At 66.0% G+C, this 53790-nt stretch carries 57 protein-coding genes and 1 other RNA gene (1 of these 58 cut by a window edge); 23 read left to right on the top strand and 35 right to left on the bottom strand.

What is annotated here, in order from left to right; all coding sequences use genetic code 11:
* Positions 1–308 precede the first annotated feature (308 nt).
* Both BBA01S_RS12055 and waaA read left to right on the top strand, forming a co-directional pair.
* Positions 309–1193 carry a Kdo hydroxylase family protein gene (locus tag BBA01S_RS12055; RefSeq protein WP_027816672.1) on the top strand — a complete coding sequence of 295 codons (885 nt, stop codon included), beginning with the start codon at positions 309–311 and terminating at the stop codon, positions 1191–1193.
* A 58-nt stretch (positions 1194–1251) separates the two neighbouring features.
* Entirely contained in the window at positions 1252–2592 is a 1341-nt protein-coding gene (waaA, locus tag BBA01S_RS12050; protein ID WP_027816671.1) for a lipid IV(A) 3-deoxy-D-manno-octulosonic acid transferase, read from the top strand.
* Positions 2593–2626: 34 nt separating this feature from the next.
* On the opposite strand, the gene ureG is transcribed toward waaA, so the two are convergent.
* From ureG to urtA, 12 genes are all read right to left on the bottom strand, one after another.
* Entirely contained in the window at positions 2627–3256 is a 630-nt protein-coding gene (gene ureG / locus BBA01S_RS12045) for an urease accessory protein UreG (RefSeq protein ID WP_156965922.1), read from the bottom strand.
* 32 nt (positions 3257–3288) lie between these two features.
* Complete coding sequence (locus BBA01S_RS12040; protein ID WP_027816669.1) at positions 3289–3969, bottom strand: urease accessory protein UreF; 681 nt, start codon at positions 3967–3969, stop codon at positions 3289–3291.
* Positions 3956–4597, bottom strand: a complete 642-nt coding sequence (gene ureE, locus BBA01S_RS12035) for an urease accessory protein UreE (protein ID WP_027816668.1) — start codon at positions 4595–4597, stop codon at positions 3956–3958. The genes BBA01S_RS12040 and ureE overlap by 14 nt, the downstream gene beginning before the upstream one ends.
* A gap of 28 nt (positions 4598–4625) precedes the next feature.
* Positions 4626–6332, bottom strand: a complete 1707-nt coding sequence (gene ureC / locus BBA01S_RS12030; RefSeq protein WP_027816667.1) for an urease subunit alpha — start codon at positions 6330–6332, stop codon at positions 4626–4628.
* Between the two features lie 43 nt (positions 6333–6375).
* Positions 6376–6681, bottom strand: a complete 306-nt coding sequence (locus tag BBA01S_RS12025; protein ID WP_027816666.1) for an urease subunit beta — start codon at positions 6679–6681, stop codon at positions 6376–6378.
* Positions 6682–6691: 10 nt separating this feature from the next.
* Positions 6692–6994: an urease subunit gamma gene (ureA, locus tag BBA01S_RS12020; protein ID WP_017773123.1), complete on the bottom strand. Its 303-nt coding sequence runs from the start codon at positions 6992–6994 to the stop codon at positions 6692–6694.
* Positions 6995–7294: 300 nt separating this feature from the next.
* Entirely contained in the window at positions 7295–8209 is a 915-nt protein-coding gene (locus BBA01S_RS12015; RefSeq protein WP_027816665.1) for an urease accessory protein UreD, read from the bottom strand.
* A 91-nt stretch (positions 8210–8300) separates the two neighbouring features.
* Positions 8301–8996: an urea ABC transporter ATP-binding subunit UrtE gene (urtE, locus tag BBA01S_RS12010; protein WP_027816664.1), complete on the bottom strand. Its 696-nt coding sequence runs from the start codon at positions 8994–8996 to the stop codon at positions 8301–8303.
* Positions 8997–9034: 38 nt separating this feature from the next.
* Entirely contained in the window at positions 9035–9820 is a 786-nt protein-coding gene (urtD, locus tag BBA01S_RS12005) for an urea ABC transporter ATP-binding protein UrtD (RefSeq protein ID WP_245641489.1), read from the bottom strand.
* Between the two features lie 83 nt (positions 9821–9903).
* A complete protein-coding gene (urtC, locus tag BBA01S_RS12000; RefSeq protein WP_027816662.1) occupies positions 9904–11082 on the bottom strand; it encodes an urea ABC transporter permease subunit UrtC in 1179 nt (392 codons plus the stop codon).
* Between the two features lie 2 nt (positions 11083–11084).
* Positions 11085–12725, bottom strand: coding sequence for an urea ABC transporter permease subunit UrtB (urtB, locus tag BBA01S_RS11995; RefSeq protein ID WP_084162120.1), 1641 nt, complete (start codon positions 12723–12725; stop codon positions 11085–11087).
* Positions 12726–12857: 132 nt separating this feature from the next.
* Positions 12858–14162 (bottom strand): urea ABC transporter substrate-binding protein, encoded by a 1305-nt coding sequence (gene urtA, locus BBA01S_RS11990; RefSeq protein ID WP_027816660.1) that lies wholly within the window; start codon positions 14160–14162, stop codon positions 12858–12860.
* A gap of 440 nt (positions 14163–14602) precedes the next feature.
* Here urtA and BBA01S_RS11985 point away from each other — a divergent pair, with 440 nt between their 5' ends.
* Entirely contained in the window at positions 14603–15922 is a 1320-nt protein-coding gene (locus BBA01S_RS11985) for an aspartate aminotransferase family protein (protein WP_245641482.1), read from the top strand.
* A gap of 79 nt (positions 15923–16001) precedes the next feature.
* Here the strand turns inward: BBA01S_RS11985 and BBA01S_RS11980 are convergent, their stop codons facing one another.
* Together BBA01S_RS11980 and BBA01S_RS11975 are read right to left on the bottom strand one after the other, a co-directional pair.
* Positions 16002–16325, bottom strand: a complete 324-nt coding sequence (locus tag BBA01S_RS11980) for a rhodanese-like domain-containing protein (protein WP_027816658.1) — start codon at positions 16323–16325, stop codon at positions 16002–16004.
* A 79-nt stretch (positions 16326–16404) separates the two neighbouring features.
* Positions 16405–17058: a protein-L-isoaspartate O-methyltransferase family protein gene (locus BBA01S_RS11975; RefSeq protein ID WP_027816657.1), complete on the bottom strand. Its 654-nt coding sequence runs from the start codon at positions 17056–17058 to the stop codon at positions 16405–16407.
* Positions 17059–17235: 177 nt separating this feature from the next.
* Here BBA01S_RS11975 and BBA01S_RS48630 point away from each other — a divergent pair, with 177 nt between their 5' ends.
* Complete coding sequence (locus BBA01S_RS48630) at positions 17236–17472, top strand: antitoxin PaaA2 family protein (protein WP_407668308.1); 237 nt, start codon at positions 17236–17238, stop codon at positions 17470–17472.
* A gap of 103 nt (positions 17473–17575) precedes the next feature.
* Here the strand turns inward: BBA01S_RS48630 and BBA01S_RS11965 are convergent, their stop codons facing one another.
* On the bottom strand, positions 17576–18709 hold the full coding sequence (locus BBA01S_RS11965; RefSeq protein ID WP_042296962.1) for an ABC transporter substrate-binding protein: 1134 nt from the start codon (positions 18707–18709) through the stop codon (positions 17576–17578).
* Positions 18710–18841: 132 nt separating this feature from the next.
* Entirely contained in the window at positions 18842–19783 is a 942-nt protein-coding gene (locus BBA01S_RS11960) for a CysB family HTH-type transcriptional regulator (RefSeq protein ID WP_027816654.1), read from the bottom strand.
* A 234-nt stretch (positions 19784–20017) separates the two neighbouring features.
* On the opposite strand from BBA01S_RS11960, the gene BBA01S_RS11955 reads away from it, so the two are divergent.
* From BBA01S_RS11955 to cobA, 6 genes are all read left to right on the top strand, one after another.
* A complete protein-coding gene (locus BBA01S_RS11955; RefSeq protein WP_027816653.1) occupies positions 20018–21697 on the top strand; it encodes a nitrite/sulfite reductase in 1680 nt (559 codons plus the stop codon).
* Positions 21698–21728: 31 nt separating this feature from the next.
* The gene (locus BBA01S_RS11950) at positions 21729–22265 is read left to right on the top strand and encodes a DUF934 domain-containing protein (RefSeq protein WP_027816652.1); all 537 of its coding nucleotides are present in this window, start codon (positions 21729–21731) and stop codon (positions 22263–22265) included.
* Positions 22262–23053: a phosphoadenylyl-sulfate reductase gene (locus BBA01S_RS11945; RefSeq protein WP_042296865.1), complete on the top strand. Its 792-nt coding sequence runs from the start codon at positions 22262–22264 to the stop codon at positions 23051–23053. The genes BBA01S_RS11950 and BBA01S_RS11945 overlap by 4 nt, the downstream gene beginning before the upstream one ends.
* Positions 23054–23177: 124 nt before the next feature.
* Complete coding sequence (gene cysD / locus BBA01S_RS11940; RefSeq protein WP_027816650.1) at positions 23178–24140, top strand: sulfate adenylyltransferase subunit CysD; 963 nt, start codon at positions 23178–23180, stop codon at positions 24138–24140.
* Between the two features lie 25 nt (positions 24141–24165).
* Positions 24166–25482, top strand: coding sequence for a sulfate adenylyltransferase subunit 1 (locus BBA01S_RS11935; protein ID WP_027816649.1), 1317 nt, complete (start codon positions 24166–24168; stop codon positions 25480–25482).
* Positions 25483–25550: 68 nt separating this feature from the next.
* Positions 25551–26306 (top strand): uroporphyrinogen-III C-methyltransferase, encoded by a 756-nt coding sequence (gene cobA / locus BBA01S_RS11930; RefSeq protein WP_027816648.1) that lies wholly within the window; start codon positions 25551–25553, stop codon positions 26304–26306.
* 78 nt (positions 26307–26384) lie between these two features.
* Here cobA and BBA01S_RS11925 read toward each other — a convergent pair whose 3' ends face one another.
* The 3 genes from BBA01S_RS11925 to lptF are packed head-to-tail and all read right to left on the bottom strand — an operon-like array spanning position 26385 to position 29066.
* Positions 26385–26768: a sirohydrochlorin chelatase gene (locus BBA01S_RS11925; protein WP_027816647.1), complete on the bottom strand. Its 384-nt coding sequence runs from the start codon at positions 26766–26768 to the stop codon at positions 26385–26387.
* Positions 26769–26813: 45 nt separating this feature from the next.
* Entirely contained in the window at positions 26814–27962 is a 1149-nt protein-coding gene (lptG, locus tag BBA01S_RS11920; RefSeq protein WP_027816646.1) for an LPS export ABC transporter permease LptG, read from the bottom strand.
* A 3-nt stretch (positions 27963–27965) separates the two neighbouring features.
* Complete coding sequence (gene lptF, locus BBA01S_RS11915) at positions 27966–29066, bottom strand: LPS export ABC transporter permease LptF (RefSeq protein WP_027816645.1); 1101 nt, start codon at positions 29064–29066, stop codon at positions 27966–27968.
* A 134-nt stretch (positions 29067–29200) separates the two neighbouring features.
* Here lptF and BBA01S_RS11910 point away from each other — a divergent pair, with 134 nt between their 5' ends.
* The 3 genes from BBA01S_RS11910 to BBA01S_RS11900 all read left to right on the top strand — a co-directional run bounded on the left by BBA01S_RS11910 (position 29201) and on the right by BBA01S_RS11900 (position 31775).
* Positions 29201–30712, top strand: a complete 1512-nt coding sequence (locus BBA01S_RS11910; RefSeq protein WP_027816644.1) for a leucyl aminopeptidase — start codon at positions 29201–29203, stop codon at positions 30710–30712.
* A 40-nt stretch (positions 30713–30752) separates the two neighbouring features.
* A complete protein-coding gene (locus BBA01S_RS11905; RefSeq protein ID WP_027816643.1) occupies positions 30753–31169 on the top strand; it encodes a DNA polymerase III subunit chi in 417 nt (138 codons plus the stop codon).
* Positions 31170–31241: 72 nt separating this feature from the next.
* The gene (locus BBA01S_RS11900; protein WP_245641481.1) at positions 31242–31775 is read left to right on the top strand and encodes a DUF2486 family protein; all 534 of its coding nucleotides are present in this window, start codon (positions 31242–31244) and stop codon (positions 31773–31775) included.
* A gap of 48 nt (positions 31776–31823) precedes the next feature.
* Here the strand turns inward: BBA01S_RS11900 and BBA01S_RS11895 are convergent, their stop codons facing one another.
* A complete protein-coding gene (locus BBA01S_RS11895) occupies positions 31824–32147 on the bottom strand; it encodes a c-type cytochrome (protein ID WP_084162116.1) in 324 nt (107 codons plus the stop codon).
* A gap of 182 nt (positions 32148–32329) precedes the next feature.
* On the bottom strand, positions 32330–34003 hold the full coding sequence (gene ilvD, locus BBA01S_RS11890; RefSeq protein WP_027816640.1) for a dihydroxy-acid dehydratase: 1674 nt from the start codon (positions 34001–34003) through the stop codon (positions 32330–32332).
* A gap of 172 nt (positions 34004–34175) precedes the next feature.
* Between ilvD and BBA01S_RS11885 the strand changes: the two genes are divergently transcribed.
* Both BBA01S_RS11885 and lgt read left to right on the top strand, forming a co-directional pair.
* Positions 34176–35123, top strand: coding sequence for a LysR family transcriptional regulator (locus BBA01S_RS11885; RefSeq protein ID WP_027816639.1), 948 nt, complete (start codon positions 34176–34178; stop codon positions 35121–35123).
* A 151-nt stretch (positions 35124–35274) separates the two neighbouring features.
* On the top strand, positions 35275–36186 hold the full coding sequence (gene lgt / locus BBA01S_RS11880) for a prolipoprotein diacylglyceryl transferase (protein ID WP_027816638.1): 912 nt from the start codon (positions 35275–35277) through the stop codon (positions 36184–36186).
* Between the two features lie 128 nt (positions 36187–36314).
* Here the strand turns inward: lgt and BBA01S_RS11875 are convergent, their stop codons facing one another.
* From BBA01S_RS11875 to BBA01S_RS11860, 5 genes are all read right to left on the bottom strand, one after another.
* Entirely contained in the window at positions 36315–37043 is a 729-nt protein-coding gene (locus BBA01S_RS11875; RefSeq protein ID WP_027816637.1) for an SIMPL domain-containing protein, read from the bottom strand.
* A 335-nt stretch (positions 37044–37378) separates the two neighbouring features.
* A complete protein-coding gene (locus BBA01S_RS11870; RefSeq protein WP_027816636.1) occupies positions 37379–37837 on the bottom strand; it encodes an EVE domain-containing protein in 459 nt (152 codons plus the stop codon).
* 89 nt (positions 37838–37926) lie between these two features.
* Positions 37927–38107: non-coding RNA, 6S RNA (gene ssrS / locus BBA01S_RS45480), on the bottom strand.
* A 125-nt stretch (positions 38108–38232) separates the two neighbouring features.
* Complete coding sequence (locus BBA01S_RS11865) at positions 38233–38547, bottom strand: cell division protein ZapA (protein ID WP_027816635.1); 315 nt, start codon at positions 38545–38547, stop codon at positions 38233–38235.
* On the bottom strand, positions 38544–38894 hold the full coding sequence (locus tag BBA01S_RS11860; protein ID WP_027816634.1) for a hypothetical protein: 351 nt from the start codon (positions 38892–38894) through the stop codon (positions 38544–38546). The genes BBA01S_RS11865 and BBA01S_RS11860 overlap by 4 nt, the downstream gene beginning before the upstream one ends.
* A 543-nt stretch (positions 38895–39437) precedes the next feature.
* Here BBA01S_RS11860 and BBA01S_RS11855 point away from each other — a divergent pair.
* From BBA01S_RS11855 to cobC, 5 genes are read left to right on the top strand one after another with little or no spacing between them, the layout of a single operon-like run.
* Positions 39438–40439: a FecCD family ABC transporter permease gene (locus BBA01S_RS11855; protein WP_084162114.1), complete on the top strand. Its 1002-nt coding sequence runs from the start codon at positions 39438–39440 to the stop codon at positions 40437–40439.
* Positions 40436–41263, top strand: coding sequence for an ABC transporter ATP-binding protein (locus BBA01S_RS11850; RefSeq protein WP_042296858.1), 828 nt, complete (start codon positions 40436–40438; stop codon positions 41261–41263). Before BBA01S_RS11855 ends, BBA01S_RS11850 begins: the two co-directional genes overlap by 4 nt.
* Positions 41264–41309: 46 nt before the next feature.
* On the top strand, positions 41310–42380 hold the full coding sequence (gene cobT / locus BBA01S_RS11845; RefSeq protein WP_027816631.1) for a nicotinate-nucleotide--dimethylbenzimidazole phosphoribosyltransferase: 1071 nt from the start codon (positions 41310–41312) through the stop codon (positions 42378–42380).
* Between the two features lie 47 nt (positions 42381–42427).
* Complete coding sequence (locus tag BBA01S_RS11840; RefSeq protein WP_027816630.1) at positions 42428–43195, top strand: adenosylcobinamide-GDP ribazoletransferase; 768 nt, start codon at positions 42428–42430, stop codon at positions 43193–43195.
* Positions 43180–43788 carry an alpha-ribazole phosphatase gene (gene cobC / locus BBA01S_RS11835; RefSeq protein WP_027816629.1) on the top strand — a complete coding sequence of 203 codons (609 nt, stop codon included), beginning with the start codon at positions 43180–43182 and terminating at the stop codon, positions 43786–43788. Before BBA01S_RS11840 ends, cobC begins: the two co-directional genes overlap by 16 nt.
* Positions 43789–43829: 41 nt before the next feature.
* Here cobC and BBA01S_RS11830 read toward each other — a convergent pair whose 3' ends face one another.
* From BBA01S_RS11830 to cobU, 4 genes are read right to left on the bottom strand one after another with little or no spacing between them, the layout of a single operon-like run.
* Entirely contained in the window at positions 43830–44726 is an 897-nt protein-coding gene (locus BBA01S_RS11830) for a cobalamin-binding protein (protein WP_042296856.1), read from the bottom strand.
* Entirely contained in the window at positions 44726–45748 is a 1023-nt protein-coding gene (cobD, locus tag BBA01S_RS11825; RefSeq protein WP_027816627.1) for a threonine-phosphate decarboxylase CobD, read from the bottom strand. The genes BBA01S_RS11830 and cobD overlap by 1 nt, the downstream gene beginning before the upstream one ends.
* Complete coding sequence (locus BBA01S_RS11820; RefSeq protein WP_027816626.1) at positions 45741–46676, bottom strand: CobD/CbiB family cobalamin biosynthesis protein; 936 nt, start codon at positions 46674–46676, stop codon at positions 45741–45743. The genes cobD and BBA01S_RS11820 overlap by 8 nt, the downstream gene beginning before the upstream one ends.
* On the bottom strand, positions 46670–47233 hold the full coding sequence (gene cobU, locus BBA01S_RS11815; RefSeq protein ID WP_027816625.1) for a bifunctional adenosylcobinamide kinase/adenosylcobinamide-phosphate guanylyltransferase: 564 nt from the start codon (positions 47231–47233) through the stop codon (positions 46670–46672). Before cobU ends, BBA01S_RS11820 begins: the two co-directional genes overlap by 7 nt.
* 111 nt (positions 47234–47344) lie before the next feature.
* Here cobU and BBA01S_RS11810 point away from each other — a divergent pair, with 111 nt between their 5' ends.
* The gene (locus BBA01S_RS11810; RefSeq protein WP_174479167.1) at positions 47345–48904 is read left to right on the top strand and encodes a cobyric acid synthase; all 1560 of its coding nucleotides are present in this window, start codon (positions 47345–47347) and stop codon (positions 48902–48904) included.
* 4 nt (positions 48905–48908) lie between these two features.
* Here the strand turns inward: BBA01S_RS11810 and BBA01S_RS11805 are convergent, their stop codons facing one another.
* Complete coding sequence (locus tag BBA01S_RS11805) at positions 48909–49328, bottom strand: PaaI family thioesterase (RefSeq protein ID WP_027816623.1); 420 nt, start codon at positions 49326–49328, stop codon at positions 48909–48911.
* Between the two features lie 228 nt (positions 49329–49556).
* Between BBA01S_RS11805 and BBA01S_RS11800 the strand changes: the two genes are divergently transcribed.
* Positions 49557–50183 (top strand): ParA family protein, encoded by a 627-nt coding sequence (locus BBA01S_RS11800; RefSeq protein ID WP_027816622.1) that lies wholly within the window; start codon positions 49557–49559, stop codon positions 50181–50183.
* Positions 50184–50268: 85 nt separating this feature from the next.
* Here the strand turns inward: BBA01S_RS11800 and panD are convergent, their stop codons facing one another.
* The 4 genes from panD to BBA01S_RS11780 all read right to left on the bottom strand — a co-directional run bounded on the left by panD (position 50269) and on the right by BBA01S_RS11780 (position 53020).
* Positions 50269–50655, bottom strand: a complete 387-nt coding sequence (gene panD, locus BBA01S_RS11795) for an aspartate 1-decarboxylase (protein WP_027816621.1) — start codon at positions 50653–50655, stop codon at positions 50269–50271.
* 86 nt (positions 50656–50741) lie between these two features.
* The gene (gene panC / locus BBA01S_RS11790) at positions 50742–51584 is read right to left on the bottom strand and encodes a pantoate--beta-alanine ligase (protein ID WP_027816620.1); all 843 of its coding nucleotides are present in this window, start codon (positions 51582–51584) and stop codon (positions 50742–50744) included.
* A 312-nt stretch (positions 51585–51896) separates the two neighbouring features.
* A complete protein-coding gene (locus tag BBA01S_RS11785) occupies positions 51897–52802 on the bottom strand; it encodes a segregation and condensation protein A (protein WP_027816619.1) in 906 nt (301 codons plus the stop codon).
* Between the two features lie 32 nt (positions 52803–52834).
* A complete protein-coding gene (locus tag BBA01S_RS11780; RefSeq protein ID WP_027816618.1) occupies positions 52835–53020 on the bottom strand; it encodes a DUF3460 family protein in 186 nt (61 codons plus the stop codon).
* Positions 53021–53584: 564 nt separating this feature from the next.
* Between BBA01S_RS11780 and BBA01S_RS11775 the strand changes: the two genes are divergently transcribed.
* Positions 53585–53790 carry the start of an autotransporter assembly complex protein TamA gene (locus BBA01S_RS11775; protein ID WP_245641488.1) on the top strand. It continues 1495 nt past the right edge of the window, so the window shows 206 of its 1701 coding nt (coding positions 1–206); the start codon lies at positions 53585–53587; its stop codon lies beyond the right edge, outside the window.

Raw genomic sequence — 53790 nt, 5'->3', positions numbered from 1 at the left:
ATGTGCGCCAGCAGGCGCGCGGCGGCGCGGGGTGCGGCAACGCGCTCCAGCTGCTTTGTCGGAAAAGCCTGACGGGCTGCGGCGCATCAAGGCGCGCCGGTCGGCCCGCGGGGTATAAGGATCGGCGCGCGCGCCGCCCAGCTTGTTCGACCTGCCGGGGCTGAGTAGATGAAGCCGCTACGAAGCCGCTGCGACGCGCACTTCGCGCCTCGGGCGCTACGAGCATAGCGAGCATTGCGAGCATCAAGCGCGCTGCCGCGCCGAATCCGCCCGCCAGGCATCCAGATCCATCGCTTCCAGGGGCGACCATGAACGAATCCCAGATCATCGAAATCACTTCCGCCGACTGGCAAGGGCAATCGCTGCCCATGCCGCGCGAGCAACTGCTCGACGCCGTCGAGCAGGGCAAGGTGCTGTACTTCCCCAAGCTGGAATTCGCGATCGAGGGCGGCGAGCGCGCGCTGCTCGATCCGGCCATCGCCGATCCCAAGCGCAAGAACATCAGCCTCGACCCGAACGGCGGCGCGCTGCATGGCGTGCTCGGCGACACGGTGCAGCAGTCGGCCGTGCGCGCACTGATCGCGCGTTACCAGTCGTGCGCGCGTTCGCTCGTCGACGGGCTCTTTCCGGAGTACATCGGCAAGCTGCGCGTGGCGCCCACCAGCCTGCGCCTGCACAAGGTCGAAACGCGCGAGACCTCGTGGCGCAAGGACGATTCGCGCCTGCATGTCGATGCGTTCCCGTCGCGCCCGAACTACGGCGAGCGCATCCTGCGCGTGTTCACCAACGTGAACCCCAACGGCGCGCCGCGCGTATGGCGCGTCGGCGAGCCGTTCGAAGACATGGCGAAGCGCTTCCTGCCCAACATCAAGCCGCAGATGCCAGGCTCGGCGTGGCTGCAGAACCTGCTGCACATCACCAAGTCGCCGCGCAGCGAGTACGACCACCTGATGCTCAACCTGCACGACGGCATGAAGGCCGACCTCGACTATCAGAAGATCTGCCCGCAGGAAACCATCAACTTCCCGCCGGGTTCGGTCTGGGTGTGTTTCTCGGATCACACCTCGCATGCGGTCATGTCCGGTCAGTTCATGATGGAACAGACCTTCTTCCTGCCCGCGAAAGACATGGTGCATCCGGAATGGGCGCCGCTGGGCATCCTGCAACGCCTCAAGGGCAAGGAACTGGTTTGATGCCGAGTTTGATGCCGATGATGAGCGAACGCACGCAAGCAGTAGCCGCGGAGGCCCGATGCTAAGGGCCATTTATCGTGCGCTCTGGTGGCTGATCGCGCCGCTCGCGGTGCTGCGTCTGATGATCCGGTCGCGGCGCGAGCGCGGATATCGCGAGCACGTCTGCGAGCGCTTCGGCCGCAGCGCCGGACGCCTGCCCGAGGACGACACACCGCTGATCTGGGTGCACGCGGTTTCCGTGGGCGAGACGCGCGCGGCGCAGCCGCTCGTCGATGCGTTGCTGGCGGCGCGCCCCGATGCGCGCATCCTGCTCACGCACATGACGCCGGGCGGGCGCGCGACCGGCGAGCAGCTGTTCGGCGACCGCGTGCTGCGCTGTTATCTGCCGTACGACATGCCGCATGCCGTGCGCCGTTTCCTGCGTGCGTGGCGTCCCTCGCTCGGCCTCGTGATGGAGACCGAGGTGTGGCCCACGCTCATCGACGAATGCAAGCGCGCCGACGTGCCGCTCGTGCTGACCAATGCGCGCATGTCGGCGCGTTCGTTCAAGCGCGCGGCGAAGTTCGGCGCAGCGGCGCGCGAGGTGTTCGGCGGTTTTACGCGCGTGCTGGCGCAAAGTCCGGCTGACGCGGAACGCCTGAGCACGCTGGGCGCGCGCAATGTCGCGGTGCTCGGCAACCTCAAGTTCGATATGGCGAGTCCGCCCGCGCTCGTCGCGCGTGGACGCGACTGGCACCGCGCGATTGGCACGCGGCCTGTGTGGGTCGCGGCGAGCACGCGCGAAGGCGAGGAAGAACTCGTGCTGGAAGCGTTTGCCGCGCTGAAGGTGCCTGACGCGCTGCTGATTCTCGTGCCGCGCCATCCGCAGCGTTTCGACGAAGTTGCGGCGCTGGTCGCGCGCAAGAACTTCAAGCTCGAACGGCGCTCGCAGTGGGCACCTACGGCACCTACGGCACCGGCTGCATCGCTGGAAGGGCACGCGAGCGTGGACGCGTTGCCGCAGGACGTGAACGTGCTGCTCGGCGATTCGATGGGCGAGATGGGGGCGTACTACGCGGCCGCCGATCTGGCCTTTATCGGCGGAAGCCTGTTGCCGCTGGGCGGCCAGAACCTGATCGAAGCGTGCGCCGTGGGCACGCCGGTACTGATCGGCCCGCACGTGTTCAACTTCACGCAGGCGACCGCCGATGCGGTGGCGGCGGGCGCGGCGCTGCAGGTGCAGGATCCCGCCGATCTCGCGCGCGCCTTGCGCGAACTGTTCGAGGACAAGTCGCGCCGCGTCACGATGGGCGCGGCGGCATCGGCTTTCGCGGCGCGTCACCGTGGCGCGACCGAGCGCACCGTGGACGTGCTCACCACGCTGCTGCCCGAGCGCGCTTCGGCGTCGCTCGATCTTTGAGCGGCGCGTTCACACGCCGCTTCAGCAGACCACTTCAGCCGACCAGCAGTCCCTTCTTTTCGATGAACGCAATCACCTGATCGAGGCCGTCGAGCGCCTTGAGATTGCACATCACGAAGGGACGCTCGCCGCGCATCTTCTTCGCATCCGATGCCATCACGTCCAGGTTCGCGCCCACCAGCGGCGCGAGATCGGTCTTGTTGATGACGAGCAGGTCGGACTTCGTGATGCCGGGGCCGCCCTTGCGCGGAATCTTCTCGCCGCCCGCCACGTCGATCACGTAGATCGTCAGGTCGGACAGCTCGGGGCTGAAGGTGGCCGCGAGATTGTCGCCGCCCGATTCGATGAAGACGATGTCCGCGTCGGGAAAGCGCGTGAGCATCTGGTCGACGGCTTCGAGGTTGATTGACGCGTCTTCGCGGATCGCGGTGTGCGGGCAGCCGCCCGTTTCCACGCCCATGATGCGCTCGGCGGGCAGGGCGCCCGCGACGGTCAGCAGGCGCTGGTCTTCCTTCGTGTAGATGTCGTTGGTGATGGCGACGAGGTCGTAGCGCTCGCGCATGGCCTTGCAGAGCATTTCGAGCAGCGTGGTCTTGCCGGAGCCGACCGGGCCGCCGACGCCGACGCGCAGCGGCGGCAATTTCTTCGTGCGTTTGTTGTTCATGAGTCGTGCGATGCAGGAGCGTGCGGATGAGTTCAGGAGCGGAATAAGCGCGAATACTGCGATTCGTGCCGCGCGGACAGAATGCCGAGTTGCGGCGCAAAGGTGTTGAGCGCGTCGGGCGGCGTAGCGAGCGCGCGCGCCACGGCGTCTTCGATTCTGGGCCGCAGCGCCACCACGATGCGCTGGCCCGCAAGCTGGCCGAGCGGCACGGCCTTGAGCGCCGCCGCCGTCTGGTTCTCGACCCAGCTAAAAGCGTAAGCGGCGAGCGTTGCTTCGGTCGAAGCATCGTGCGCCCACGCGGCGAAAGCGAAGGCGCTCGGCTGCGCAACCGGCGTCATGCGTTCGAGCGTGGCGCGCCGTTCGGCGTCGCCCCATTCAAGTTGCGCACACAACTGACGCAGCGACCAGCCCATCTGCGCAGTCTCGCGGCGCAGTTCCGCCGATTCGCGGCTCGCGATGAATTCCGCGTTCGCGTCGATCAGCGCCTGCGTATCGTGTGCGCGCCAGCGCTCCAGCTGATGCGCGATGAACGGCAATTCACCGGGCGCGAGCACGTTGGCCAGGCCGTTGGCAATCCAGTGTGCGGCGTCGTCGGCGCCGGTAATCATGCCGACGTCGATTGCGGCCTCCAGCCCCTGCGAATAGCTGAACGCACCGATCGGCAACGCGGGCGAGGCGAGATGCAGCAGCGCCGTGAGTTCAGCGATGTTCATGGCTGTGATCGTGAGCGTGGCCGTCGCAATGCGCGTGATCGTGGCCGCAGTCGTGATCGTGGTCATGCGAGTGGCCGTGACCGTGCGAATGTGGGTGCGAGTGCGAATCCGCGTGGCCGTGATGCTCGTCGAACACGCGCTGCGCGAGCGCATAGTCTTCGGCGAAAGTCTCGTCGTGGCCATGCCGGTGGCCGCCGCCGTACGCGCCCGATTCGGGCTCGAACGGCAGCTCGACACGCTCGACCTGCGCGCCCAGGCGCTTGAGCATGTCTTCGAGCACGGGATCGGCTTCAAGCTTCAGTTCGTCGACGCCCACTTCCACGGGCGTATGGCGATTGCCGAGGTGGTACGCGGCGCGCGTGAGCGTGAGGCGGTCGTGCGCGCGTACGCGCAGCACGCTTTGCGCCGCCGCGATCACGCGCACGAGGCCGCCGTCGTCGGCGACGAGCATGTCGCCTTCGCGCAGGATCGTGCCGCGCGGCAGCACCACGCCCACTTCCTCGCCGCTGTCGAGCGTGGCCGCGAAGCGGCTCTTGCAGCGCATGTCGTAGGGCAGCGTGAGCGTGGGCGCACGCTTGACCAGCACGCTGGCGAGCTTCGCGGTGAGTCGTTTGTCGATCGTACGCATATCAGTACTTCAATACTTGAAACAGAACTTAGAACAGGAAATAGCGCTGCGCCATCGGCAGAACCGTGGCGGGTTCGCAGGTGAGCAATTGTCCATCGGCGACGACCTGATAGGTCTCCGGATCGACGCTGATCGACGGCTGCCACGCGTTGTGGATCATGTCCGCTTTCGTGACGTTGCGGCAGTTACGTACGGCTACGATACGCTTTTGCAGGCCGTAGCGCTCGGGCATGCCCAGGTCGAGCGCAAGCTGCGAGACGAAGGTGAGCGACGTCTGCGTGAGCGCGCGGCCGCGCGTGCCGAACATCTCGCGATAGTGCACGGGCTGCGGCGTGGGAATCGAGGCGTTCGGGTCGCCCATCTGCGCAAGCGCGATCATGCCGCCCTTGAGGATCAGCGACGGCTTGATGCCGAAGAACGCCGGATCCCAGAACACCAGATCGGCCCATTTGCCCGGTTCGATCGAACCCACTTCATGCGAAATGCCATGCGTGAGCGCCGGATTGATCGTGTACTTGGCGACGTAGCGCTTGACGCGAAAGTTGTCGTTGCGCGACGAGTCTTGCGGCAGCGCGCCGCGTTGCACCTTCATCTTGTGCGCGGTCTGCCAGGTACGGATGATGACTTCGCCCACGCGACCCATTGCCTGGGAATCCGAAGAAAGCATCGACAGTGCGCCAAGGTCGTGGAGGATGTCTTCGGCGGCGATGGTTTCGCGGCGGATGCGCGACTCGGCGAAGGCGATATCTTCGGCAATCGACGGGTCGAGGTGATGGCAGACCATCAGCATGTCGAGGTGTTCGTCGAGCGTGTTGACGGTGTAGGGGCGCGTCGGATTGGTCGAGGAGGGCAGCACGTTGGCTTCGCCGCAGACCGCGATGATGTCGGGTGCGTGGCCGCCGCCCGCGCCTTCGGTGTGGTACGTGTGGATCGTGCGGCCCTTGAACGCGCCCACGGTCGCTTCCAGGAAGCCCGATTCGTTGAGCGTGTCGGTGTGGATCGCGACCTGCGTATCGGTTGCGTCCGCAACGGTGAGGCAGTTGTCGATGGCGGCGGGCGTCGAGCCCCAGTCCTCGTGCAGCTTCAGGCCGATCGCGCCGGCGGCGATCTGTTCCTCGGCGGGCTTGGGCAGGCTCACATTGCCCTTGCCGAGAAAGCCCAGGTTGATCGGCCAGCCGTCGGCGGCCTGCAACATGCGCTCCATGTGCCACGGCCCCGGCGTGCAGGTGGTCGCGTTGGTGCCCGTTGCCGGGCCCGTGCCGCCGCCCAGCATCGTCGTCACGCCGCTGGCGAGCGCTTCGTCGATCTGCTGCGGGCTGATGAAGTGGATGTGCGTGTCGATGCCGCCCGCCGTGACGATCTGGCCTTCGCCCGCGATCACTTCCGTCGACGCGCCAATCGGAATCGTCACGCCCGGTTGCACGTCCGGATTGCCGGCCTTGCCGATCTTCCAGATGCGCCCGTCCTTGATGCCGATGTCGGCCTTCACGATGCCCCAGTGGTCGAGGATCACGGCGTTGGTCACGACCGTGTCGGCGACTTCGGCATGCAGGCGCTGCGACTGGCCCATGCCGTCGCGAATCACCTTGCCGCCGCCGAACTTCACCTCGTCGCCATAGACGGTGTAGTCGCGCTCGATCTCGATGAGCAGGTCGGTGTCGGCGAGACGCACGCGGTCGCCGGTCGTGGGGCCGAACATCTCCGCATAGGCGCGGCGGCCGATCTTCAAGGTCATATCGGAATCCTGATGAATTCGAAAGGTGGCGCGGGCGTGCCGCTCAGAGCGGGCCCATCACCTTGCCGCTGAAGCCGTAGACGGCGCGGTCGCCCGCGAGCGCGACCAGCTCGACGGTGCGTTCCTGGCCGGGCTCGAAGCGCACGGCGGTGCCCGCCGCGATGTTCAGGCGGAAGCCGCGCGCGGTTTCGCGATCGAACGCCAGCGCGTCGTTGACTTCGTAGAAGTGAAAGTGCGAGCCGATCTGCACGGGGCGGTCGCCCGTGTTCGCGACCGTCACGGTCACGGTTTCGCGGCCCACGTTGAGTTCGATTTCGCCGTCATCGATGAGCATTTCGCCGGGGATCATGCGCGCAGCCTCAGGGAATCGGATGGTGGACGGTGACGAGCTTGGTGCCGTCGGGGAAGGTGGCTTCGACCTGGATGTCGGGGATCATCTCGGGCACGCCTTCCATCACGTCGTCGCGCGTGAGCAGCGTGGTGCCGTAGTGCATGACCTCGGCGACGGTCTTGCCGTCGCGGGCCGCTTCCATCAGCGCCGCGCTGATGAAGGCGACGGCCTCCGGGTAATTGAGCTTGAGGCCGCGGGCGCGGCGCCTTTCGGCGAGCAGCGCGGCGGTGAAGATCAGGAGCTTGTCTTTCTCGCGTGGCGTGAGCTTCATCGTTCTGGGTCTTGGGCGGAGTGCTGGGTGCGGGTGCGTGCGCGAGCCTGCAAGGCGATGCGAAGCGGATAAACGCGCACTCTTTGATTGCGCCAGATCAGCTTACGGTAGCGAGGTTACGCCCAGCTTGCAGCTTCGCACGCAACGCGCGCGTATCGGTGCAAGCTGACAGCAAGGGTTGTGCCAGTGAAGGGGACAGCGTGAATGCACCAGATGCGGTGCCGATATGCACCGCATTGGCGATTGGGTGAGGTGATGTTGTGCATCGGCGCGGGAAATGCGCCGTAGTGGTGCGCTGGCTTACGTCGTCCAGAGGCGCAGCGGCGCGGCAGGCACGCCGTGCACGAACGGCCGCAGCTGCGACCAGCATTGCGCCAGCGTGTTTTGCAGCGGCTCCATCGAGCGCGCCACCACGCGCACGAGCAGCACGCCCGGCGCGACGCAGCTTGCGCCCGAGCGCAGCGCATCGTCGAAGGGCAGCGTCGCGGCCATGTCCTGCGCGAGCGCGTCGTTGCACGCAGGCCCGATCGCCCACAGCACGCCGAACGCGGGATAGCCCGCGAGCCCTTGCGGCGCATCGCGCAGCGGATCGGTGGCGTCGATGAGCGCGCGCTCGAACCAGAGCAGTTGCTCTTCGGCGGGCTCGGCCGCGTCGGGCGTCGCCGCGCGGATCACGCGCGTGAGCGAGCGCACCATGCCGGTCGACCAGCGCTCGCCGGCTGCCTGGCGGCCCAGTTGCATGGCGTCCCAGCCGATGGCGGTAGCGCCTTCGGCGAGCGTGAGTGCAAAGTCCAGCTCGGCATGGGCGTGATCGAAGACCAGATTGTTCTGCGGCAGCCAGTCGAATTTCGCGCCCGCGCCCACGCGCACGTGGATGCGCTGGCGCGCGACGCGGCCGTTGGACTTGTACCACTTGGTCGCGCCCGGTGTCGTGATGACCGCGTGCGCGCCGTCGCCCACGTTCACGTCGATGTCGAGCCGGTCGCCGCCCGCGATGCCCGCTGGCGGGTGCACGATCACGGCGTGGCAGATCGCATCGCCTTCGGGGTAGAGCGGTCGTTGCACGCGCAACGGCCCGGAATGCAGGCGATGCGTAAGCGCCGTGCGCGCCTTCTGCAGCTCGAAGCCGAGTTCGAGCTTCGCGGCCCATTCGGGCGGTGCCGGGTTGCGAAGCGTGGTGTTGGCGAGCGCGGCGTGATCTTCGTGGAGCGACATGCGGTTTTCGAGCGGGCAGGGGCGGAACGTGGCGTGCAGGATAGCATGCGCCGATTATTGAGCCGCCGGCGCACCGTCCACGTAAGCCCCCTCAAACCGCAATCAGCTCCCTCACCCCGTCCGCATCCATCTGCGCGCCCGCGCCGCCTGCGACGATCTCGCCGCGGCTCATCACCCAGTAGCGATCCGCGATGGCTTTCGCGAAGTCGTAATACTGCTCGACCAGCAGCACCGTGAGGTTCATCTCCTCGACGAGCCTGCGCAGCGTGCGGCCGATATCCTGAATGATCGACGGCTGGATCCCTTCGGTGGGCTCATCGAGAATCAGCAGTTGCGGATCGCTCATCAGCGCGCGGCCAATCGCAAGCTGCTGTTGCTGGCCGCCCGAAAGATCGCCGCCGCGCCGCGCCTTCATGTCCTTGAGCACGGGGAAGAGCGCGTAGATATGTTCCGGCACGCCCTTGGGCATGCGCTTCTTGCTCGCCGCGCCCACCAGCAGGTTCTCTTCGACCGTGAGGCGCGGAAAGATATCGCGGCCTTGCGGCACATACGCGAGCCCCTGCGCCACGCGCGCATGCGTGGGCAGTTTCGTGAGCGCGTGCTCGCCCCAGGCGATCGTGCCGCTTTTGGTCGGCACCACGCCCATCAGGCAGCGCAGCAGCGTGGTCTTGCCCACGCCGTTGCGCCCGAGCAGCACGGTCAGCTCGCCTTGCGGCACCGTCATCGAGACATTGCGCAGGATGTGGCTGCCGCCGTAGTACTGGTTCAGCGATTCGATGTTCAGCATGGCTAAGGATGTCGATGGTCAGGCGATGAGGAACGGGATCAACGTCCCAGGTACGATTCGATCACGGTCTCGTCGCGCTTCACTTCGTCGAGCGTGCCGTGCGCGAGCACCCGGCCCTCGGCCATCACGGTGACGCGGCCGGTCTCGCCCGCGAGCGCGGCGACGAACTCCATGTCGTGCTCGACCACCATCATCGAGCAGCTGCCGCGCAGGCGGTTGAGCAGGGCGGCCAGCTCCATCGTCTCGTCGTCGGTCATGCCGGCGGCGGGTTCGTCGAGCAGCAGCAGTTGCGGCTTCTGCATCAGCAGCATGCCGATTTCGAGCCGCTGTTTCTGGCCGTGCGAAAGCTCGCCCGCCAGGCGCCGTGCATCGCTCTCAAGGCGAATGATTTCCAGCGTCTGCTCGATCTTCGCCTGCGCGTTGCGATCCAGGCGCGCGCGCAGCGTCGCGAACCAGCCCTTGTCGGCCTTCATCGCGAGTTCGAGGTTTTCCCACACGGGATGCTGCTCGAACACCGTGGGCTTCTGGAACTTGCGGCCGATGCCCGCGCGCGCGATCGACGGTTCGTTCATGCGCGTGAGGTCGAGCGTCTGGCCGAGAAACACCTTGCCCGAATCGGGCGCGGTCTTGCCGGTGATGACGTCCATCATCGTGGTCTTGCCCGCGCCGTTCGGGCCGATGATGCAGCGCAGCTCGCCGGCGTCGATGGCGAGCGACAGCTTGTTGAGCGCGCGAAAGCCGTCGAAGCTCACGGTCACGTCTTCCAGATAAAGGATCGTGCCGTGCGAGATGTCGATGGCGCCGGGCTCGACCACGTGACCCATGCTGGCGACGCCGGAGACCGTGAGCGTCTCGTCGTCGTCGAACGGGTTGTGATTGAGCGGATCGTTGAGGAGGATGTGTCCGTTCATGCGCGCTTGCCTCCAAGGCGTTTTACCGCGGCCTCGATCAGGCCCATGATGCCGTTAGGCAGCAACAGCGGCACGAGCACGAAGATGAGGCCGAGGAAGAACAGCCAGTATTCGGCGAAATAAGCCGTGAAAAAGCTCTTCGCGCCGTTGACGGCAAAGGCGCCGATGATCGGGCCGATCAGCGTGCCGCGTCCGCCCACGGCGACCCAGATCGCCATTTCGATCGAGTTGCCGGGCGACATCTCGCTCGGGTTGATGATGCCGACCTGCGGCACGTACAGCGCGCCCGCGATGCCGCACAGCACGGCCGACAGCGTCCAGATGAAGAGCTTGTAGCCAAGCGGGCTGTAGCCGAGGAACATGAGCCGCGTTTCGCCGTCGCGCACGGCCGTGACGACGCGCCCGAGCTTGGACGTGACGATGGCGCGCGCCGCCAGGAACGCCAGCACGAGCGTGGCGAACGTCATCAGGAACAGCACCGTGCGCGTGCCCGGATGCGTGATCGGCATGCCGGCGATGCGCTTGAAATCGGTGAAGCCGTTGTTGCCGCCGAAGCCCGTTTCGTTGCGATAGAACAGCAGCATCGCGGCGAAGGTCATGGCCTGCGTGATGATCGACAGGTACACGCCCTTCACGCGCGAGCGGAACGTGAAGAAGCCGAATACCCACGCGACCACGGCGGGCACCAGCACGACCAGCAGCAGCGCCACGCCCAGATGCTGCGTGCCCTGCCAGTACCATGGCAGCGAATGCCAGTCGAGGAACACCATGAAGTCGGGCAGGTCGCTGCCGTATTTGCCGTCGTGGCCGATCTCGCGCATCAGGTACATGCCGATGGCGTAGCCGCCCAGCGCGAAAAAGAGCCCGTGGCCGAGGCTCAGGATGCCGCAATAGCCCCATACGAGATCGAGCGCGAGCGCGGCGATCGCGTAGCACATCAGCTTGCCTGCGAGCGTCATCGTGTAGGCGGACAGATGCAGTGCGCTCGATTGCGGCAGCACCAGCGCGCACAGCGGCACGCCCACGCCCATCGCGATGATGAGCGCGATCAGCGCAATCCACGCGCGACGCGACAGCAGGGCGGGGCGCGCGGGCAGACCGAGTGCGAAGGTCTCGGCAGCGCTGTCGTGCGCACCGAGCGCATGACGCGGCGAAGTAGAAGAGGCGACGGTCATGTTCAAGCCTCCGCGCTACGGCCCTTGAGGGCGAACAGCCCCTGCGGACGCTTCTGGATGAAGAGGACGATCAGCACGAGCACGGCGATCTTTGCGAGCACGGCGCCCCAGAACGGCTCGATGGCCTTCGACACCAGCCCGAGACCGAAGCCGCCGATCACCGTGCCCGCGATCTGGCCCACGCCGCCCAGCACGACGGCCATGAACGAGTCGATGATGTAGCTCTGGCCGAGATCCGGCCCGACGTTGCCGATCTGCGAGAGTGCACAGCCGCCCAGACCCGCGATGCCCGCGCCGAACGCGAAGGCCCACGCATCGACGCGCGCGGTGCGCACGCCCACGCACGCGGCCATGCGGCGGTTCTGCGTCACGGCGCGCACGAACAGACCCAGGCGCGTTTTCGTCAGCACCGTCCACGCGATGCCCACGACGATCAGCGAGAACGCCAGGATCGCAAGGCGGTTGTACGGCAGGATCAGGTTCTGCATCACGGTCACGCCGCCGCTCATCCACGCGGGGTTTTCGACCTGTACGTTCTGTGCGCCGAACAGCATGCGCGTCGCCTGGATCAGGATCAGGCTGATGCCGAACGTAGTCAGCAGCGTCTCCAGCGGGCGGCCATAGAGATGGCGGATCACCAGGCGCTCGATCACCGCGCCGATCAGCGCAGCGGTGACGAACGAAGCCGGAATCGCCAGCAGCGGATACCAGTCGAATGCGCCGGGCGCATAGCGCTGGAACAGCGTCTGCACCACATACGTTGCGTACGCACCGATCATCAGGAATTCGCCGTGCGCCATGTTGATGACGCCGATCAGGCCATAGGTGATCGCCAGCCCGAGCGCGGCGAGCAGCAGCACGCTGCCCAGCGACAGCCCCGCGAACAGCGTGCCGAAGATCTGGCTGCGGCGCTGGATCGAATCGAGTGCGTCGATGCCTTGCTGCGCGGCGGCGCGCACGTCGGCGTCGGGTTCGTTGAAGGCGCCGCTCGCGTTCTTCGCGACGAGCGGGCGCAGCAGTTCGTACATGTCGAGGTCGTGACGCGCGGCGACGAGTTTCGTCGCTTCCAGGCGCGTCGCCGCGTTGGGATCGCGCAGCGCGCTCATGGCCCAGAGCGTGTCGAGACGGCGCTTGAGTGTGGGATCGGTTTCCTTCGCGCGGGCCGCGTCGATCATCGGCTTCATCGACGGATCGGGGTTCTTGAGCAACTCGGCGATGGCCGCGCCGCGCGCCTGCACATCGGGCGACGCGAGTTGCAGGCCCGACAGCGCGCCCGCGACTTTGGAGCGCAACTGGTTGTTCAGCGTGATTGGCTGGGCGCTGGATGCCACATTCGCAGCCACAGCTTTGCCGGTGGCGGCGTCGCGTGCATTGTCGCCGTCCTGGATCAGCACTTCGCCGGAATCGGTGGCCGTGACGTTGTCTTCGGACAAAGCTTTTAGGAGTGCGAGCGAAGCGGCGTCGTGCGTGGCAATGAGCTTGTCGATGGCGGCGGACTTCGCATCGAAGTCATCGGCGCCGAGCGGCGCGACATCGGCGGTGTCGAGCGCATATGCACTCGTGCCGAGCATCGCAAAGAGCGCAGCGGCGGCGAGCGCATGGCGCAGCCCCGTGCGGGCGAACCTCGAGAATGAGAGAGCCATGATGTCTTCTTCTTGATGCGGGGCGCGGCGCAAGGACGATGCGGTGCGCCCCGTTCGGGCAGATCGTGCGCGCGATGCGAACGCTGTCGCGTCGCGCGCCGGGTACTTCAGACGCGGCTCAACGACACCGCATCAAGCCGTGCGCGAGCGGCGCAGGAATTCGGGCAGCACGTCCTGCGTGACGACATCGGGCTTGCCTTCGTTGCCGGCGATGAACGGGCTCCACGGTTGCGCGCGGATCGCCGTCTTGGTCTTCCACACCACGTTGAACTGACCGTCGCCGCGAATTTCGCCGATCATGACGGGCTTGTGCAGATGGTGGTTGCCGTCCATCGTCAGCGTGAAGCCCGAGGGCGCGGGCACGCTCTGGCCGATCATCGCCACGCGAACCTTGTCGACGTCGGTGCTCTTTGCTTTTTCGACGGCCTGCTTCCACATGTGGATGCCCACGTAGGTCGCTTCCATCGGGTCATTGGTGACGCGCTTGCTGCCGCCCGGCAGGTTGTTGGTCGCGACCCATTGCTCGAACTGTTCCTTGAACTTCGTGTTGTTCGGGCCTTTCACCGACATGAAGTAGTTCCACGCCGCGAGGTGGCCGACGAGCGGCTTCGTGTCGATGCCGCGCAGTTCCTCTTCGCCCACCGAGAACGCGACGACGGGCACGTCCGTCGCCTTGATGCCCTGGTTGCCGAGCTCCTTGTAGAAGGGCACGTTCGAATCGCCGTTGATGGTCGAGACCACCGTGGTCTTGCCGCCCTGCGAGAAGGTCTTGATGTTCGCGACGATGGTCTGATAGTCGCTGTGGCCGAACGGCGTGTAGACCTCCTGAATATCGCTGTCCTTCACGCCCTTGGAGTGCAGGAAGGCGCGCAGGATCTTGTTGGTCGTACGCGGATACACATAGTCGGTGCCGAGCAGGAAGAAGCGCTTGGCGCCGCCGCCTTCGCTGCTCATCAGGTACTCCACCGCGGGAATTGCCTGCTGATTGGGCGCGGCACCCGTGTAGAACACGTTGCGCGACATCTCTTCGCCTTCGTACTGCACCGGGTAATAGAGCAGGCCGTTGAGTTCCTCGAACACCGGCAGCACCGACTTGCGCGACACCGACGTCCAGCAGCCGAACACGCACGCGACCTTGTCCTGGGTGAGCAGCTGGCGCGCCTTTTCGGCGAACAGCGGCCAGTTCGACGCCGGGTCGACCACCACCGGCTGGATCTGCCGGCCCATCACGCCACCGTTCTTGTTGATGTCGGCAATCGTCATCAACGCCGTGTCCTTGAGCGAGGTCTCCGAAATCGCCATCGTGCCCGAGAGCGAATGCAGGATGCCGACCTTGATGGGGCCGCTGCCCGTGTCGGCGTGCGCGAACTGCACGCGTCCTGCAAGTGCGAGTGCGCCCGACATCGTCCCGAATTTCAACAGACTGCGACGTTTCATTGCATTGCCCCTTTGGGTGAAGTCATGGTCGTGGCGCATGGGTCGTTGGGTGATGCGCCGGCTGTTCGTATCAGTCTTGCCGAACCATTACTGCAAGGGCTATGCCAGTGCACGCTTAAGTACGGAGATATGCGCGACGCGTGCAGCAGCAAGCTCCTGACGGTGTGCATGGCGCGTCGCGCGGCGCAACGCGCACACGAATGTGGTGCAATGCGACGCATGTTCGGGCGCGCTGCATCGTTGCAGTGCGAAAACGCTCGGGATCGCCGGACGATGCGGTGCATGACGCTGATCGCGGCCGCTATACAAGCGTGCGCAAGTGCAGGCGCGCTACTTCGTTGTGCATGCCATGCGCATGTGTCGGCCACTGCCTACACTGAATTTCCAGAGGCCTCTTTGCTTGTTGTTGTTCTTCGCTCAACCTTGAAAAGGAGATGCAGATGAATGCCAGCCTGCCCGATCTGTCCGCGTTCTGGATGCCCTTCACCGCAAACCGGCAGTTCAAGCGCGCGCCGCGTCTGCTTGTCGGCGCGAAGGGGATGCACTACACCTCGCACGACGGGCGGCAGATTCTCGACGGCACCGCGGGGCTGTGGTGCGTGAACGCCGGGCATTGCCGCGACGAGATCGTCGCCGCGGTGCAGGCGCAGGCAGCGGAAATGGACTTTGCGCCGACCTTCCAGATGGGCCACCCGGTCGCCTTCGAAGCTGCCGCGAAAATCGCAAAGCACACGCCCGGCGATCTCAAGCACATCTTCTTCACGAACTCGGGCTCGGAGGCCGTCGATACGGCGCTCAAGATCGCGCTGGCCTTTCATCGCGCGCACGGCGAAGGGCAGCGCACGCGTTTCATCGGGCGTGAACGCGGGTATCACGGCGTGGGTTTCGGCGGCATTTCGGTGGGCGGCATCGGGCCCAATCGCAAGGCCTATTCGGGGCAACTGCTGCCGTCGGTCGATCACCTGCCGCACACGCTCAATATCCACGAGGCCGGCTTTTCGAAGGGGCAGCCCACGTGGGGCGCGCATCTCGCCGACGATCTGGAGCGGCTGTGCACGCTGCACGATCCGTCGACGATCGCTGCCGTGATCGTCGAGCCGGTGGCGGGTTCGGCCGGCGTGCTAGTGCCGCCGCAAGGCTACCTGCAGCGCCTGCGCGAGATCTGCGACAAGCACGACATCCTGCTGATCTTCGACGAAGTCATCACGGGCTGGGGGCGGCTGGGCGCGCCGTTCGCGGCCAACTATTTCGGCGTCACGCCCGACCTGCTGACGATGGCCAAGGGCACCAACAATGCGGCCGCGCCGATGGGCGCCGTGGCCGCGAGCGCCCGCATTCACGACCAGATCGTGGGTGCTGCGCCCGGCGGGATCGAGCTGTTCCACGGCTATACGTATTCGGGCCATCCGATCGCGGCGGCGGCAGCCTGCGCGGCAATCGATCTGTACGAGAGTGAAGGCCTGTTCGGGCACGCGGCGCAGATGGCGCCGGTCTTCGAGCGCGAGATCCACAAGCTGCGCGGCGAGCCGCACGTGATCGACGTGCGCAATCTGGGCCTGGTGGGCGGGGTGGAGCTGGAGCCGCGCGAAGGCGCGCCTGGCGCGCGGGCGTATGAGACGTTCGTGCGCTGCTACCAGAAGGGCGTGCTGATCCGCTTTACGGGCGACATTCTGGCGTTCTCGCCGCCGTTGATTGCCGACGAAAAGCAGATCGAGGAGATTTTCTCGACCGTGGCGCTGGTGCTGCGCGAAATCGACTGACGTGAGCGATGCAACGAAAAAGGGCGCGGCCTTGTGAGGCTGCGCCCTTTTTTATCGGTGCGATCCGTGGATCGCGCGATCAGTACGTCGGCACCTTGGGGTCGACCTGACGCGACCAGGCGTCGATGCCGCCTTGCAGGTTGAAGACCTTCGTGAAGCCGCGCGACTGCAGGAACATCGCCACCTGGGCGCTGCGTGCGCCGTGATGGCAGATGCAGACGATTTCCGCTTCGTCGTCCAGTTCTTCGCTGCGGGCGGGGATCTGCGCCATCGGAATCGAGACGATGCCGTCGATCTTTGCCGTTTCGATTTCCCACGGTTCGCGCACGTCGAGCAGCACGGGAGCGGGGCGCGAGGAATCGGCGAGCCATTCGGCGAGGGCGGGAGCGGTCAGGATCTGCATGAAAGACTCAATCTGGAGAGTGAACCGGCCGGGCATGCTGCCCGGCTGCGGTGTTGAAGCTCAATGCTAAAGCTGGATTTTAGAACTTGAAGCGCGGCGGCTGCACGGCGTTTTCGAGCGCTTCGACCCAGGTTTCGAAGACGCTGGCGACGCGGTACTGCTTTTCGTCCATGCGCGTGATGATCTGGGCTTCCATGACCGGCGCGCTGCCGACAAACGCGGCCAGACGTCCGCCCACCTTCAGTTGTTCGAGCAGTTCCTGCGGCACGACGGGCAGGCCGCCCGAGACGCAGATGACGTCGTAGGGCGCATTTGCGGCCCAGCCACGCGACGCGTCGCCCTGCACGACTTCGGCGTTCAGCACGCCGTTCTTGACGAAGTTCGCGCGCGCGAATTCGGCGAGTTCCGTGTCGATTTCGACCGTCACGACCTTTTGCGCGCGGTGTGCGAGCAACGCCGCCATGTAACCCGAACCCGCGCCAATCTCCAGCACGCTTTCGTGCTTCTTCACCGCGAGCTCCTGGAGCACGCGCGCTTCGACGCGCGGATGCAGCATGTGCTGGCCATTGGGCAGCGGCAACTGGAGGTCGGCGAACGCGAGATCCGCGTAGGCGGCGGGGACGAAGTGCTCACGCTTGACGATCGAGAGCAGATTCAGCACGTCCTGGTCGAGCACCTCCCAGGGGCGGATTTGCTGTTCGATCATGTTGAAACGCGCTTGTTCGATGTTCATGGTGACTCGGCGTTGGGGTTCTTTCGGATTTTCTGGGCGGGCGGCCGTTTGCTGACGAGCTGTCAAAAACGGTGCCATGCAACCGCGAGATTGTACCAAAGGGCTTTCGCGCCGCGCCTTGCCGCCGACAGGGGGAAAACGCGCAGGTGCCGCGCGCAGGATTAGCCATTCGGATGAATTCCGCGGATCGCGAACGAAGGCGCGCTGCCGTTCGATTTCGCGGTCGATCCGGCCACGCACGACGCATGGTTTCGCGCGAAGGTGCGCGAGGCGCTGGAAGATCCGCGCCCCGCGATTGCCGATGAGGACGTGGAGGCACATTTTGCGAAGCGGCGAGCCGCCGTGACGAGCGAGGCGCCCGAGCCGCAAGCCGTCGGGTCGCAGCCTTCCGGTTCACGCAAGCGTAGAAGTTGAGGGTCGAATGGTCGCCGCTCGCGCTGGCCGACCGCGAGGCGATATTCGACTTCTCCCAGACCCGCAATCACCGTTCGCGCTGCTACCCGCGCCTGGCGCTGTGTTATTGCCCCAGATACACGAATTTCCCGCCGCGTATCGTGCCCATCACGCTCGCGCGCTGATCCAGGCCCACGTGGTCTTTTTCGCTCGTGTTGACCATGCCGTTGGGCACGACCACTTCGTGCGCGTGTTCAAGCTCACTGCGCAGCGCGACGCGAAACGCCTCGGTGCCCGGCTGCGCGGCCTTGAGCGCGCGCGACACGGCGTCCTGCAAACGCGGATACACGCCTGCCGCGTCGCCCGCGAACTGCGTGACCGTGCCGGGGCCGTACTTGGCCTCATACGCATCCACGAAGGCTAGAGCGGCTTTTTGCGCCGGTTGATCGGCGGGCAAGGTGCGCGCGACCACGACTGGCTGGGTCGGGAACAGGGTGCCTTCGACGTCCTTGCCGCCGAGTTTGATGAACTCAGGCGTGGCGATACCGTGAGTCTGGTAGATCGCGCCCTTATAACCGCGCTCGACGAGCGTGCGCTGCGGCAGAACCGTCGGCGTGCCAGCGCCCGCGATCAGCACGGCGTCGGGCTTCGCGGCGATCAGCTTGAGGATCTGGCCCGTGACGCTGGCGTCGGTGCGGTTGAAGCGCTCGGTCGCCACGACCTGGATGTTGCGTTCCTTCGCGAACTTCGTGAACTCGTTGAGCCAGCTGTCGCCGTAGCTGTCCGCGAAGCCGATGAAGCCCACCGTCTTCACGCCGTGCGCGGCCATGTAGCGCGTCATGACGTCGGCCATCGCCGCGTCGGTCTGCGCCATCTTGAACGCCCAGACGCGCGTGCCCTGCTGCGGCTCGACCACGGACGCCGAGCCCACCAGCGTGATCATCGGCGTCTTGCTTTCGGCGACGGGGTCGAGTGCGGCGAGGGCGGCGGGCGTGATGTTCGGCCCGACGATCACGTCGACGTGATCTTCGTTGATGAGCTTGCGGATATTGCGCACGGCCGCGCCCGGGTCTGAGCCGTCGTCGAGCACGATGTACTCGGCCTTTTGTCCCGCAATCGTCGGGGGCCACATCAGCATCGCGTTCTTGCTCGTGATGCCGATGGCGGCGGCCGGGCCGGTGCTCGACAGGTCGATGCCGACTTTCAGGTCGGCGTGCGCGGCGGGGGCGACCGCGCCCAGCGCGAAGGCGGCAGCCATGGCGAACGGACGCAGGGACGAACTCAGACGCAGATACGACTTCATGCAGCGGTCTCCAGGAAGGAAAAAAGCGAGAAGCGTTCTAGTTAGTGGTCGTGCTGGCGGCGCAGTCGTTGGCCCGGCGCCGCGCTTTTACAACTCGTAGGTCTCGTGTTCGCCCTTGAGTGCCTGTTCGATCAGCTTGCGGTTCAGGGTCGGCGAGAGCAGCTCGACCAGCGTGTAGACGTAGCTGCGCAGATACGCGCCCTGCTTGAGCGCCACCCGCGTCACGTTGCTGCCGAACAGATGACCCACCGGCACGGCGCGCAGATGGCGGTCGCGCTCGGCATTGAAGGCGATGTCGGCCATGATCCCCACGCCCAGACCCAGTTCCACGTAGGTCTTGATGACGTCGGCGTCGATCGCTTCGAGCACGATGTCCGGCGACAGGCCGCGCAGGCGGAACGCCTCGTTGATCTTGGTGCGGCCCGCGAACGCGTTGTCGTAGGTGATCAGCGGAAACTGGGCCAGATCGTCGAGCGACAGCGGCTTGCGCTCCAGCAACGGGTGATCGGGCAGCATCACGGCGACGTGGTGCCAGGTGAAGCAGGGCAGCGAGACCAGTTCCTTATAGTTGGAGATGGCTTCGGTCGCGATCGCCAGGTCGGCCTGGTCGTGCAGTACCATCTCGGCGACCTGGGTCGGGCTGCCTTGCAGGATCGACAGATGCACCTTCGGAAAGCGCCGCTTGAACTCGGCGATGGCCGCGGGCAGCGAGTAGCGCGCCTGGGTGTGGGTCGCCGCGATGACCAGGTTGCCTTGATCCTGGGCCGCATAGTCCTTACCTACGCGTTTGAGGCTCTCCACTTCCTGGAGGATGCGCTCCACCGACGCCAGGATGATGCGGCCCGGCTCCGTGAGCGAGCGCACGCGCTTGCCGTGGCGGGTGAAGATTTCGACCCCTAATTCGTCCTCGAGCTCGATAATCGCCTTCGAGACGCCGGGCTGGCTTGTATACAGTGCCTTCGCCGCTTCCGTGAGGTTGAAGTTCTGACGGACGGCCTCGCGGACGAAGCGGAACTGGTGGAGGTTCATATATAACCCCTTGGCATATCAACCTGATTTTTAGATCGTTTGAAATATAAGGCGAGTTTATTACCATTTCCCCAACTTTTCCAATATGGATATCTGTTTTGGTCATTAGCACATGACCGGCGATTTGAAGGCGCCGGCCAGTTGCGATGTAGCAGGGCCAGAACTAGCCAAGTCGAAGTCGGAGAACGTGGCGTAACCGGAACGCCGCGATTGATACAACCCTGGGGTCCCCGAATGTACCAATACGATCAGTACGACCAGACCATCGTCGACGAGCGCGTCGTGCAATACAGCGACCAGGTTCGCCGCCGCCTGTCGGGCGAATTGAGCGAAGAAGAGTTCCGCCCGCTGCGCCTGCAGAACGGTCTCTACTACCAGCGTCACGCCTATATGCTTCGCGTCGCGATTCCGTACGGCAATCTGCGTAGCGACCAACTGCGTATGCTCGGCCAGATCGCGCGCGAGCACGATCGCGAGTACGGCCATTTCTCGACGCGCTCGAACATCCAGTACAACTGGATCAAGCTCGAAGAAACGCCCGAAATCCTCGCCAAGCTCGCGTCCGTCCAGATGCATGGCATCCAGACCTCGGGCAACTGCATCCGTAACATCACCGCCGACCAGTTCGCGGGCGTGACGCCCGACGAAGTCGTGGATCCGCGCCCGTGGGCCGAGATCATGCGCCAATGGTCGACGTTCCACCCCGAATTCGCGTGGCTGCCGCGCAAGTTCAAGATCGCCGTCTCGGGTTCGAAGGAAGACCGCGCCGCCGTGCAGATCCACGATCTGGGCGTCTACCTCGAGCGCAACGAGCAGGGCGAAGTGGTCGCCAGCATCCTCGCGGGTGGTGGCCTTGGCCGCACGCCGATCATCGGCGCGATCATCAAGCGCAACCTGCCGTGGCAGCACCTGCTGACCTACTGCGAAGCCGTGCTGCGCGTGTACAACCGCTACGGCCGCCGCGACAACCTCTACAAGGCGCGTATCAAGATTCTCGTGAAGGCGCTCTCGCCCGAGAAGTTCGCGCAGCAAGTGGAAGAAGAGTGGCAGCACCTGAAGGACGGCCCGTCGACGCTCACGCAGGCGGAAGTCGATCGCGTGTCGCAGTATTTCGTGCCGCCGGCCTACGAAAAGCTCGCCGACACCGACACGTCGTACGAAAAGCACCTGCTGGAAAACCGCGCCTTCGCGCGCTGGGTCGAGCGCAATGCGCGCCCGCACCGCGTGCCGGGTTACGCGTCGGTCACGATCTCGCTCAAGCCGCGCAACATCGCGCCGGGCGACGCCACCGACAAGCAGATGGAAGCCGTGGCCGACTGGGCCGATGAATACTCGTTCGGCCAGATCCGCGTCTCGCACGAGCAGAACCTGATTCTCGCCGACGTCAAGAAGCGCGACCTGTTCGCACTGTGGGAAAAGGCGAAGGAACAAGGCTTCGCGACCGCGAACATCGGCCTGCTGACCGACATCATCGCGTGCCCGGGCGGCGACTTCTGCTCGCTTGCGAATGCGAAGTCGATTCCTATCGCGCTGGCAATCCAGGAGCGTTTCGACAACCTCGATTTCGTCTACGACCTGGGCGACCTGTCGTTCAACATCTCGGGCTGCATGAACTCGTGCGGTCACCACCACGTCGGCAACATCGGCGTGCTGGGCGTGGATAAGGACGGTTCGGAGTGGTATCAGGTGTCGCTCGGCGGCGAACAGGGCAACGGCGCCAACGGCGCGCGCCTTGGCCGCGTGATCGGCCCGTCGTTCTCGGCGGAAGAGATGCCCGACGTGGTGCAGAAGGTGATCGATACGTTCGTCGAGCAGCGCATCGACGGCGAACGTTTCATCGACACCTACGACCGCATCGGCATGGCGCCGTTCAAGGAGCGCGTGTACGCACAGCGCCAGGCCGCCCACGCCTGACACGCCCGCAACGAGATACGAGAGTTAAGCAATGGCATTGATCATCAAGAATCGCGAGATCGTTGAAGACAGCTGGCAGGTCGTGCGCGCCGCCGAAGACGGCGTGCTGCCCGATGTGGCCGCGCTGCCCGCGGGCAAGGTGCTGGTTCCGTTCGCGTACTTCCAGGCCAACCGCGAGGCGCTCGTCGCCGCGCGCGGCAAGGACGATCTGGGCGTGTGGCTCGCGCCGGACAGCGAACCGGCGGACGTGGTCGCCGATTTCGACCAGGTTGCGCTGATCGCCGTCGATTTCCCGGTGTTCCGCGATGGCCGCGGCTATTCGATCGCGCGTCTGCTGCGCGAGCGTTATGGCTACAAGGGCGAGATCCGCGCGATCGGCGACGTGCTGCGCGACCAGCTGCGTTTTTACGAGCGCTGCGGCTTCGACGCCTACGCGCTGCGCGCCGACAAGGACATCAACGACGCGCTGAAGGCGTTCACCGAATTCACGGTGCAGTACCAGGGCGCGTTCGACGAGCCGTCGCCGCTGTTCCGCCGCAAGGAAGGCCAGCGAGGCGTTGCAGCATGACGACCGCTTCTTCCACGCCAGCCAGCGAAATCACGGCTGACCTGCAAGCGAAGATCGAGCGCCTCGACGCACTGCTCGATTCGATCGCTGCACGTCATGCCGACGTGAAGCTAGCCAGCAGCCTCGCCGCCGAAGACATGCTGCTCACCCACGCGATCCTGTCGCGCGGCGTGAAGATCGGCATTTTTTCGCTCAACACGGGCCGCCTGCACGCGGAAACCGTCGGCATGATCGACACGGTGCGCGAGCGCTACGGCTACGAGATCGAGCAGTTCCGTCCGCAGCAGGACGCGATCGACGAATACGTCACGCAGCATGGGCTGAACGCGTTCTACGAGAGCGTCGATCTGCGCAAGCGCTGCTGCGAGATCCGCAAGGTCGAGCCGCTCAACCGCGCGCTGTCGGGCGTGTCGGCGTGGGTCACGGGCCAGCGCCGCGAGCAGTCGGTCACGCGTGCGGAGCTGCACGAGGAAGAACGCGACGAAGCCCGCAACATCGACAAGTTCAATCCGCTCGCGGACTGGACTGAAGCCGATGTCTGGGCGTACCTGCGCGGCTTCGACGTGCCGGTGAATCCGCTGCACGCACGCGGCTACCCGAGCATCGGCTGCGAACCCTGCACGCGTGCGATCCGTCCCGGCGAAGACAGCCGCGCGGGCCGCTGGTGGTGGGAATCGCGCGACACGAAGGAATGCGGGCTGCACATCACGTCGGTTTCCGCGATTCCGGTGGTCGAGGCGGCGGCGGAAGTTTCGCCTCTGGTTTCCGCGATTGGCCACGCGAGCTAAGATTGAAGTTTTCGCGCCGCTTTCAGCGTTATAGCGAACGGTAGCGAAGTCGAATACAGAGTAACGCGCCCTGATTTCCGGGACTTTCCGGCGACGGGGCGCGATCAGACGAAGGATTCCGAACATGAGCACGACGCTCGACTCCGCAGTGAACGCGCCGCTTCAGGTCACGGCGAACCGCATGGACCATCTCGATTGGCTCGAAGCCGAGTCGATCCACATCCTGCGCGAACTCGTCGCCGAGTGCAGCAAGCCCGCGCTGCTGTTTTCGGGCGGCAAGGATTCGGTGGTCGTGCTCGCGCTCGCGCTGAAGGCGTTTGGTCTGGGCGCGAACCGCAAGACCTCGCTGCCGTTCCCGCTCGTGCACATCGACACGGGTCACAACTACGAAGAAGTGATCGACTTCCGCGATCGCCGCGCAGCCGAAATCGGCGCGGAACTCGTGGTCGGTCACGTCGAAGATTCGATCAAGAAGGGCACGGTGCGCCTGCGCCGCGAAACCGATTCGCGCAACGCTGCGCAAGCGGTCACGCTGCTCGAAACCATCGAAGAATACGGCTATACCGCGATGATCGGCGGTGCGCGCCGCGACGAAGAGAAGGCCCGCGCGAAAGAGCGCATCTTCTCGTTCCGCGACGAATTCGGCCAGTGGGATCCGAAGGCCCAGCGCCCGGAACTCTGGAGCCTGTACAACGCGCGTCTGCATAACGGCGAACACCTGCGCGTGTTCCCGATCTCGAACTGGACGGAACTGGACGTGTGGCAATACATCGAGCGCGAAAAGCTCGAACTGCCGTCGATCTACTACGCGCACCAGCGCGAGATCGTGCGCCGTAACGGCCTGCTCGTGCCGGTCACGCCGCTCACGCCGATGAAGGAAGGCGAAGTCAGCGAAATGGCGCAGGTGCGTTTCCGCACGGTTGGCGACATCAGCTGCACCTGCCCGGTGGCGAGCGATGCCGACAACGTCGAGAAGATCATCGCCGAAACGGCCGTGACCGAAATCACGGAACGTGGTGCCACGCGCATGGACGACCAGGCGTCGGAAGCCGCGATGGAACAGCGCAAGAAGCAAGGTTATTTCTAAAGAGCACGCAGAGGAAGAATTGAACATGGTTACGACGCATCAACCTGAAGACCTCGGCGTGCTGCGCTTCATCACGGCCGGCAGCGTGGACGACGGCAAGAGCACGCTGATCGGCCGCCTGCTGTACGACAGCAAGGCAGTTTTGAGCGACCAGCTTTCGGCGCTCTCGCGTGCGAAGAACAAGCGCACCGTCGGCGACGAGATCGACCTGTCGCTGCTCACGGACGGCCTCGAAGCCGAGCGCGAGCAGGGCATCACGATCGACGTGGCGTACCGCTACTTCGCCACGGCCAAGCGCAAGTTCATCATCGCCGATACCCCGGGCCACGAGCAGTACACGCGCAACATGGTGACGGGCGCATCGACGGCGCACGCCGCGATCATCCTGATCGACCCCACGCGCGTGACGGTCGAAAACGGCGTCACGCAACTGCTGCCGCAAACGAAGCGCCACAGCGCCATCGTCAAGCTGCTCGGCCTGCAACACGTGATCGTCGCGATCAACAAGATGGATCTGGTCGATTACAGCGAAGCGACCTTCAACCTGATCCGCGAAGCTTACGTCGATCTCGCGCGCCAGCTCGGTCTGGAGAACGTGCGTTTCGTGCCGGTGTCGGCGCTCAAGGGCGACAACATCGTGACGCTGAGCGAGCGCATGCCCTGGTACGCGGGCGAGCCGCTGCTCGATCTGCTGGAGCAACTTCCGGTTGCGCAGGCAACGGGCGACGCGCTGCGCTTCCCGGTGCAATGGGTCGCGCGCCAGGACGGTTCGAGCGCCGATGACTTCCGCGGCTACATGGGCCGTATCGAAGCCGGCGAAGTGAAGGTTGGTGACGCCATCACGGTGCTGCCGGCAGGCCGCGCAGCCACGGTCGCGGAAATCATCGCGCCGGTGCCGGGCGGCACGGCGCAGGTCGATCGCGCCTTCGCGGGCCAGACCGTCACGATCCGCCTGACCGAAGACGTCGACGTCTCGCGCGGCGACACCTTCGTGCCGGCCAACGACGAGACGCAACCGGCGAAGAAGCTCGAAGCGGATCTCTGCTGGTTCGACGAAGAGCCGCTCTCGCCGCAGCGCAAGTACCTGCTCAAGCAGACCACCAGCACGGTGTTCGCGAAGATCGGCGCGATCAAGGAAGTGCTCGACGTGCATACGCTGTCGCACGCCGTGGATCGCCAGAACCTCGCCATGAACGACATCGGCCGCGTTTCGCTCACGCTGCAAAAGCCGCTGGTCGCAGACCTGTATGATGTGCACCCCGGCACCGGCGCGTTCGTCCTCATCGACGAGGCAACGCATCACACGGTGGCTGCGGGCATGATCCGCGCGCTGACTGCCTGACGGCTTGAATGGCAGTCCAGTCGCTACAGGCGCGCACGCTCGCTCCGGTCGATACAGGGTTCTGAAATATGGGTAAGGTCTATCTGATCGGCGCCGGGCCGGGCGCGGCGGATCTCATCACCGTGCGCGGCGCGCGCCTGCTTGGCCAGGCGCAGGTCGTGCTCCACGATGCGCTCGTCGAGCCCGCCATGCTGGACTACGCGCCGCAGGATGCGAAGTTCATCGCGGTCGGCAAGCGTTGCGGCCAGCGCTCGACGGCGCAGCAGTTCATCAACAAGCAACTGGTGGATGCGGCGCGCGAGCATGACATCGTCGTGCGCCTGAAGGGCGGCGATCCGATGCTGTTCGGCCGCGCCGACGAGGAAATGCGCGCGCTCGAAGCGGCGGGCATCGAATTCGAGGTCGTGCCGGGCATCACGGCGGCGCTCGCGAGTGCGGCGACGTTGCAGCGCTCGCTCACGCTGCGCGGCGTCTCGCGCAGTGTCGCGCTGGCAACGTATTCGCGCGCGGCGGGCAGCGACGAGATTCGCGAGCACGTGAACGCCGATTCGCTGGTGTTCTACATGGGCCGCGACAGCGCGCCCGATATCGCACAACAGCTGATCGACGCGGGCCGTCCGGGCACCACGCCGGTGGCGATCGTCGAGGCTTGCAGCACGGCGCGCGAGCGCATGCTCACGCTCACGCTGGCGGGTCTGGCGGCGGGCGACGCGCAGGACTGGCTCGACGCGGCGCAGCCGAGCCTGCTCATGATCGGCGAAGCGTTTGCCGAGCGGGCAGGGCAGGAATCGGATCTTGGCGACGACCGCCTGGCAGCAGCCTGAGGTCTTGCCATAAGAAAACAGAAGGGCCGCTGAAAAGCGGCCCTTCTGCGTTTACATCGGTTCTTTGATTGACCTGAATCAGGTGTCGCGTGTGAGGCAATACTGAACGATTGCGTCGAGCACGCCGTCGTCCTCGCCCACCGCCGTCGCGCAATCGATCTTCACGTCGGGATGCGCAGCCTGGCATTGCGCGATGAGTTCGGGCAGGTCGCGGCGGATATGACCGCCCTGGCCGAAGAACACCGGCACCACCGTAATCGCCGTGCAGCCCTGTGCGGCCTGCGCAGCGATGGCTTGCGGCAGGTCTGGCGTCATGAGTTCGAGAAACGCGAGGTCGACGGGGCCGCCCGCCCCGCCCGCGCTGCGTGCAGCGGCCAGCTTGGCGGCCAGACGCGTGAACGGCTCTTTCCAGCGCGCGTCGCGCGCGCCGTGGCCGAAGAGGATCATGCCGTGCGTAGCCATCGTTGCCATCCTGAAGCGCGTTGGTCGAGACGTCGAGACCCGGCGCTAGTGCCGGTCTACCCACTTCAAGCCCAACAGCCCAAGCGCCAGATAGATCAGCGCGGGTGTCGCCGCCGTGAGCGGCGCAGGCCAGGTATTCAGGTTGCCGATGTGCGAGAACAGCGTGTTGACGAGCTGGAAGCTCATGCCGAGCATGATCCCGCCGAACACCTTCACGCCCACCACGCCCGCACGCGTATGCAGATACGCGAACGGCAGCGACAGCACCAGCATCACGAACACCGCGAACGGGTAGAGCAGCTTGCGCCACAGCGCGATTTCATAGCGCTGCGTGTCCTGATGGTTCTCGGTCAAATGCTGGATGTAGCGGAACAGGTTGAACATCGACATGCGATCCGGCGACACCAGCAGCACCGACAGAATCTGCGGCGTCAGTTCCGAGCGCAGCGAGTATTCGGGCGTCGAGGTCTGCGTCGCGCGATAGATCGGCGCGAGCGCGTCGGTCGGCTGGTTCTGCGGCGGCGGCACGCTGATCAGTTCGGTGTCCGTCACGTCCTTGAGCAGCCAGTGGCCCGGCGGCTGGAACTTGCCGCTTTTCGCCACGCGCACGTTCGAAAGACGGAACTGCGAATCGAATTCGTAGATGCGCACATTCGTGATGGTCGCGTCCGGCTGCAACTCGCCGACGTTGACGAAGCGCGTGGCCTGCTCGCCGTCGGCGCGCTTGGTGAGCGTGTCCTTCACCCAGACGCCTGATTTGAAGTCGGTCGACACCGCGGAGCCGAGCGCTTCCAGACGCACCTTCTCGGAGAGCTGATCCGTGTACGGGCCGACGACTTCGCCGATCAGGTAGGTGAGCAGCACGAGCGGCACGCCGATCTTTAGCAGCGAGCGCAGCGCCTGGCCGGTCGCGAGACCCGAGACGCGGAAGATCGTGAATTCCGAGCTCGCCGCCATCTGCGCGAACACGTAGATCGCGGCGATCAGCGCGGCGACCGGAATGATTTCATAGAGCCGCGACGGCGCCTGGAGCGCCACGCGCAGCACCGCGTAGGTGAACTTGTAGTTGCCGTGGCCGACCGAGTTCAGCTCGTTGATCAGGTCGAAGAAGAAGAACAGGCCGGAGAAGGCGAACAGAATAAAGATGAACGTCAGATAGACCTGACGCGCAAAGTATTTCTCGTAAATGCGCATCGGTCAGTTCCCCTGCGACGCGCGGCTGAACATCGCGCGGGTAAAGAGCGGCCGGTTGCGCACACGCAGCCAGAAAATAAAGGCGACCAGCGCGAGCACGACGACGTGCAGGATCACGAGGCCGAGGCCGAACGACATCTTGCCCTGCTCGATCTGCGACTGCACGACGTTGAGCAGGTTCGAATAGGTGAGGTAGATCAGCACGGCCATCACGAGGTTGATCGTGCGGCTGCGGCGCGGATTCTGGTACGCGAGCGGGATCGCCAGCAGCATCAGGTTGATCGCGATGAGCGGCAGACCCATGCGCCAGGCGAATTCGCCCAGGTTGTCGTTGGTCGGATTGCGCAGCAGGTCGGGCGTCGAAGTCGTGCTCGACGTGGGCGTATTGACCACGGGCTGGCTCTGGATCTTCACGCCGTAGCGCTGGAACTCGGAGATGCGGAAGTCGGGATGACCCGGCTCGCCGTCATAGCGCCGGCCGTTCTCCAGCACGATGAAGCGGTCGCCGTCCTTGGTCGATTCCGTGTGGCCGGTCTTCGAGACGATTACGTTGACCTTGCCGTTTTCCGTGCTCGTGACGAACACGTTCTCCACGCGCCCTTGATCGGGGCTCATGCTTTCGATGAAGAACACGCGATGCGTGGTGGGCGATTCGCGGAACTGGCCGGGCGCGAGCAGCGACACTTCATCGCGCTGCTGGAAGCGCGCGCGGATGAGCTTGCTCTGGGCGTTCGACCACGGCCAGCCGATGAAGGCGAAGAACACGATCAAGAGGATGATCGGCGTGGAAAACACGGCGATCGGCTTGATGAGGCGCGTGAGGCTCACACCGGAGGCGAGCCAGACGACCATTTCGGAATCCTTGTACCAGCGCGTGAGCACGAACAGGATCGACACGAAGAGCGTGACAATGAGCATCACGGCCAGATAGCCGATCACGGTCAGGCCGATCAGGACCAGCACGTCGCGCGGGTCGATCTGGCCCGATGCTGCGAAGCCGACGATGCGGATCATCATCGTCGTCAGCATGATCGTGAGCAGAACCATGAACACGGCGCCGGCCGTGTACGCGAGTTCGCGCTGCAGGGAACGTTCGAAGATCATTCTAGATGGGCAGGGCGGGCGGCCTGCGCTGGGCGCCGCGCTGCTTGCGCTACTACCCAGGAGCCGCCGCGGGAAAAATAGCGGATAATTGCGGCTTTCATCCTAAGCCCTGATTTTATCCGAGGACAAGCGCGATGGACTTTAGCATAAAAGCCTGTGATTGGAGCAAAGGCGGGGAAGGCCCCTTCCTGACCGGCAAGTCGGATTGCGTCGTGGTCGGTGTCTTCGAAGCGCAGACTCTCTCCGGCCCGGCATTCGTGATCGACGGCGCACTCGGCGGCACCATCGCCCGCGTCGTCAAGGCCGGCGACATGGACGGCAAGCCCGGTTCGACCTTGTTCCTGCCGGAAGTCACCGGTATCGGCGCCTCGCGGGTGCTGCTGGTGGGCCTCGGCAAGCAGGATGCCTTTGGCCAGAAGGCCTATGGCGAAGCGGTTCGGGCCGCATGGCGCGCGATTCTCGGCACGCGCATCGCCCAGGTGACCTTCTCGCTCGCGCAACTGCCCATCAAGGAGCGCACCGGCGACTGGGGCGTGCGCGCCGCGATCCTCGCGCTGCGCAACGAGACCTACCGCTTCACGCAGATGAAGAGCAAGCCTGACGTGGCTCAACGCGCGCTCAAGCGCGTGGTCTTCAGCGTGGACGCCGCCGACGAAAAGCTCGCGAAGCTGGCTGCGAAGCAGGCCGTGGCGCTTGCCAACGGCATGGATCTCACGCGCGACCTCGGCAACCTGCCGGGCAACGTCTGCACGCCTACCTACCTCGCGGCCACGGCCAAGAAGCTCGCGCGCGACTGGAAGCTCAAGGCCGAAGTGCTGGGCCAGCGCCAGATCGAAGCGCTCAAGATGGGCTCGTTTCTTTCTGTAACAAAAGGTTCGGTCGAGCCGCCGCAGTTCATCGTCCTGCACTACCAGGGCGCCAGCGCCAAGGCCGCGCCGGTCGTGCTGGTCGGCAAGGGTATTACGTTCGACACGGGCGGCATCTCGCTCAAGCCCGGCGAGGGCATGGACGAGATGAAGTACGACATGTGCGGCGCCGGTTCGGTGCTGGGCACGATGCGTGCGGTCGCGGAAATGGGCCTGAAGCTCAATGTGATCGCGGTGATTCCGACCTGCGAGAACATGCCGGCCGGCAACGCCACGAAGCCGGGCGACATCGTCACGACGATGGCCGGCCTGACCGTCGAGATCCTCAACACGGACGCCGAAGGCCGCCTGATCCTGTGCGATGCGCTCACCTATGTCGAGCGCTTCAAGCCGGCTGCGGTCATCGACATCGCCACGCTGACGGGCGCTTGCGTGATTGCCCTCGGTCATCACAACAGCGGTTTGTTCTCGAAGGACGATGCGCTCGCGGGCGAACTGCTGGACGCCTCGCGCGAAGCGAACGACCCGGCGTGGCGCATGCCGCTCGACGACGAGTATCAGGATCAGCTCAAGTCGAACTTCGCGGACATCGCCAACATTGGCGGGCGTCCGGGCGGTGCGGTGACGGCTGCGTGCTTCCTGTCGCGCTTCACCGAAGCCTACCCGTGGGCGCACCTGGACATCGCGGGCACCGCGTGGAAGGGCGGCGCCGCGAAGGGGGCAACGGGCCGTCCGGTGCCGCTGCTCGCGCAGTTCCTCATCGACCGCGCGGCGCAATGACGTTAACAGTAGTAAACGAAGCAGGCGTAGGAGTTGCAGCATGACGCGCATCGACTTCCACACGAACGTGGGCGATGCGCTGCTGTACGCGTGCCGTCTCGTGCGCAAGGCGTATCTGGCCGACCAGCAGGTCGTTGTGCTGGCCGAGCCCGCGCGCCTGCGCACCTTCGACGAGCTGCTGTGGACGTACTCGCCGCTAGAGTTCGTGCCGCACTGCATGGCCGATAGCGCGCTCGCCGCGCAAACGCCCATCGTGCTGGCCGCCGATCTTGAGCGTGCGCCGCATCATCGCGTGCTGCTCAATCTGGGCGCGGCGGTGCCTCCGCAGTTCGCGCGCTTCGAGCGTCTGCTGGAGGTGGTCGGCGATGCACCCGAAGAACTCGCGTCGGGCCGCGAGCGTTATCGCTTCTATCGCGACCGCGGCTATACGCTGAACAACTACAAGCAGGGCGGTTGAGCGCGGCTCACGGCGGTCGCCTACCCGGCTTGATGATTTGATGTGCGAAATCGATATCCGAAGGAGGTGATCGTGACCGACCTGCATGAAATCGAAGAGGCGCCGATCCCGCTTTTGGGCGACATCCTCGTGCCGGGCAATCTGCTGCGTGCGCGCTCGCCGTTCGAGCGCGCGCCGTTGCCGGAGTCGGCCAGCGTGCCTGAGGGCGCGCCGGAGCCGGTGGCCACGCCCACGTCGCCTGAAACCATGGCCGCGGCGCATGCCGTGCCCGAGCCCACTCTGGGCCATGCGCCCGAACCCGCCGTGGCGCACGCTCCCCAGCCCGCGCCGCCGCGTGAAGACGCCTACGCGCTCTACGCCCAGGACGCCGACGCACTCGTCGAGCGTCTGCGCGGACGCGCCCTGAGCTGGCTGACCGGCGAAGGACGCGAGGTGATCGAGCAGCGTTGCAGCGCCGCGATGCAGGAGCATTCGCACTGGATCGTGGGTCAGGTGTCGCGCGAGATCGGCCTGGCGCTGGAAACCGAACTCAAAGGCTGGGTCAAGGCCGCCGTGCGCGAGGAACTCGCCGCGCGCGCGACGCATGGGACGACGCCTGGCGCGTAAGCGCGAGAATGTAGATGGGCATATGAGCGCCTCGCCCGAGGCGCTCGCTTATTTCAGCGTAAGAATCCAGCTCGCGAGCATGGCCGCCTGGCCGGGGCTTAATTGCGTGTTGGCGGGCATCGGCACCATGCCCCACACGCCCGCACTGCCTTCCATGATCTTGTGCGAGAGATAGGCCTGCGCTTCAGGTTTGGCGGCGTACTTCGACGCGACATCGCGCAGCGCCGGGCCCATGAAGGTGCGCGTCACCGAATGGCAACTCATGCAGTTCTGCTGTTGCGCGAGCGCAAGGCCGCTCGCGGTGTTGCTCGCACCGGCCTGCGCGTGGGCCGCGGGCGCAGCCAGTGAGCAGCACAGTGCAATGGCAGCCATGGCCAGTGCCAGCGGGGCAGCCGGCGTCGCTGTCTTGTTCTTCGCTTGCGACTTCAGTTTCATGCTGGTCTCCGCCAGCGTGGTCGCCGGCTGTGTCGTCGCATTATAGAAGCAAAGGGCGCCTCGTCTGACAGCGCGCCCTTTTGTCTATCCAGCGATGCCGACAACGCCGCGCTACGTGCTCATCCCGTTACCGCGCCCCGATTCGAAGGCCCCGCGAGCGCCGCGAACTTCGCCAGCACGCCGCGCGTATATCGCGGCGCAGGCTGCTTCCACGCGGCGCGGCGGCGCGCGAGTTCGGCGTCGTCGATGTTCAGTTGCAGCAGCAGCTGGTGGGCGTCGATGGTGATGGAGTCGCCGTCCTGCACGAGCGCAATCGTGCCGCCTTCAAAGGCTTCGGGCGCGACGTGCCCGACCACCATGCCCCACGTTCCGCCCGAAAAACGCCCGTCCGTAATGAGCCCGACCGACTCGCCCAGGCCCTTGCCGATGATCGCCGAAGTCGGCGCGAGCATCTCCGGCATGCCGGGGCCGCCCTTGGGGCCGAGGTAGCGCAGCACGACGATGTCGCCCGCCTTGATCTTGTCGGCGAGGATCGCTTCCATCGCGCTCTGCTCGTCGTCGAACACGCGCGCCGGGCCGGTGATGACGGGGTTCTTCAGGCCGGTGATCTTGGCGACCGCGCCGTCCGTGGCGAGATTGCCCTTCAGGATCGCCAGATGGCCTTCCTTGTACAGCGCCTGGTCGATCGGATAGATCACCTTCTGGTCGGCGCGCGGTTTCGAGGGCACGTCCTTGAGTTCTTCGGCGATCGTGCGGCCCGTGATCGTCATGCAGTCGCCGTGCAGCAGGCCCGCGTCGAGCAGGATCTTGAGCACCTGCGGAATGCCGCCCGCCGCGTGCAGATCGGTCGCCACGTATTGCCCCGAAGGCTTGAGGTCGCAGATCACCGGCACTTTCTTGCGCATGCGCTCGAAGTCGTCGATGTCCCATTCGATTTCGGCGGCGTGCGCGATCGCTAGATAGTGCAGCACGGCATTGGTCGAGCCGCCCGTCGCCATGATGAGCGCCACGGCGTTCTCGATCGACTTCTTTGTGATGATGTCGCGCGGCTTGAGGTCTTGCTTGACCGCCTCGACCAGCACGCGCGCCGACTCCGCCGCCGAATCGACTTTTTCCTGGTCGGGATTGGCCATCGTCGAGGAGTAGAGCAGCGACATGCCCAGCGCCTCGAACGACGAACTCATCGTGTTGGCCGTGTACATGCCGCCGCACGAGCCGGTCGACGGACAGGCGTTTTTCTCGACGCCTTCGAAGTCCTCTTCGCTCATGCGCCCGGCGGTGAACTCGCCCACGGCCTCGAACGCCGACACGATGGTCAGGTCGTGGCCCTTCCAGTGCCCCGGGCGGATCGTGCCGCCGTACACATAGATGCCCGGCACGTTGATGCGCGCGAGCGCGATCATGCCGCCCGGCATGTTCTTGTCGCAGCCGCCGATCACGACCACGCCGTCCATCCATTGCCCCTGCACGCAGGTCTCGATGCAGTCGGCGATCACTTCGCGCGAGACGAGCGAGTACTTCATGCCCTCGGTGCCCATCGACATGCCATCGGAGATCGTCGGCGTGCCGAAGGTCTGCGCATTGGCGTCGGCGAGCTTGACGGCGCCCACGGCCGCATCGGCCAGGCGCTGCAGGCCCGCGTTGCAGGGCGTGATGGTGGAGTGGCCGTTGGCAATGCCGATCATTGGCTTGTCGAAGTCGGCCTTCTCGTAGCCGAGCGCGTAAAACATCGAGCGGTTCGGCGAGCGCGCGACGCCTTGCGTGATGTGCTTCGAACGACGGTTGTAGGACATGGGGGACGCTCCGTTGGACTAAGTCTTGTGAGCCGGGCGAGGCAGGGTTATCGACTTGTTGGCGATGCGCCGGCACGTCGAAACAGAATGGTATTTCGCGAGCGCAATGTCCAATATATTATTCGTGGCTTATTGAGTCGTAAAAAGTATCAATGACGCTTCTCACTTCATCATGAGCACAGCGATTCCCGACCTGCGCCAGTTGCGCTATTTCGTGGCCGTCGCCGAGGAACAGCACTTCGGCCGCGCCGCTGCGCGCCTGTCGATGACGCAGCCGCCGCTGTCGCAGGCGATCCGCGCGCTGGAGGAGACGCTGGGCGTCGAGCTGTTCGCGCGCACGCGCCGCTCGGTCGAGCTGACCGCCGTGGGCGCCGACCTGCTGCCCGAGGTGCGCCGCCTGCTGGCGGCCGCCGAAGCGCTGCGTCCGCTCGCGCAAAGTCTCGCGCGCGGCGAGGCGGGCGTGCTGGCGCTGGCCTTCGTGTCGACCGCCGACTACGGCTTGCTGCCCGCGCTGCTGCGCGAGTTCGGCGTGCGTTATCCGCGCGTGCGCCTGCAACTGACTGAGGCGACCAGCGACGTGCAGGTCGAGGAACTGGTGGCGGGCCGCATCGACGCTGGTCTCGTGATCGCACCCGTGCCGCCGCGCCACGCGGCGCAGCTGGCGTATCTGAGCGTCGCGCGCGAGCCGCTGGTGATCGCCATGCCCACGGCGCTGGCGCAGCGCACCGGCAGCCCGACGGCGGACGGCTGGTGCGAGACGCCCGTGAGCCTGCGCGAGATCGCCGAAGCGCCGCTCGTGGTGTTTCCGCGCCATCTGGCCCCCGGCTTCTTCGACACGATCATGGACTGCTACGGCGCGGTCGGTCTCGCGCCGCGCGTGGGTCAGGAGGCGATCCAGATGCAGACGATCGTGAGCCTCGTTTCGGCGGGCATGGGCGTGGCGCTGGTGCCGCAATCGCTGCGCCATCTGCGGCGCACGGGCGTGGTCTATCGCCCGCTCGCCGAAGCGGTGCCGACGATCGAAACCGGCCTCGTCTGGCGCGCGGCGGAGGTGAGCCCGGTGCTGGCGGCGTTCATCGACATCGTGCGCACGCATGCCGCTTTCATATCCGGCCCTTAAAGTGGCCGATGGGGCGCTGAGGAAGGCAGAAATGTGCAAAATGGCTCGCGGCCCCTCGCGTCGGCGATAATGTCACGCTTCGGCGTCGCCACCCGCGGCGCATCCTGCAAACCGCTTTCAAAGCTCACCGCCGACAAGAACGCTTTCCACGATGCTCATTCACCCGAATTTCGACCCGGTCGCCATCCATCTGGGGCCGCTCGCCGTGCGCTGGTACGGCCTGATGTATCTCGTCGGCTTCATTCTCGCGATCGTGATTGGCCGCCTGCGCCTGCGCCTGCCGTTCGTGGCCGCGCAGGGCTGGACTGCCAAGGACATCGACGACATGCTGTTCTACGGCGTGCTCGGCACCATCCTGGGCGGGCGGCTGGGTTATGTGCTGTTCTATAAGGCGAGCTGGTATTTCGCGCATCCGCTCGACATCTTCAAGGTGTGGGAAGGCGGCATGTCGTTCCACGGCGGCTTTCTCGGCGTGACCTTTGCGATGGTGCTGTTCGCGTGGCAACGCGGGCGCACCTGGCTGCAAGTCACGGACTTCGTCGCGCCGATGGTGCCGACGGGGCTGGCCGCCGGACGCCTGGGCAACTTCATCAATGGCGAGCTGTGGGGCCGCGTGACCTCGCCCGATTCGCCGTGGGCGATGATGTTCCCCGGCGCTGCGAACGACGACGCCGCGTGGCTGCAAGCGCATCCCGCGCTGGCCGCGAAGTGGCATTTGAACGAAGTGTTCGCGCAGTATCACCTGCTGCCGCGCCATCCGTCCGAGCTGTACGAAATCGCGCTTGAAGGCATCGCACTGTTCATCGTGCTGATCCTGTTCTCGCGCAAGCCGCGTCCGGTTGGCGCGATCTCGGCGATGTTCCTGATCGGCTATGGTCTCGCACGCTTCACGGTGGAGTTCGCGCGTGAACCCGACGATTTCCTCGGCCTGCTCGCGCTCGGTTTGTCGATGGGCCAATGGCTCTCGCTGCCCATGATCATTGCGGGCGTGCTGCTGATGATCTGGGCGTATCGCCGCGCCAAACGCAATCCGGCTTCGCAGCCAGTTGGCGCAAAAAGCTGATAGGGCTGATAAGGCTGCCAAGGCCGATCAAGCTGATCGATAGCGCGCGTTGTTCCACTGACGCGCCTGTAAAAAAAGCCACGGTTTTCCGTGGCTTTTTTCATGGTGCGGCGCTTTGAGAGACTGCGTTACTTCATCTGCACCGAGCCCGACACGTTGACGGTCACCGTCGAGGTGCCGCCTTCGAGCGGCATCGGCGCCATCTTCGCATCGGCGCTCGCGGCGCGTGCGCTCATCATCATCATCGGACGCGGCGGCACGCCGTTGTGGCCGACGTTCACGTCGCGAATCGAGTAGTTGCTGTAGCCGAATGCACGCGCAGCCGCGCTGGCCTGCTCGCGGAACGAAGCGATCGCTTCGCCGGAGAGCTTCTGTTCGGCGGCGCGCTGCGCTTCGGGCGACAGCGAGAACTGCACGTTGCCCACCTGCATCACCGACGAGATGTCGCCCGCGAGTTTCGACGCCGCCGCGAAGTCATGCGATTCGAGCACGACCTCCGTGCGGCCACGCCACGCGGAGATGCGGCCATCGCGATCCGTGGACGGATAGATCGAGAACTGGCCCGAGCGCGCGGTGACGCCCGCGACACCCTTGGCCTTTTGCAACGCGATATCGGCGCGTTGATTGAGCGTGTTCGTGAGCGACGCGGGATCGCTCGCTTCCTGCTCGTAGAACAGCGTGATCGTGACGACGTCCTGCGGCACCTCGGCGCTTGCCTGCGAGGACAGCGAGAGCACGCCCGAGGGCTGGTAACGCGCTTCGCTTTGCGCGAATGCGGCACGCGGCGCGAGCGTCATGGCCAGCGGGACAGCAGCGGCAAAAGCGGCGGCGAGCGTGACGGCGGTTGTTCTCTTCATTTTGGGCTCCTTGCAGAACGGATTACGCAAGCGGCCGGCACACGTTCATGAGCCTCTGCACGGGCAGGGACAAACACACGAACAAACGCACGAACAAACACGAACGCGTGCCGCGCGAGCGCATGATTGTGCGCAAGTTTGGGCACGCATGTCGGCTGCGTGTGCAGGCTGAAACTGCGGAAGATGAAACGTGTGTGGCCGCGCGTGTTCTTGGAGCGATGCGCCGCGTGTGGGGTTCCCGCTGCGGGCAGGGCGTTTTGCAATCTTTGTAGATTGCGAAGCCGGTCGCCGGAGCGATTGCAGGGCGCCGTTGTCCGCGATGAAGCCGAAGTGCCTTACATCAGTCGCTTCGTGATGAAGTCCCACTCGGGCTTCGTGACGGGCGTGATCGAGAGGCGATTGCCTTTGGCGAGCACGCGCATCTCGGCGAGTTCGTCATGCTCGCGCAGCGTGGCGAGCGCAATCAGCGCGGACTTCTTCTTGAACACCACATCGACGAGCATCCAGCGCGGGTTCTCCTGCGTGGATTTCGCGTCGTAGTAGGGGCTCTTCGGATCGAATTGCGTGGGATCCGGATAGGGTGTCGACGACACTTGCGCAAGACCTGCAATGCCAGGCTCGGGGCAGCTCGAATGATAGAAGAGCACGCCATCGCCGACCTGCATGGTGTCGCGCATGAAGTTGCGCGCCTGATAGTTGCGCACGCCCGTCCACGGCAACGTGTGGTGCGGTGCGTTGGCGAGATCGTCGATGCTTGCTTCGTCGGGTTCGGACTTCATTAGCCAGTAGCGCATGAGTCGAAGAAGAACGTCGGAAGAGGAGGGAGGGCTGAGGGAGGCCGCAATGGAAAACGGCATCGGACACATGTCCGATGCCGTTCGAATAGGTCCCCGCCTTAGCCGCTAGGCCGGCATCCTGAACCGAGGGTTCAGAATTGGTCGCAGTTAGCAGCACTTCGGGTACATCAGACTAGTGACGCGCACACCCGTGCTACAAATTTCCGCAACCGTGCACATGGCATTGGTTCAAGGAATATATGACCTTGGCGAACCAGGCAGGGAAGCTGACTAAACCTGTTTCGAAACGTATTGTGTACGCTTCGATGAACTGCATTCTAGCGCATTACGTGCTGTCTTTTGTAACGAGGCAGATCGAATTCTGTGTTTCGAATACCGCGCTAATCGAGACCTTACTGCACACCGTACTGCTGGATGACTGCGCCGAGCTGTTCATTCATTTGGCGCATTGTACGACGGATTTCTTCGGCTGGGAATGCTTCGCCGTGTCGCACGCTGGTCTGCAGGCGCAGCAGTTCCGAGGCCAGCGAAAGCGCGGCCATCACGGCAATACGATCCTGGCCACGCACGTTACTGTGATTGCGGATCTTCGACATTTCCGCATCCACGCGCGCGACGGCTTCAAGCAATGCGGCTTCGGTTTCCGGCGAACAGGCGAGGCGATAGCTCTGGCCGAGAATCGTCGCTTCGATCTGTTTGGTCGTCATGCATTTTCTCCGTGGCGAGCGGCATTGTCGTCGGCGGCGTCTTGCGACGGGGCGAGCAGATCGAGCTGGTTCTCGCGGTCTGCGCCCGCGCGTGCGCGGGGCAGCTTTTCGAGGATCGCGTTCAGTCGAACCTGTGCGTCGTCGATCTTGGCGGAGAGACCGTCGCGCTCGGCTTGCAGCGCGTCGCGCTCTTCGCGCACCTGTTCGAGTTCGGCGCGGGTCGCTTCGCATTGCGCCTGCAATTGCGCGAGTTGCTCTTCGAGCGCCACGCGTGCTTCATGATGGCGCTGATTAATCTCGATCAGCCGCCCGATGTTTTGTGAGAGTGTTTCGAGTTCGTTGAGCATGTGCTGCGTCCTCTAAAGACAGGCATTCTAGCGCGGATTGTCGCGTATTCCGACATCCACGACGTTTCCAGACGTAACATCCCTACTTCTTGCCCGTATCTTGCAGTTTCGGGCCCGCAAAGCCGACTTGCTTCGACCGCTGGAATGCGTTTTGCCGGGCCGCAAAAGCGGCGTCTTTTTTACGGGGCAGTCCTCGCGCGGCGCAATAATGACGCTTTGTGAAGCTGTCGATCGGGCGTTTCTACACGGGCGCTCTGTAAAAACAGGGGCCAAGACGTTGGCGCATAGTGTGGATTCGCGTGGAGGCACGCGCGCTATTCACCTGAAACTTCACTCGCGTTTGACGGCCATTTCATTCCACGAGGCAAAAGAACGGACAATAGCGAGTCGCGTCATGCACTGCGCGTTGAACTGCGCCTTGAATCCGATTTCGCGATCCCCTGAATCCGACCACTGCCGACGATGCGAACCGCAAGCTCCGACGATCCGCGCCACGCCCATGCGCCGCCGCCAATGCGCTCGGCCGGGCGCGCGCGTCCCGCGATGCACGCGCGTCGCGCCGTGACGATCTGGTGCGTGCTCGCGGTGACGTCGTGCGCGGTGTTTTTCGCATCGCTCGTGACCGGCAGCGTGCCGGTGACGTTCGCGCAAGCGCTGCATGCGCTCTGGCCCGGCGCCGGGCCGCACGATCTCGCGAGCGACATCGTGCACACGCTGCGCTTGCCGCGCGCGCTCGGCGGCTTTGCGTGCGGTGCGTTGCTCGCGCTCGCGGGCGCGCTATTGCAGGTGCTGCTGCGCAATCCGCTCGCGGAGCCGTATGTGCTCGGCGTATCCGGTGGCGCGGCTGCATTCGCCCTCGTGGCGATGATCGCGGGCTTCGCTTGGTGGGGTGTGCAGGCGAGCGCCTGTGCGGGCGCGTTCATCTCGATCCTGCTCGTGCTCGGCCTGGCTCGCCGCGAACTCTGGCGCGGCGAGCCGCAGGACAGCTCGCCGCGCCTCCTGCTCACTGGCGCAGTGACGGCGGCGGGGTGGGGCGCGCTCATCACCTTGCTGCTAACGCTTGCGCCCGATGCACGCCTGCGCGGCATGCTGTTCTGGCTCACCGGCGATCTCGACGGCATTGGGACGGCCTGGCCTGCGTGGATCGCGCTGGTGCTCGTGCTGGGTTTCGGCTTGTGCGCCGCGCCGCGTTTGAACGTGCTGCTGCGCGGCGACGCTGCCGCGCAGGCGCTCGGCGTGCCGGTGCTGCGTCTGCGGCTGGGCGTCTATCTCGCGGCTTCGCTCGCGGCAGCGGCTGCCGTGACGACGGGCGGCACCATCGGCTTTGTCGGGCTGGTCGTGCCGCATCTGTTGCGGCTCGCGTTCGGCAACGACCAGCGCATGCTCGTGCCCGCCGCGGCGCTCGCGGGAGGCCTCGCCGTGATGGCCGCCGATCTCGCGGCGCGCACCGTGGCCGCGCCGACGCAATTGCCCGTAGGCGTCGTGACCGCGCTCGCGGGCGTGCCCGTGTTTCTGTGGATGTTGCTGCGCAGGCGCGCATCATGAAGACGGCCAACGCCTTGCTCGCCACACAAGCGCTCACGCTGCGCGCGGGCACGCGCACGCTCGTCGAAAACCTCACGCAATGCTTCGGCGCAGGCGAAATCTGGTGCGTGGCGGGCGCGAACGGCGCGGGCAAGACCACCTTGATCGCCACGCTCGCGGGCTTGCGTGCGCCCGCTGCGGGCCACGTCGAAATCGACGGCATGGCATTGCGCGACTGGAAACCCGTGCAGCTTGCGCAACGTCGCGCGCTCATGCCTCAGGACGTGCGCGACGCGTTCAGCGCGAGCGTGCTCGATATCGTGCTGCTCAACCGTTATCCGCATCTCGCGGGCTGGGGTTGGGACAGCGACGAAGACCGCGCCGCCGCGCACGCGGCGCTTGCGCAACTGGGCCTCGAAGCCTTCGCTGCGCGCGACGTGCTCTCGCTCTCGGGCGGCGAGCGCCAACGCGTCGCGCTGGCGGCCGTGCTGTGCCAGGCGGCGCCGCTGCTGCTGCTCGACGAACCGCTCGCGCATCTCGACCTGCATCACCAGATCGCGTGTCTCGAAGCGCTCAGGCAATGGGTGCGTGTGGATGCGCGCTCGGTCGTGTTGTCGTGCCACGATCTCAACCTCGCGCGCCGCTATGCGACCCACGCGTTGCTGCTCGATGGCCGTGGCGGCTGCTGGGCCGGCCCGGTGCGCGACGTGCTCACCGCCGAACGCGCGAGCGAAGCGTTCGGCCATCCCCTCACGCTGATTCGCGACGGCCCGCACGAGGCGCTCGTGCCCGCGCTGGGCCACGCCGCTTTCTCCCTGCATACCGATGCCGCGCACGAACGTTGAACCGACGTCGCGCGCAACCCGAACACAACGCCTACCAAGAACCGATATGAGCACCACGCTTTCCGACCTGATCACCGTCGAGCCGCTGGACACCTCGCTGCGCGACACGCTCCAGCATCTCATCGACACCAAGACCAAGCCGCCTGGCAGCCTTGGCCGCCTCGAAACGCTCGCGCGCCAGCTCGGCATGATCCAGCGCACGACGCAGCCGCGCGTCGAGCGCCCCGCGATGATCGTGTTCGCGGGCGATCACGGCATCGCGCACGAAGGCGTGAGCCCCTATCCGCAGGCCGTCACCGCGCAGATGGTCGCGAACTTCCTCGCGGGCGGCGCGGCCATCAACGCCTTTAGCGGCGTGGCCGGGCTCGAACTCGAAATCGTCGATGCGGGCGTGGCGACGCCGCTGCCGCCCGTCGATACCTCCAGGCTCGTTTCGGTTCCCATCGCGCAGGGCACGCGCAACTTCGCGCACGACACGGCCATGACGCGCGAGCAGGCCATCGCCGCGCTCGCGGCGGGCGCGGCGCGCGTGCGCCATCATGCGGCGCTTGGCACCAACGTGATCGGCTTCGGCGAAATGGGGATCGCGAATACCTCGGCAGCGGCGTGCCTGATGAGCCGCCTGTGCGGCGTGCCGATCGACGAATGCGTCGGGCGCGGCACGGGCCTCGACAATGCGGGCCTCGCGAAAAAGCGCAACGTGCTCGCGGCGGCGCTTGCGCGCCACGCGAACGCGCGCGATCCGATCGATGTGCTCGCAACCTTCGGCGGCTTCGAAATCGCAATGATGGCAGGCGCGTATCTCGAAGCGGCGCGTCAGCGCATGGCGATTCTCGTCGATGGCTTTATCGCGACTTCGGCGCTGGTGGTGGCCGATGCGCTCTCGCCGCACGTGCGCGATTACTGCGTGTTCGCGCACGCGTCGAACGAAGCGGGGCATCGTCGCATGCTCGATCATTTCGGCGCGCGCGAGCTGCTCACGCTCGACCTGCGGCTAGGCGAAGGCACGGGCGCGGCGCTGGCGGTGCCGCTGCTGCGTGCGGCCACGGCGTTCCTGAACGAAATGGCGAGCTTCGAATCCGCAGGCGTCGACGAGCGCAGCGAGCGTGGGCATTGAGCGACGCCGATGAACGCGCGGACGGGGCGAATGGCCGTGCGAGCGCCATGAATCCGCTCATGGAAGTGCGCTACTTCTTCACGGCGCTCGGCTATTTCACGCGCGTGCCGGTGCCGCGCTGGGTAGGCTTCGAGCCGCAGTGGCTCAACGCTGCGGCACGCTATTTCCCGCTCGTCGGCGTGTTGATCGGCGCGCTCGCGGCGCTGGTCTATCTGGCCGCGCTGCATGTGTTTCCTTCGAGCGTGGCCGTGCTGCTTTCCATGGCCGCGACGCTGCTGGTGACGGGCGCTTTCCACGAAGACGGTCTCGCCGATTGTCTTGATGCGTTCGGCGGCGGGTACAAGAAAGAGGACGTGCTGCGCATCATGCACGACTCGCGCGTTGGCGCGTTCGGTGCGATTGGCGTGGTGGTGGCGCTTGCGCTGAAGTGGCAGACGCTGGCGTCGCTGCCGCCGTTGCGCGCGGCCACGCTGATGATCGCGGGCCATGCGGCGAGCCGCGTGTTCGCGATCAGCTATCTGTCCTCGCTCGATTACGTGCGTCCCGAAGGCAAGGCGAAGCCCGTCGCGCAACGCTTGAGCGCGCTCGCACTGATGTGCGCAAGTGTGTTCGGCTTGCCGTGGCTTTTCTGGCCCGCGTGGCCGGACTGGCGCGCGGCGCTCGCGACGCTCGCCGTGCTCGGCGCGCTGCGCTTTTTGCTCGGGCGTTATTTCGTGCGGCGCATCGGCGGCTATACGGGCGACTGTCTCGGCTTCGCGCAGCAGATTTTCGAACTGGCGATTTACCTCATGGGGCTCGCATGGATCTCGTCCTGATCCGCCATCCGGCTGTGGCGCTCGAAGCGGGTATTTGCTACGGCCGCTCCGATGTCGCGCTGGCGGCCAACGCCGAAGCGGGCGCGGCATCCATTGCCGCGCGTCTGGCGGCGCTGGGCGTGCGGGCTCCCGCGCGTATCGAAACAAGTCCGCTCACGCGCTGCGCGAGCGTAGCGCGCGTGCTGGCGCGCGATCACGCTTCGGCTGAGTCGCTCGTGCCGCACGAAGATGCGCGACTCGCGGAAATGGATTTCGGCGCGTGGGAAATGCAGCGCTGGGATGGTATCGAGCGCGCGCAGATCGACGCATGGGCAGCCAATTTCCTGTACGCTCGCGATCATGGCGGCGAAAGCGTCGCGCAATTCGATGCACGCGTGACGTCGTGGTTCGAATCGCTCGACGCGAATCAAACCGGGGCGCGCGCCACGGTCTGGGCTGTCGCGCATGCGGGCGTGATCCGTACGGTGGCGGCGCGTGCGCTGGGCGTGCCGCTGGAGCGCTGCGTGCGCTGGCCGCTGGAAATGGCCGCAATCGTGGTGCTGCACCGCGAATCGTCGAGCGGCGAATGGCTGCTCTCGCGCTGGAACGCTTGACGCGCGATGGTCACGCTTGCGTCAATTATTCGGAATCCAGATCAATTCGTGCGTGCACGCTGCAAGTCTTCGCAGAGCCGTTGCGCACCTTGCGCGATGCGCGGGCCCGCACGCGAGAGCAGGTCGCCGTCGATGGCGTAGAGGTTGCCGTGCGCGACCGCCTTCATTTGAGGCCACGCGCGCCAGCGCTCCAGTGCGGGGAGCAGGCGATCCGGCGCGGTCGCGCCCGCCGAGGCCGTCACGATCGCATCGGGATTCGCGGCGATCACGGCTTCGGTCGACAGCGTCGGCACCTGCGGGCGCAGCGCGGCGAACACATTGCGCCCGCCGCATAGTGCGATCGCATCGGAAATCATCGACTCGCCGTTGATCGTCATGAGCGGCTGATCCCACACTTCGTAGAACACGCTGACCGGCGCGCGCTGTGCGTAGGTCGCGCGCAGTTGCGCGATCTGGCCGCGATATACGCGCGCTGCGTCCTGCGCGGTTGCGTCAGTGCCGAGCAGCGCGCCCAGCCGCGTGAGCGAAGTCGCCACGTCGTCCAGACGATGCGGCTCGCTGAAGAAGAGCGGAATGTGCAACTCGCGCAGACGGTCGAGCTGCTGCTGTGCGTTGCCATGACGCCAGACGACGATCAGGTCGGGCTTGAGCGCGGCGATGCGTTCGAGGTCGAGCGCGCGGTTGTCGCCCACGCGCGGCACGCTCTTCGCCTGCGGCGGGTAATCGCTGTAGCTCACCGCGCCGACCAGCTTCGCGCCGCCGCCTGCCGCGTAGACGAGTTCGGTGATGTGCGGTGCGAGGCTCACCACGCGCTGCGCGGGCCCGGCGAGCGTGATGGTGTCGCCGTTGTCGTCGACGGCGCTCACGGGCGCGGCGTACGCGACGCCGAGGGTGAATGCTGCCGCGAGTATCGGTGCGAGACGAACGAGCGCGCGCATCAGCCGATGGCCTCCACCGCGTGCGCGAGCGCCGCTGCGAAGCGCTGCCATTCGTCTTCCGACGCGGGCAGGCCGAAGCGCAGGCTCGCGGGCGCATCGAAGCGGCGCGTCCAGACCGCGCGCGCGGCGAGTGCGTCCTGCAACTGCGCGGCGCGCGCATCGGCGATCCAGGCGTAGAGCGGCGTGGCGTGCGGCGTGAAGCCATGCGCGCGGAGCAGGGCAGCGAGCCGCGCCCCCTCGGCGGCCAGGTGTTCGCGCATCGCGGCTTGCCAGGCGGTGTCTTCGAACGCGTGCGTGACGGCGTGGCGCGCGGGCCCGCTGACCGTCCACGCGCCCAGCCGCGCGCGCAAGGCCGCGAGCAGCGCGGGCTGCGCCAGCGCGAAGCCGCAGCGCGCGCCTGCCAGGCCGAAGAATTTCCCCGGCGAGCGCAGCACGACCAGACCTTCGCGATCGACGGCATTGGCCAGCGACGCCGCGCGCGCCGGAGCGTACGCATCGGCGAAAGCCTCGTCGACGATCAGCGTGCCGCCGCGGGCGGCCAGTTGCGCGTGCCAGCGCAGCAGCGTGTCACGGGCGACGAGCGTGGCGGTCGGATTGTTCGGGTTCACGACGACGGCGTGCGTGATGTCGTCGGGGAGCGTCCCGCAATCGATGTCGAACGGCACGACCGTGTGGCCCGCCTGCGCGAACGCGGGCGCGTACTCGCCGTAGGTGAGCGGCGCGATGGCCACGCGCGCGGGCGGCAGCAGCGCCGGCAGTGCGCGAATCGCCGCCTGGCTGCCGGCCACGGGCAGGACGTGGCAGGCCTCGGGCGCGCCGTAATAGCGGGCGGCGCAGGCCGCGAAGCCGTCGCCGTCTTCCGGCAGGCGTCGCCACGCCGAAGCGGGCACCGGCGGCACCGGATAGCCGTGCGGATTGATGCCGGTCGACAGGTCGATCCAGTCGTCCCAGCCAATGCCATAGCGCTGCGCGGCCTCGCGCAGATTGCCGCCGTGCGCGACCATGCGAAGGGTTTCAGACATGCGTCGCCACGCTCACAAAAGCCAGCGCGATCAGCGCGGCGAGCCAAAGGATGGTGGTGCGCTCGACGAGGCGCAGCGCGGCTTCCACGTCCTGCGCGCGCGGCGGCGAACCCGCGCCGAGCGGCGGGCGCTCCTCGACGGCGCCGTGATAGACGGCCGCGCCGCCCAGCAGCACGTTCAGGCTGCCCGCGCCCGCGGCCATCACCGGCCCGGCGTTCGGGCTTTCCCAGCGGCGCGCCTGCTCGCGCCAGCAGCGCAGCGCCACGCGCGTATCGCCGAGCAGCGCGTAGCTCGTGGCCGTCAGGCGCGCGGGAATCCAGTTGAGCACGTCGTCGATGCGCGCCGCCGCCCAGCCGAAGCGCAGGAAGCGCGGCGTGCGGTAGCCCCACATCGCGTCGAGCGTGTTGGCGAGGCGGAACGCCAGCGCGCCCGGGCCGCCCGCGATGGCGAACCAGAACAGCGCGCCGAAGATCGCGTCGTTGCCGTTTTCGAGCGCCGATTCGCAGGCCGCGCGCGAGAGCGCGGTGGCGTCGGCGTTGGCGGTGTCGCGCGAAACGATGCGCGCCGTGAGCGTGCGCGCTGCCGCGAGATCGCGTTCGGCGAGCGCGCGGGCGATGGGCGCAATATGTTCTTCGAGACTGCGTGCGCCGAGCGCGAACCACAGCAGCGCAACGTGCACCGCCCAGCCGAACGGCCAGGGCAGCGCAGCGCACAGGACGATCGCCATGACGACGGGCGGCGCGACGGCGAGCAACCACGCGAGCAGCCCGAGCGGACGGCCGCGCCGGCCGGTGTTCAGGCGTTTTTCGATACGGCCGGCGAGGGTGCCGAAGGCGACGAGCGGATGCGCGCGGCGCGGCTCGCCGAACCAGCGGTCGACGGCGACGCCGGCCACGGCGAGCGCGGCGGTGACGGGCAGGCTCAGCATGATGCGGGCGCCTTCAGCACGAGCGGCAGGCCCGCGGCCACGAGCGTCGCGCGGTCGGCGAGTGCGGCGATGCGCTGGTTCAGGCGGCCGAGCTCGTCGACGTAAAGACGCGTGGCTGCGCCCATCGGCACGACGCCCATGCCGATTTCGTTGCTCACGATCAGCACCGTGCCGCGCGCGCGCTCGCAGGCTGCGGCGAAGGCGTCGATGCGCTCGCGCCAGTCGGGACGCGGGCTGTCGGAATCGGGCGGGCAGAGCAGCGTGGCGAGCCAGAGCGTGAGGCAGTCGATCAGCACGCAGTGGCCTGCTGCTGCGGCGGCGTCGAGCGCGCCAGCGAGATCGAGCGACGCCTCGACGAGGCCCCAGTGCGCGGGCCGCCGCGCGCGGTGATGGCCGATGCGCGCCTGGAATTCGGCATCGGCATGTGCGCCTTCGGGCACGGCTGCGGTGGCGATATAGGTGACCGGCAGGCCGCTTTCGGCTGCCAGACGTTCGGCGTAGGCGCTCTTGCCCGAGCGCGCGCCGCCGACGATGAAGGTGAGATCGCGTGAAATCATCGCGTGATTGTAGCGGCTGTGTCAGGCGTAGCCGCGCGCCTCGCAGGGCCACGCGGCTGCGCGTGTAGGGGCGATGGGATAATGCGCATTCGTCCGAACGATCCAGCCACGATGTCTTCTACCCCGTCCACCCCTTCGCACGCCGTGCCGCGCGGCACGCTCATGATCCAGGGCACTACGTCCGATGCGGGCAAGAGCACGCTTGTTGCGGGCCTGTGCCGCCTCGCGCGGCGCGCGGGCGTGCGCGTGGCGCCGTTCAAGCCGCAGAACATGGCGCTCAACAGCGCCGTGACCGCCGATGGCGGCGAGATCGGCCGGGCCCAGGCGCTCCAGGCGATCGCCGCGGGCATCGCCCCGCACACCGACCTCAACCCGGTGCTGCTCAAACCCAATAGCGACATGGGCTCGCAGGTCATCATCCACGGCCGTGCGCGCATGAACCTCAATGCGCGCGCGTACCAGAGCTACAAGCCGATTGCCCGCGAGGCCGTGCTGGAATCGTACGGGCGGCTGCGCGCGGGCTACGACACCGTGTTCGTCGAAGGCGCGGGCAGTCCCGCCGAGATCAACCTGCGCGCCAACGACATCGCCAACATGGGGTTCGCGGAGGCCGTCGATTGCCCGGTCGTGCTGGTCGCCGATATCGACCGCGGCGGCGTGTTCGCGCACCTGATCGGCACGCTCGCGTGTCTGTCGGACAGCGAGCGCGCGCGCGTAAAGGGCTTCATCATCAACCGTTTTCGCGGCGATCCGTCGCTGCTCAAGCCAGGCCTCGACTGGCTGGAGGCGCAGACCGGCAAGCCGGTGCTGGGCGTGGTGCCGTATCTGCACGGTCTTACGCTCGACGCCGAGGACATGCTGCCGGGCGCCGCGCACACCCACGCCCAGACTGGCGGGCAGGCGCTGCGCGTGGTCGTGCCGGCGCTGCCGCACATCAGCAATCACACGGATTTCGACGCGCTGCGCGTGCATCCCCAGGTCGAATTCAGCTACGTGCGCGCGGGCAATGCGCCGCCCGCTGCCGATCTGGTGATCCTGCCGGGTTCGAAGAACGTGCGCGACGACCTCGCGTGGCTGCGCGCGCAGGGCTGGGACAAGGCGCTGGAGCGGCATCTGCGCTATGGCGGCCGCGTGATCGGCATTTGCGGCGGGATGCAGATGCTAGGGCGCACGATTGCCGATCCGCATGGCGTGGAAGGCGAGCCGGGCGCGACGGCGGGCCTGGGCTGGCTCGACTACGAAACCGAGCTTACGCGCGAGAAGGCGCTGCGCAATGTGACGGGGCGGCTTGTGCTGGGCGGCGCTGACGCTGACGGTGAGGACATGGCGGGCGCGCCGGTGCGCGGCTACGAGATCCACATGGGTGTGACGACGGGCGCGGCGCTGGCCTCGCCCGCGCTGTGCATCGATTCGGTTGAAGGCGAGGCGGAAGATGCGCGCGGCACGGTGCGCGTGGACGGCGCGCAATCGGCGGACGGGCAGATTTTGGCGACCTATCTGCACGGCTTGTTCGACACGCCGCAAGCGTGTGCCGCGCTGCTGGACTGGGCGGGGCTGACAGCGGCCCAGCAGGTGGACTATCCGGCGCTGCGCGAGGCTTCGCTGGAGCGGCTCGCCGATACGCTCGCGGCGAGCCTCGACCTGCCGCGCCTCTATGCCGCGATGAGTTGAAGCGTCAGTACAGCACCATCTGCGTGCAGCGGAACAGGGCAGTGGTCTTGCCATCCGGGCCGGTGACGGTGGCGTCCCAGATCTGCGTGCTGCGGCCCAGGTGCACGCCGGTCGCCACGACGCTCAAGCGCCCCTCGCGCGCGGTGCCGAGGAAGTTGCTCTTGAGCTCGATGGTCGTGAAGTTCTTCGCGCTGGGCGGCAGGTGTGCGAGGCAGCCGTAGCCGCAGGCCGTATCGGCCAGACAGACGACGGTGGCCGCGTGAAGAAAGCCGTTGGGCGCGAGCAGTTCGCTGCGGATATCGAGTTCCGCGCGCAGGATGCCCTGTTCGAGCGCGACGGCGCGAAAGCCGATCAGGTCGGGCAGGCAGCCGCGCTGGCGCTCGCGAAGGAAGTCGAGGGTGATGTCGGGGCGCAGCGTGCTCATGGTGCGACGGTCTCCGTAGGTTCGATTTGATCGGGAATTGATCGGAATACGATCGAAATTTGCGCGGGAGTTTGCAAACCGGAGCTTCGGCCCCGCAGCATTTGCCGATATTATCGGACGGTTGCGCAATCGGCTCGGCCCGACTCCGCATTAAGAACAAGCAACAAAGGATTGGCAGAATCGGCAAACCGGCTGGCCCACGCGCCAGCCATCCTGACGGGAGCATTCATGACGGTGATCGTGGTGGCGAACCCCAAGGGCGGCGTCGGCAAGAGCACGCTGTCCACCAATCTGGCCGGCTATTTCGCGGCGCAAGGCGAGTGGGTCGCGCTCGCCGACCTCGACCGGCAGCAGTCGGCGCACGCCTGGCTCGACCTGCGGCCCGCGGCGCTGCCGGCCATCGAAAGCTGGCAGGTCGACCTCGACCATCCGGCCAAGCCGCCCAAGGGCCTGGAGCACGCGGTGATCGACACGCCCGCGGGCCTGCACGGCAACCGCCTGAACGCGATCGTCGAGCTGGCGGACAAGGTGATCGTGCCGCTGCAGCCGTCGATGTTCGACATTCTCGCGACCAAGGACTTCCTCGACCGGCTTGCCAGGGAAAAGGCGGTGCGCAAGGGCGCCATCAAGGTCGGCGTGGTGGGCATGCGGGTGGACGCGCGCACGCGCTCGGCGGAGCAACTGCAGCGTTTCGTGGAAGGGCTGGAACTGCCCGTGCTGGGCTACCTGCGCGACACGCAGAACTACGTGCAGCTGGCGGCGCACGGGCTCACGATCTGGGACGTCGCGAAGAGCCGCGTGGAGAAAGACCTCGACCAGTGGCAGTCGATTCTGGCCTGGGTGAACGAGAAATAAGGCGCGGGACGTGAAGCGTGAGAACTAAAAAGGGAGCCCGGTGGCTCCCTTTTTTACGACTGGAATGGCTTAAACGCTCAGGCGCTCAAGTCCAGTTCTGGGTCGGCACGTGGTCGCGGCTGCCCTTGATGCGGTTGTTTTCGTCGACGAACACGAGGTCGGGCTTCCAGCCAGCCTTGAGTTCCGCTTCGTCGACGTTCGCGAAGGCGGCGATGATCACCAGGTCGCCCAGTTGCGCGCGGCGCGCGGCCGATCCGTTCAGCGAAATCATGCCGCTGCCGCGCTCGCCCTTGATCGCGTAGGTCGAGAAACGCTCGCCGTTATTGATGTTCCAGATGTCGATGCGCTCGTTTTCGACGATGTTGGCCGCTTCGAGCAGGTTTTCGTCGATTGCGCACGAGCCTTCGTAGTGCAGCTCGCAGTGCGTGACGGCGACGCGGTGGATCTTCGACTTGAGCATGTGGCGTTGCATGGAATGTCTCCTTCAGGCGAGCGGGCGCAAGGCCCGCCGCGGCAATGTCGGTGAAAGCGTGAGCGAGGGCGGCGCGAGAGCCGCGCTCAGATCTCGAGGTTGTCGATCAGGCGCGTGGGGCCGAGCTTGGCGGCGGCCAGCACGACGAGCGGCGCTTCGGCGTCCGCCGCGACGCCCGGCGCCGGCGGCAGCAGGTTCGAGCGCTTGCGGATCGCGATGTAATCGGGCTTCCAGCCGCGCGCGGCAAGCTTCGCCATGGCGTCGAGTTCAAGCTGCTGGAAGTCGCGGCGGCCTGCCAGCACCGACTCGCGGATGCCTTGCAGGGCGGCGGCCAGTTGCGGCGCTTCGGCGCGCTCGCCGTCCGAAAGATAGCGGTTGCGCGAGCTGAGCGCGAGGCCGTCCTGGTCGCGCACGGTTTCGGCGGCGATCACTTCGGTCGGCAGCGCGAACTGCTGGCACATCGCGCGCACGATCATCAGCTGCTGGTAATCCTTCTTGCCGAACACGGCCACGCGCGGCTGCACGCACGACATCAGCTTCATGACGACGGTGCAGACGCCTTCGAAGAAGCCCGGACGGAACTCGCCTTCGAGGATGTCGCCCAGATCGTGCGGCGGGCGCACGCGATATTCCTGCGGCTGCGGGTAGAGGTCGCGCTCGGTGGGCGCGAACAGCACGTAGACGTTTTCCTTCTGCAGCTTCTCGATGTCGGCTTCGAGCGTGCGCGGATACTTGTCGAAATCCTCGTTCGGGCCGAACTGCAGACGGTTGACGAAGATGCTCGCCACGACCGGGTCGCCGTGCTGGCGCGCGAGGCGCATCAGCGAGAGGTGACCTTCGTGCAGATTGCCCATGGTCGGGACGAACGCGGTGCGGTTTTGGCCGCGCAACTGGTCGCGCAGTTCCTGAATCGAGCTGATGACTTTCATGATCGGATGCGTTATGCCTCGCGCGGGGCAAGACGGATTTGCAGCACCCGGCAGGCCCGCTGGGCGTCCGGCCGGATGGCGTGCCCGGCCCTCAGGGGCAGGCGCGGGCGATTGTAGAGGATTTGTGCGTGCCGCGCAGCCGCTCCGGATGGGGGATTATCCTGGACTGTGGTGATGGGGCCGGAGCATGCGCCGCTGCCGCGGAAGCGGCGAAAACGGGGCCATGGCAGGCTGGGCGGGGCGTGCGCCCGATATAAGCCTGCTTAAGCAGGCAACTCGGGTTGGGGCTCAGGTGGGCGCTCAGGCAGTCGCTCAGGTGGGCGAATAAGCAAGGCGCACGTAAATCGGCGCGAACGGTTCGGCCTGGGTGATTTCGAGCAGCGACTCGCGCGCCAGTTCAAGCATGGCGATGAAGTTGACCACGACCACGGGCACGCCGCGCGTCGTATCGAAGAGTTCCGAGAACTCCATGAAGCGCTGGCCTTGCAGCTTGCGCAGGATCACGCTCATGTGCTCGCGCACGGACAGTTCCTCGCGCGAGATCTTGTGGTGCTGCACCAGCTTCGCGCGCTTGATGACGTCCGCCCACGCGGCGCGCAGGTCGTTGCTGTCGACATCGGGAAAGCGCGGCGTGATGCTCTGCTCGATATAGACCTCGGCGCGCAGGAAGTCGCGGCCCAGTTGCGGCAGCTTGTCCAGACGCTGCGCGGCCAGCTTCATCTGCTCGTATTCGAGCAGGCGGCGCACGAGTTCGGCGCGCGGGTCTTCGGCTTCCTCGCCGGTATCGGCCTTCTTGACCGGCAGCAGCATGCGCGACTTGATCTCGATGAGCATGGCCGCCATCAGCAGATATTCGGCGGCGAGTTCGAGATTGGTCTTGCGCAGTTGCTCGACATAGCCGAGGTACTGCGTGGTGACGTCCGCCATCGGGATGTCGAGCACGTTGAAGTTCTGCTTGCGGATCAGGTACAGCAACAGATCGAGCGGGCCTTCGAACGTTTCGAGGAAAACCTCAAGTGCGTCGGGCGGAATGTAGAGGTCTTGCGGGAGCTTGAAGAGCGGCTCGCCGTACAGGCGCGCGAAAGCGACGCCGTCGACCGTGTCGGGCGTCGAATCGGTGGCGGGGGCGGCCAGGGCCTCGTCGGCGCTGGCGGGGGCGGGCGGCGCGCTCGGGTGCGCGTGGGCGCCTGCTTCACCGCCGGTTGGCTCCGCGGCCATCTCGGGCCGTTCGGCGCCGTCGGCTTCGGCCATCAGAAGTTCTGGTAGTAGACGTAGGGCGTCTGCTTGACGCGCGAAGCCTGCTGGCGCTCGCGTTCGTCGAGGTCGATCGGCTGCTTGTCCCACAGCAGCGAGCGGCCCTTGCGCTGCTGCTCTTCGAGTTGCGGCTTCTGCTCTTTGAGCTGGTTCAGGAACTGGGTGATGTCCGACTGATACATGGCTGACGTCCGTCGAGTGGGGCGGCCCGTGCCGTTCAGTCCAGTTGTGGTGTGACTGCTGGCGGCCGCCGGGGATGCCGGGTGATTCCGGTGTTTCTTGTCGGCGGCAATTTTACCGCATGCGCCGCGTGCGGAACATCCAGTCGGGCGACGCGTCGAAGCCGCTTTGGCGCCCGGGGCGGGGACATATCGGCGGGCGCAGGTTGCGTCCGGTTGCAATCTCTTGCACACGTTTGCGCCGCCTCCTGGGGTTTTCACGCGCTGATGTGGTGAAATAACGCGTTTGCGCCCGCCCGGCTCGTCAAGAGCGCAGCAGCGGCAGGCGGCGCGCCCGGTTACCACGAAAGCTGGAGGTTCTGTTTGGCGGGAAGGCGGATTGAAGCAGCACGCGTAGGGCCATGTTTGCGGCAGTCCCGGACGCCGTGGCCGGGCCACGCCGCACGCCTGCTCGCAAGCTTGTCCCGTTCGTCTGCCTCCTTGCGCTGGCGCCTGGCGCTCTGGCTGGCCGCCGGGCTCGCCTTCAGCCTGCTCGGTGCGCAGCCCGCCCGCGCCGCGCTCACCGACCTGCTGCCGTGGTCGCACGGCAAGACCTACTACGACGTCGATATCCAGGCTTCGCCGCGCGAGTTGCGCAAGCTGCTCGAATCCCACCTCGACATCGCGCGCTTCGCCAAACGCGAAGACATCAGCGACGACCAGTTCGAATTCCTCGTTACGGCCACGCCGCAGCAGGTGCGCGACCTGGCGTCCACGGACGGCTACTTCACGCC

The organism is Paraburkholderia bannensis NBRC 103871 (assembly GCF_000685015.1).
In the GTDB taxonomy this organism is placed as follows: domain Bacteria; phylum Pseudomonadota; class Gammaproteobacteria; order Burkholderiales; family Burkholderiaceae; genus Paraburkholderia; species Paraburkholderia bannensis.
Note: the sequence above shows the minus strand (reverse complement) of the source record. Positions and strands in the feature narration are given on the sequence as shown.

Excerpts from the sequence above, each read along its gene's own strand:
- BBA01S_RS11895 (WP_084162116.1), bottom strand. The coding sequence starts at position 32,147 with ATGGCTGCCATTGCACTGTGCTGCTCACTGGCTGCGCCCGCGGCCCAC.
- urtA (WP_027816660.1), bottom strand. The coding sequence starts at position 14,162 with ATGAAACGTCGCAGTCTGTTGAAATTCGGGACGATGTCGGGCGCACTC.
- BBA01S_RS11980 (WP_027816658.1), bottom strand. The coding sequence starts at position 16,325 with ATGCAGATCCTGACCGCTCCCGCCCTCGCCGAATGGCTCGCCGATTCC.
- cobC (WP_027816629.1), top strand. The coding sequence starts at position 43,180 with ATGGATCTCGTCCTGATCCGCCATCCGGCTGTGGCGCTCGAAGCGGGT.
- BBA01S_RS11955 (WP_027816653.1), top strand. The coding sequence starts at position 20,018 with ATGTACCAATACGATCAGTACGACCAGACCATCGTCGACGAGCGCGTC.
- BBA01S_RS11985 (WP_245641482.1), top strand. The coding sequence starts at position 14,603 with ATGAATGCCAGCCTGCCCGATCTGTCCGCGTTCTGGATGCCCTTCACC.
- urtE (WP_027816664.1), bottom strand. The coding sequence starts at position 8,996 with ATGCTGAACATCGAATCGCTGAACCAGTACTACGGCGGCAGCCACATC.
- panD (WP_027816621.1), bottom strand. The coding sequence starts at position 50,655 with ATGCAACGCCACATGCTCAAGTCGAAGATCCACCGCGTCGCCGTCACG.
- ureA (WP_017773123.1), bottom strand. The coding sequence starts at position 6,994 with ATGAAGCTCACGCCACGCGAGAAAGACAAGCTCCTGATCTTCACCGCC.
- cobD (WP_027816627.1), bottom strand. The coding sequence starts at position 45,748 with ATGTCTGAAACCCTTCGCATGGTCGCGCACGGCGGCAATCTGCGCGAG.
- BBA01S_RS11905 (WP_027816643.1), top strand. The coding sequence starts at position 30,753 with ATGACGCGCATCGACTTCCACACGAACGTGGGCGATGCGCTGCTGTAC.
- BBA01S_RS11855 (WP_084162114.1), top strand. The coding sequence starts at position 39,438 with ATGCACGCGCGTCGCGCCGTGACGATCTGGTGCGTGCTCGCGGTGACG.
- BBA01S_RS11860 (WP_027816634.1), bottom strand. The coding sequence starts at position 38,894 with ATGCTCAACGAACTCGAAACACTCTCACAAAACATCGGGCGGCTGATC.
- BBA01S_RS11975 (WP_027816657.1), bottom strand. The coding sequence starts at position 17,058 with ATGAACATCGAACAAGCGCGTTTCAACATGATCGAACAGCAAATCCGC.
- BBA01S_RS11870 (WP_027816636.1), bottom strand. The coding sequence starts at position 37,837 with ATGCGCTACTGGCTAATGAAGTCCGAACCCGACGAAGCAAGCATCGAC.
- BBA01S_RS11800 (WP_027816622.1), top strand. The coding sequence starts at position 49,557 with ATGACGGTGATCGTGGTGGCGAACCCCAAGGGCGGCGTCGGCAAGAGC.
- BBA01S_RS11935 (WP_027816649.1), top strand. The coding sequence starts at position 24,166 with ATGGTTACGACGCATCAACCTGAAGACCTCGGCGTGCTGCGCTTCATC.
- BBA01S_RS11830 (WP_042296856.1), bottom strand. The coding sequence starts at position 44,726 with ATGCGCGCGCTCGTTCGTCTCGCACCGATACTCGCGGCAGCATTCACC.
- BBA01S_RS11965 (WP_042296962.1), bottom strand. The coding sequence starts at position 18,709 with ATGGCTGCCGCCTTCGCGCTGGGCGCGGTCGCCCCCGCCGCGCACGCC.
- BBA01S_RS12055 (WP_027816672.1), top strand. The coding sequence starts at position 309 with ATGAACGAATCCCAGATCATCGAAATCACTTCCGCCGACTGGCAAGGG.
- cobU (WP_027816625.1), bottom strand. The coding sequence starts at position 47,233 with ATGATTTCACGCGATCTCACCTTCATCGTCGGCGGCGCGCGCTCGGGC.
- urtD (WP_245641489.1), bottom strand. The coding sequence starts at position 9,820 with ATGGGTCACGTGGTCGAGCCCGGCGCCATCGACATCTCGCACGGCACG.
- BBA01S_RS12025 (WP_027816666.1), bottom strand. The coding sequence starts at position 6,681 with ATGATCCCCGGCGAAATGCTCATCGATGACGGCGAAATCGAACTCAAC.
- cobA (WP_027816648.1), top strand. The coding sequence starts at position 25,551 with ATGGGTAAGGTCTATCTGATCGGCGCCGGGCCGGGCGCGGCGGATCTC.
- BBA01S_RS11780 (WP_027816618.1), bottom strand. The coding sequence starts at position 53,020 with ATGTATCAGTCGGACATCACCCAGTTCCTGAACCAGCTCAAAGAGCAG.
- lgt (WP_027816638.1), top strand. The coding sequence starts at position 35,275 with ATGCTCATTCACCCGAATTTCGACCCGGTCGCCATCCATCTGGGGCCG.
- BBA01S_RS11840 (WP_027816630.1), top strand. The coding sequence starts at position 42,428 with ATGAATCCGCTCATGGAAGTGCGCTACTTCTTCACGGCGCTCGGCTAT.
- BBA01S_RS11925 (WP_027816647.1), bottom strand. The coding sequence starts at position 26,768 with ATGGCTACGCACGGCATGATCCTCTTCGGCCACGGCGCGCGCGACGCG.
- BBA01S_RS11865 (WP_027816635.1), bottom strand. The coding sequence starts at position 38,547 with ATGACGACCAAACAGATCGAAGCGACGATTCTCGGCCAGAGCTATCGC.
- ilvD (WP_027816640.1), bottom strand. The coding sequence starts at position 34,003 with ATGTCCTACAACCGTCGTTCGAAGCACATCACGCAAGGCGTCGCGCGC.
- panC (WP_027816620.1), bottom strand. The coding sequence starts at position 51,584 with ATGAAAGTCATCAGCTCGATTCAGGAACTGCGCGACCAGTTGCGCGGC.
- cysD (WP_027816650.1), top strand. The coding sequence starts at position 23,178 with ATGAGCACGACGCTCGACTCCGCAGTGAACGCGCCGCTTCAGGTCACG.
- cobT (WP_027816631.1), top strand. The coding sequence starts at position 41,310 with ATGAGCACCACGCTTTCCGACCTGATCACCGTCGAGCCGCTGGACACC.
- BBA01S_RS11810 (WP_174479167.1), top strand. The coding sequence starts at position 47,345 with ATGTCTTCTACCCCGTCCACCCCTTCGCACGCCGTGCCGCGCGGCACG.
- ureE (WP_027816668.1), bottom strand. The coding sequence starts at position 4,597 with ATGCGTACGATCGACAAACGACTCACCGCGAAGCTCGCCAGCGTGCTG.
- BBA01S_RS11910 (WP_027816644.1), top strand. The coding sequence starts at position 29,201 with ATGGACTTTAGCATAAAAGCCTGTGATTGGAGCAAAGGCGGGGAAGGC.
- ureC (WP_027816667.1), bottom strand. The coding sequence starts at position 6,332 with ATGACCTTGAAGATCGGCCGCCGCGCCTATGCGGAGATGTTCGGCCCC.
- BBA01S_RS11960 (WP_027816654.1), bottom strand. The coding sequence starts at position 19,783 with ATGAACCTCCACCAGTTCCGCTTCGTCCGCGAGGCCGTCCGTCAGAAC.
- BBA01S_RS11785 (WP_027816619.1), bottom strand. The coding sequence starts at position 52,802 with ATGGCCGCGGAGCCAACCGGCGGTGAAGCAGGCGCCCACGCGCACCCG.
- urtC (WP_027816662.1), bottom strand. The coding sequence starts at position 11,082 with ATGACCGTCGCCTCTTCTACTTCGCCGCGTCATGCGCTCGGTGCGCAC.
- BBA01S_RS11805 (WP_027816623.1), bottom strand. The coding sequence starts at position 49,328 with ATGAGCACGCTGCGCCCCGACATCACCCTCGACTTCCTTCGCGAGCGC.
- BBA01S_RS11950 (WP_027816652.1), top strand. The coding sequence starts at position 21,729 with ATGGCATTGATCATCAAGAATCGCGAGATCGTTGAAGACAGCTGGCAG.
- BBA01S_RS11885 (WP_027816639.1), top strand. The coding sequence starts at position 34,176 with ATGAGCACAGCGATTCCCGACCTGCGCCAGTTGCGCTATTTCGTGGCC.
- lptG (WP_027816646.1), bottom strand. The coding sequence starts at position 27,962 with ATGCGCATTTACGAGAAATACTTTGCGCGTCAGGTCTATCTGACGTTC.
- BBA01S_RS11850 (WP_042296858.1), top strand. The coding sequence starts at position 40,436 with ATGAAGACGGCCAACGCCTTGCTCGCCACACAAGCGCTCACGCTGCGC.
- waaA (WP_027816671.1), top strand. The coding sequence starts at position 1,252 with ATGCTAAGGGCCATTTATCGTGCGCTCTGGTGGCTGATCGCGCCGCTC.
- BBA01S_RS11875 (WP_027816637.1), bottom strand. The coding sequence starts at position 37,043 with ATGAAGAGAACAACCGCCGTCACGCTCGCCGCCGCTTTTGCCGCTGCT.
- urtB (WP_084162120.1), bottom strand. The coding sequence starts at position 12,725 with ATGGCTCTCTCATTCTCGAGGTTCGCCCGCACGGGGCTGCGCCATGCG.
- lptF (WP_027816645.1), bottom strand. The coding sequence starts at position 29,066 with ATGATCTTCGAACGTTCCCTGCAGCGCGAACTCGCGTACACGGCCGGC.
- BBA01S_RS12015 (WP_027816665.1), bottom strand. The coding sequence starts at position 8,209 with ATGTCGCTCCACGAAGATCACGCCGCGCTCGCCAACACCACGCTTCGC.
- BBA01S_RS11820 (WP_027816626.1), bottom strand. The coding sequence starts at position 46,676 with ATGCTGAGCCTGCCCGTCACCGCCGCGCTCGCCGTGGCCGGCGTCGCC.
- BBA01S_RS11945 (WP_042296865.1), top strand. The coding sequence starts at position 22,262 with ATGACGACCGCTTCTTCCACGCCAGCCAGCGAAATCACGGCTGACCTG.
- ureG (WP_156965922.1), bottom strand. The coding sequence starts at position 3,256 with ATGAACAACAAACGCACGAAGAAATTGCCGCCGCTGCGCGTCGGCGTC.
- BBA01S_RS12040 (WP_027816669.1), bottom strand. The coding sequence starts at position 3,969 with ATGAACATCGCTGAACTCACGGCGCTGCTGCATCTCGCCTCGCCCGCG.